This window comes from Granulicella mallensis MP5ACTX8 (assembly GCF_000178955.2).
GTDB lineage: Bacteria > Acidobacteriota > Terriglobia > Terriglobales > Acidobacteriaceae > Granulicella > Granulicella mallensis.
In genome coordinates, this window is sequence record NC_016631.1 from 2,235,870 (window position 1) to 2,293,540 (window position 57,671).

Annotated in this window: 38 protein-coding genes (2 of these 38 cut by a window edge); 23 read left to right on the forward strand and 15 right to left on the reverse strand. The window is 56.8% G+C overall.

Going from position 1 to position 57,671, the window contains the following annotated elements; translation table 11 throughout:
* Positions 1-2,042, reverse strand: partial view of an FG-GAP-like repeat-containing protein gene (locus tag ACIX8_RS09530; RefSeq protein WP_014265129.1) — the 5' portion only. The gene continues 1,762 nt to the left of window position 1, outside the view; the window shows 2,042 of its 3,804 coding nt (coding positions 1-2,042); the start codon lies at positions 2,040-2,042; its stop codon lies beyond the left edge, outside the window.
* A 288-nt stretch (positions 2,043-2,330) separates the two neighbouring features.
* Here ACIX8_RS09530 and ACIX8_RS09535 point away from each other — a divergent pair, with 288 nt between their 5' ends.
* Entirely contained in the window at positions 2,331-4,670 is a 2,340-nt protein-coding gene (locus ACIX8_RS09535) for a winged helix-turn-helix domain-containing protein (protein ID WP_190273759.1), read from the forward strand.
* 204 nt (positions 4,671-4,874) lie between these two features.
* On the opposite strand, the gene ACIX8_RS26510 is transcribed toward ACIX8_RS09535, so the two are convergent.
* Positions 4,875-4,964: a LacI family DNA-binding transcriptional regulator gene (locus tag ACIX8_RS26510; protein ID WP_083836651.1), complete on the reverse strand. Its 90-nt coding sequence runs from the start codon at positions 4,962-4,964 to the stop codon at positions 4,875-4,877.
* Positions 4,965-5,462: 498 nt separating this feature from the next.
* Between ACIX8_RS26510 and ACIX8_RS09540 the strand changes: the two genes are divergently transcribed.
* Together ACIX8_RS09540 and ACIX8_RS09545 are read left to right on the forward strand one after the other, a co-directional pair.
* A complete protein-coding gene (locus ACIX8_RS09540; RefSeq protein WP_044176474.1) occupies positions 5,463-5,717 on the forward strand; it encodes an MFS transporter in 255 nt (84 codons plus the stop codon).
* Between the two features lie 60 nt (positions 5,718-5,777).
* On the forward strand, positions 5,778-6,689 hold the full coding sequence (locus tag ACIX8_RS09545; RefSeq protein ID WP_014265132.1) for an alpha/beta fold hydrolase: 912 nt from the start codon (positions 5,778-5,780) through the stop codon (positions 6,687-6,689).
* Between the two features lie 321 nt (positions 6,690-7,010).
* Here the strand turns inward: ACIX8_RS09545 and ACIX8_RS09550 are convergent, their stop codons facing one another.
* Complete coding sequence (locus tag ACIX8_RS09550; protein ID WP_014265133.1) at positions 7,011-8,366, reverse strand: dicarboxylate/amino acid:cation symporter; 1,356 nt, start codon at positions 8,364-8,366, stop codon at positions 7,011-7,013.
* A 338-nt stretch (positions 8,367-8,704) separates the two neighbouring features.
* On the opposite strand from ACIX8_RS09550, the gene ACIX8_RS09555 reads away from it, so the two are divergent.
* Positions 8,705-9,694 carry a threonine synthase gene (locus ACIX8_RS09555; protein ID WP_223295497.1) on the forward strand — a complete coding sequence of 330 codons (990 nt, stop codon included), beginning with the start codon at positions 8,705-8,707 and terminating at the stop codon, positions 9,692-9,694.
* 159 nt (positions 9,695-9,853) lie between these two features.
* Here ACIX8_RS09555 and ACIX8_RS09560 read toward each other — a convergent pair whose 3' ends face one another.
* Together ACIX8_RS09560 and ACIX8_RS09565 are read right to left on the reverse strand one after the other, a co-directional pair.
* Positions 9,854-13,963: a carboxypeptidase-like regulatory domain-containing protein gene (locus ACIX8_RS09560; RefSeq protein ID WP_044176477.1), complete on the reverse strand. Its 4,110-nt coding sequence runs from the start codon at positions 13,961-13,963 to the stop codon at positions 9,854-9,856.
* Between the two features lie 545 nt (positions 13,964-14,508).
* Positions 14,509-17,190, reverse strand: coding sequence for a M14 family zinc carboxypeptidase (locus tag ACIX8_RS09565; protein WP_014265135.1), 2,682 nt, complete (start codon positions 17,188-17,190; stop codon positions 14,509-14,511).
* Between the two features lie 377 nt (positions 17,191-17,567).
* Here ACIX8_RS09565 and ACIX8_RS09570 point away from each other — a divergent pair, with 377 nt between their 5' ends.
* A complete protein-coding gene (locus tag ACIX8_RS09570) occupies positions 17,568-18,257 on the forward strand; it encodes a GntR family transcriptional regulator (protein ID WP_014265137.1) in 690 nt (229 codons plus the stop codon).
* Between the two features lie 306 nt (positions 18,258-18,563).
* Here the strand turns inward: ACIX8_RS09570 and ACIX8_RS09575 are convergent, their stop codons facing one another.
* The 3 genes from ACIX8_RS09575 to ACIX8_RS09585 are packed head-to-tail and all read right to left on the reverse strand — an operon-like array spanning position 18,564 to position 23,946.
* Positions 18,564-19,766, reverse strand: a complete 1,203-nt coding sequence (locus tag ACIX8_RS09575; RefSeq protein ID WP_223295550.1) for a S9 family peptidase — start codon at positions 19,764-19,766, stop codon at positions 18,564-18,566.
* Positions 19,667-20,515, reverse strand: a complete 849-nt coding sequence (locus tag ACIX8_RS26160) for a DPP IV N-terminal domain-containing protein (protein WP_044176481.1) — start codon at positions 20,513-20,515, stop codon at positions 19,667-19,669. Before ACIX8_RS26160 ends, ACIX8_RS09575 begins: the two co-directional genes overlap by 100 nt.
* Before the next feature lie 32 nt (positions 20,516-20,547).
* Complete coding sequence (locus tag ACIX8_RS09585) at positions 20,548-23,946, reverse strand: TonB-dependent receptor (RefSeq protein WP_014265138.1); 3,399 nt, start codon at positions 23,944-23,946, stop codon at positions 20,548-20,550.
* Positions 23,947-24,538: 592 nt separating this feature from the next.
* Between ACIX8_RS09585 and ACIX8_RS26515 the strand changes: the two genes are divergently transcribed.
* Entirely contained in the window at positions 24,539-24,802 is a 264-nt protein-coding gene (locus tag ACIX8_RS26515) for an N-terminal phage integrase SAM-like domain-containing protein (protein WP_044176485.1), read from the forward strand.
* Between the two features lie 761 nt (positions 24,803-25,563).
* On the opposite strand, the gene ACIX8_RS09600 is transcribed toward ACIX8_RS26515, so the two are convergent.
* Positions 25,564-28,044 carry an alpha/beta hydrolase family protein gene (locus tag ACIX8_RS09600; RefSeq protein WP_014265139.1) on the reverse strand — a complete coding sequence of 827 codons (2,481 nt, stop codon included), beginning with the start codon at positions 28,042-28,044 and terminating at the stop codon, positions 25,564-25,566.
* 263 nt (positions 28,045-28,307) lie between these two features.
* Here ACIX8_RS09600 and ACIX8_RS25925 point away from each other — a divergent pair, with 263 nt between their 5' ends.
* Positions 28,308-28,448, forward strand: coding sequence for a hypothetical protein (locus tag ACIX8_RS25925; protein WP_014265140.1), 141 nt, complete (start codon positions 28,308-28,310; stop codon positions 28,446-28,448).
* A 262-nt stretch (positions 28,449-28,710) separates the two neighbouring features.
* Positions 28,711-30,462 (forward strand): alpha/beta hydrolase-fold protein, encoded by a 1,752-nt coding sequence (locus tag ACIX8_RS09605; RefSeq protein WP_223295498.1) that lies wholly within the window; start codon positions 28,711-28,713, stop codon positions 30,460-30,462.
* Positions 30,463-30,548: 86 nt separating this feature from the next.
* Here ACIX8_RS09605 and ACIX8_RS09610 read toward each other — a convergent pair whose 3' ends face one another.
* Entirely contained in the window at positions 30,549-31,532 is a 984-nt protein-coding gene (locus ACIX8_RS09610) for a cytochrome D1 domain-containing protein (protein WP_223295499.1), read from the reverse strand.
* An 851-nt stretch (positions 31,533-32,383) separates the two neighbouring features.
* Here ACIX8_RS09610 and ACIX8_RS24525 point away from each other — a divergent pair.
* Genes ACIX8_RS24525 through ACIX8_RS09645 form a run of 6 tightly spaced genes read left to right on the forward strand, consistent with a single transcriptional unit; the run spans position 32,384 to position 43,709 of the window.
* Entirely contained in the window at positions 32,384-37,192 is a 4,809-nt protein-coding gene (locus ACIX8_RS24525) for a serine/threonine protein kinase (protein WP_014265145.1), read from the forward strand.
* 23 nt (positions 37,193-37,215) lie between these two features.
* Complete coding sequence (locus ACIX8_RS09625) at positions 37,216-38,805, forward strand: type VI secretion system Vgr family protein (protein ID WP_014265146.1); 1,590 nt, start codon at positions 37,216-37,218, stop codon at positions 38,803-38,805.
* A gap of 9 nt (positions 38,806-38,814) precedes the next feature.
* Positions 38,815-41,364, forward strand: a complete 2,550-nt coding sequence (locus tag ACIX8_RS09630; protein ID WP_014265147.1) for a hypothetical protein — start codon at positions 38,815-38,817, stop codon at positions 41,362-41,364.
* An 18-nt stretch (positions 41,365-41,382) separates the two neighbouring features.
* A complete protein-coding gene (locus ACIX8_RS09635) occupies positions 41,383-42,378 on the forward strand; it encodes a hypothetical protein (protein ID WP_014265148.1) in 996 nt (331 codons plus the stop codon).
* Between the two features lie 3 nt (positions 42,379-42,381).
* The gene (locus tag ACIX8_RS09640; RefSeq protein ID WP_014265149.1) at positions 42,382-43,173 is read left to right on the forward strand and encodes a hypothetical protein; all 792 of its coding nucleotides are present in this window, start codon (positions 42,382-42,384) and stop codon (positions 43,171-43,173) included.
* The gene (locus ACIX8_RS09645) at positions 43,170-43,709 is read left to right on the forward strand and encodes a hypothetical protein (RefSeq protein ID WP_014265150.1); all 540 of its coding nucleotides are present in this window, start codon (positions 43,170-43,172) and stop codon (positions 43,707-43,709) included. Before ACIX8_RS09640 ends, ACIX8_RS09645 begins: the two co-directional genes overlap by 4 nt.
* Positions 43,710-43,824: 115 nt before the next feature.
* Here the strand turns inward: ACIX8_RS09645 and ACIX8_RS09650 are convergent, their stop codons facing one another.
* The 5 genes from ACIX8_RS09650 to ACIX8_RS09670 are packed head-to-tail and all read right to left on the reverse strand — an operon-like array spanning position 43,825 to position 47,020.
* Positions 43,825-44,565 carry a metallophosphoesterase family protein gene (locus ACIX8_RS09650; protein WP_044176492.1) on the reverse strand — a complete coding sequence of 247 codons (741 nt, stop codon included), beginning with the start codon at positions 44,563-44,565 and terminating at the stop codon, positions 43,825-43,827.
* Positions 44,546-45,112 carry a ubiquitin-conjugating enzyme E2 variant gene (locus ACIX8_RS09655; protein WP_014265152.1) on the reverse strand — a complete coding sequence of 189 codons (567 nt, stop codon included), beginning with the start codon at positions 45,110-45,112 and terminating at the stop codon, positions 44,546-44,548. Before ACIX8_RS09655 ends, ACIX8_RS09650 begins: the two co-directional genes overlap by 20 nt.
* A 4-nt stretch (positions 45,113-45,116) precedes the next feature.
* Positions 45,117-45,377, reverse strand: a complete 261-nt coding sequence (locus tag ACIX8_RS09660) for a hypothetical protein (RefSeq protein ID WP_014265153.1) — start codon at positions 45,375-45,377, stop codon at positions 45,117-45,119.
* Complete coding sequence (locus tag ACIX8_RS09665) at positions 45,370-46,104, reverse strand: A24 family peptidase (protein ID WP_014265154.1); 735 nt, start codon at positions 46,102-46,104, stop codon at positions 45,370-45,372. Before ACIX8_RS09665 ends, ACIX8_RS09660 begins: the two co-directional genes overlap by 8 nt.
* Positions 46,088-47,020, reverse strand: a complete 933-nt coding sequence (locus ACIX8_RS09670; RefSeq protein ID WP_014265155.1) for a ThiF family adenylyltransferase — start codon at positions 47,018-47,020, stop codon at positions 46,088-46,090. Before ACIX8_RS09670 ends, ACIX8_RS09665 begins: the two co-directional genes overlap by 17 nt.
* A 213-nt stretch (positions 47,021-47,233) precedes the next feature.
* Between ACIX8_RS09670 and ACIX8_RS09675 the strand changes: the two genes are divergently transcribed.
* From ACIX8_RS09675 to ACIX8_RS24530, 9 genes are all read left to right on the forward strand, one after another.
* The gene (locus ACIX8_RS09675; protein WP_150110554.1) at positions 47,234-48,187 is read left to right on the forward strand and encodes an FHA domain-containing protein; all 954 of its coding nucleotides are present in this window, start codon (positions 47,234-47,236) and stop codon (positions 48,185-48,187) included.
* Positions 48,184-49,638: a vWA domain-containing protein gene (locus ACIX8_RS09680; protein ID WP_014265157.1), complete on the forward strand. Its 1,455-nt coding sequence runs from the start codon at positions 48,184-48,186 to the stop codon at positions 49,636-49,638. The genes ACIX8_RS09675 and ACIX8_RS09680 overlap by 4 nt, the downstream gene beginning before the upstream one ends.
* An 11-nt stretch (positions 49,639-49,649) precedes the next feature.
* Complete coding sequence (locus tag ACIX8_RS09685; RefSeq protein ID WP_014265158.1) at positions 49,650-50,153, forward strand: type VI secretion system contractile sheath small subunit; 504 nt, start codon at positions 49,650-49,652, stop codon at positions 50,151-50,153.
* Entirely contained in the window at positions 50,153-51,496 is a 1,344-nt protein-coding gene (locus tag ACIX8_RS09690) for a hypothetical protein (RefSeq protein WP_014265159.1), read from the forward strand. The genes ACIX8_RS09685 and ACIX8_RS09690 overlap by 1 nt, the downstream gene beginning before the upstream one ends.
* A 54-nt stretch (positions 51,497-51,550) precedes the next feature.
* Complete coding sequence (locus ACIX8_RS09695) at positions 51,551-52,057, forward strand: hypothetical protein (RefSeq protein WP_150110555.1); 507 nt, start codon at positions 51,551-51,553, stop codon at positions 52,055-52,057.
* Positions 52,054-53,736: a hypothetical protein gene (locus tag ACIX8_RS09700; RefSeq protein WP_014265161.1), complete on the forward strand. Its 1,683-nt coding sequence runs from the start codon at positions 52,054-52,056 to the stop codon at positions 53,734-53,736. The genes ACIX8_RS09695 and ACIX8_RS09700 overlap by 4 nt, the downstream gene beginning before the upstream one ends.
* Positions 53,733-54,632, forward strand: a complete 900-nt coding sequence (locus tag ACIX8_RS09705; protein ID WP_014265162.1) for a hypothetical protein — start codon at positions 53,733-53,735, stop codon at positions 54,630-54,632. The genes ACIX8_RS09700 and ACIX8_RS09705 overlap by 4 nt, the downstream gene beginning before the upstream one ends.
* On the forward strand, positions 54,629-56,302 hold the full coding sequence (tssK, locus tag ACIX8_RS09710; RefSeq protein WP_014265163.1) for a type VI secretion system baseplate subunit TssK: 1,674 nt from the start codon (positions 54,629-54,631) through the stop codon (positions 56,300-56,302). The genes ACIX8_RS09705 and tssK overlap by 4 nt, the downstream gene beginning before the upstream one ends.
* A gap of 88 nt (positions 56,303-56,390) precedes the next feature.
* On the forward strand, positions 56,391-57,671 hold the 5' portion of the coding sequence (locus ACIX8_RS24530) for a family 16 glycoside hydrolase (protein ID WP_014265164.1). It continues 825 nt past the right edge of the window; the window shows 1,281 of its 2,106 coding nt (coding positions 1-1,281); its start codon is at positions 56,391-56,393; its stop codon lies off the right edge, out of view.

The following is a 57,671-nucleotide window of genomic DNA, read 5'->3' on the forward strand; positions in this document are numbered from 1 at the left end:
CTGGCGGTTACGATGTCCATTCCTCCACCGGTCCCCAGCAGGAGACTGGTGCCGAGGGTGTTCTTGACCGTAAAGGGCTCGACGAACTCGAAGTTGATGTTCACGAGCGTGGCGGCTGGAACCACTGTTGCAAACGTAAAGTTGTTTACCTGATTGGAGCTGTTAGGATTGCCGTTGTTCAAGCCAACGACCAGGTCGGGATATCCGCTATTGGCTGCCAGGTTGGATAGATCGAAAGCGATGACGTCCTGCAAACCGTCCTTATTGAAATCTCCGACAGCCTCAACCTGGATGTTGGAGCCAAGGGCAGAGTAGTTGGCGCCTCCATTGAAGCTGGCTCCTGAGACTGGCGGAGCGGCATAGAACTGTCCAGCGCTGCTCGCGCTAAACGCTCCCATGTTCTGGTAATAGCCGAGCTCGTTCAGGTAGGAGTCGGACCAGACGAAGGAGTTGAAGCCGCTGCCGTCAAAGTTGGCGGGCTGAGGCTGCTGATCGCCCCCAAGGCCGCCTACAACTTGTGTTGGTGCGCCATAGGTGTGGTTCCCGGTACCAGGAAAGATAAGGGTTGAGCCTGCGGTGTAGACCAACAGATCCAGCACGCCGTCGTTGTTCATGTCGGCAAGATTCAGGAGCGCTTCGTTGGGTATGGGGAACGAGGGAGTGGTTCCGCCCGATGGCGGATTGTTCTGATTTGCGCCAACCAGAATCTTGGGCGCAGGCAGGGTGAAGCTTCCGGTGTTCGGCTGATACGTGCTGTCATACACCGTGCCGTCGCCCGTCATAAAGACGATGTCTGTTACCGGGGCACCCGCGCTGATGCTGGGAGCGGGTTGTCCGGGCTTCGGCGCAGTTACCGGGACACTCAGGTTCGTGGCATAGAGAGAGCCGAACGATAGGGCCAGGGGAGAATCGGTGATGGTAGGCCCGGCAGGTTCAACGGGGGTGCTGAAGGTGCCATCCGCTTTGCTGGAGAGACAAATCAAGGTCTCTCCCGTGTTGGCCTTATTGGCAACTCCCATATCTGCCAGAAGGAAGACGATCCCGGAAGTGGTTGAGCCATCGTTGCTGAGGACGGCCGCCTGTGCGGGCGAAACGGTGTAGTAATCGTTGAACGTTACATTGTTTTCTTGTTTGGAGGGCAGCACAGTCAAATTGCCTTTGCCGTCATTCAGAAATGTTTGGAGCGTGAATGTGCTGTGAAAAGTGTTGTAATCCAGATTCGAGGTGAGGGCCACCACATCAGGTTTACCGTCGTTATTGAAGTCGCCCACCAGGATGAATCCGCCATAGAAAAATCCCGCGCCGTTCGCCGGCGCGACAGGATAGATCACAACCTTGGCGAAGGTGCCGTCCCCTTTGCCCATCCAGACGAGGATGTTGTTGTTTCCGTAGTCCATGCCGACGAGATCCAGGTTGCCGTCACCGTTCATATCCGCGGCATACGCCGTAGTGAGGAACGGTTGTATGGAAGTTGCACTGGTATCGGGGGGCAGGGGAGTGATATTCGCAAGATTCTGCAGGGAGCCGGGATTCAGGATGATGCTGATGCTCCCGTCGTTCTGGATGGCGGCAACGTCAGGTTTGCCGTCGTTATTGAAGTCGCCGGTGACAGTGACGTACAGGGTGGAAGTATCCGAGCTGTTGGGAACGAGAAACGGAGCTGCCACGAAGGTCGGGAAGTTCGGGGTGTTACCGATTACGCTCGCCGCACCGGCTGCGTTCGCCTTCATGGAAAGAGCTTTGCCGGTTGCGCCTGTCGTACTGACTGGCTTCAGCATCTGCGCGAGGGTCGGTGCTAGCTGACGGTCGAATGGCGTCTTCAGTTTCGGATTAAGCTGCCGGGCGGCAGACTGGGCGTGTTGAATCGGCGTTGGCCGGGCGTTGCTCCCCTGCTTTGTCATGAAGGGATTGCTCGGCGCAACTCTGGGGGAGGCAGGCGCACTCCCTTGAACATTCTGGGCCATCGCCCTGGCGGCGACGGAGGCGAACACTGCAAACAGTGCAAACGTAGAAACCAGCCGAGCAAGAGGCGTCGTTCTCATGGAGCTCCTTAAAACAGAAATGGAGTGCAATCTGGATCGCGAGCGACAGACCGGAGAGGGATACCAGATGACCTGTTCACTCATGAAGTTTCTGCGAGAGTCTTAGAAACACCGCATCAGGGAGGCCTTGTCAAGAAAACTTAAATTAACTCTCCTTTAACTGCCATTACCCGCTCAATCATGTTTGAAATGAGGTGGTTAGCTTTCGGCGTCCGCCTTGAATCGAGAGGCTTCAGAGCGGCCTCGAAGGGCGGTTCGCCGGGATCAAGCTACAATTTTCATGAAAAGATGTCTGATCCCTCTGTTTCTGAAGACCCACCCCTACATGACGCCTACCGGTTCGACCACTTCGAGGTTCGGGTCCTGTCGGAGACGCTCCTGTGCGATAACGAGAGGGTCAAAATTCAGGCTTTGCCCTTCCGTCTGCTACTCGTGCTGCTCGAAAATGCGGGCAACGTAGTCACCATCGAGGAGCTGGGACGCCGCCTGGGCGGACCCATGTACCAGGTAGAACTGGGCAGTCTCCGGGTCGCAGCCACCAAGCTGCGCGAGGCGCTCGGGGACAATGCCATGGCTCCCCGTTTCGTTAAGACCATCTCCGGCCAGGGGTACAAGTTCATCGCCAACGTAACGCCGGTGGACGATCGTTCCACCGAGCTGTCGCTGGAATTCGTCCCCAACCCTGCGCTGCCGGCAATCGAATCTTTCTCAGTCAGGCGTATCTCCAGCAAGACCGTCATGGTTCTGCTGGTGGCAGGTGCTGTTTCGATGATCGCCGTTATGGCAGGCTTCCTAATCTATAGAGAGAGCCACATCGCCCTGGCTGGCGAGCACGACCTGATCGTGCTGGGCGGCTTCACCAACAGCAGCGGCGATCATGATATGGATGGGACCCTGTCCTCCGCCTTCCGGGTGAAGCTGCAGGAATCGCCCTATCTGAATCTGGTTTCAGATCGAAAGTTTCGAACTTTGGTGAAAGATCCCGAAGTAGCTACGCTGAACGACGAGTTGAATGCATGCCGCACTTTGCGCGGACAGATCCTGCTCAGGGGGCAGCTTGCTTCCCGGAACCCTGGGAATGAGGTGGCGTTGACGGCATGGGCCTGCTCGAGCGGCCGGAAGCTGACGACGCAGAAAAGTGTGGCCTCTACAAAGGCAGACATTCTGCCAGCCCTGAACGTTGCCACGGAACAGATGCGTCGCCGTCTGGGCGAACCGGATAACTCTTTGCAGCGATTCAATGTTCCACTCAATCAGGCCACAACGAGTTCCCTGGTTGCCCTTAGAGCTTTCACACAGGGGGAAGATAAGCGAGCGCAAGGTTTGGAATCCGATTCGATCTCGGACTATAAACTTGCTGCCGACCTCGATCCCCAGTTCGCCCTGGCCTATGCCCGGCTTGGCGCTATCTACTTCAATGCCGGTGAGTATGTGTTGAGCCGACAGTATTTTCAAAAGGCTTTCGATCTCCGCGCACGCACGACTGACCGGGAACGGCTCTACATCACCGCAAACTACTATGGGTTCGCGACAGGCGAAGTGTCGCGCGCAACGGAAGCCTATGAACTCTGGCGGAAGGTCTATCCACAGGACATGGCGCCAGTAAATAATCTGGCCATCGAGTACCTGCTGATTGGGCAACCGGAGAAGGCGGTAGAGCTGGCGCGAACGGCAGGCCAGTTGGACACGACGATCGACCTGGCCAACGCTACATGGACTCAGGCCTATCTCGAGGTGGGAGACTACGCCTCTTTGAACGCCCTTTGTAAGAGTTCACTGGGAGAGGAGAGCAACACTACCGTATTTCACGTGCTTTGCTTTCAGGGGGCCTTTGCCCAAAACGACGAGGCAGGCATGCAGCATCAGCTGCAATGGGCTCGCGGGAAGTCACAAGAGACTTTGTTGCTTCAGGAAGCCGCCAATGTTGCCGTGTCCAGGGGGAAAGCTGCCGAGGCATGGAGGCTCTTTGACCAGGCAAAGGAGAGTGCCCTTCAAAACAATCTCGTCGAATTCGCAGCGGGCACCACACTTAACAAGGCTACTTCCAAGGCGGACGTGGGTTATCCCGGCGAGGCCCGGCACGACATCGAAGACGCTCTGAAGTTAGCTCCGAACGGCCCACAGACACAGGGTTTCGCGGCGCTAGCCCTGGCTCGTGCTGGAGAGACCGCTCTCGCGCAGGCGGAAGCCGGCAAGGCGGCTGCACAATCTCCGCTGGACACCATTCTAAATTCGTCCATCCTGGCCTCGGTACGTGCGGCGATCCATTTGCAAAAGCATGAGCCGGAAGAAGCCGTGCGGTCTTTGGACGTAAGCCGTGTTTATGATTTCAATGAATTCATGCAGCTTGCACCCTCCTACTATCGAGGGTTGGCGTATCTCCAGATGAAGCAGCCGAAAGAGGCTGCCGCCGAGTTTCAGCGGGTGATCGATCACCGCATCATCGCGCCCGATTCTCTTTACGTAGAGCTTTCGACTCTGGAACTTGGACACTCTTTGCAGCTTATCGGGGATACCTCTCACGCGCGGCTCGAGTACGAGCAGCTCGAAGAAGTATGGCGGGATGCAGATACTGACTTTCCACCTCTCCGGCAAATGCACCGGTATGAGCAGCAACTTCCTCGATGATCTTTGGACAGCGAAACTAAAGCAGGCTGTTTGTTGAGGAGTCCTTCATTTTCAAAGGTGCTAAAAGGATTGATCTCGACCCTGTGTTTGTGGGGAACCTCACATCTCTCAGTTGAGTGTAAGACCTACATCTTGTCGGCAATTTCCAACTAACAGTCCCAGAACCAATCAACAAGCAAGTCTCTTCGACCCGCAGTAGGCGCGTCAGAAATGTTGCTTTCCGTTCAGGACCTTGGACACCGTCACCACGGATACTCCAACGGCTGCGGCGATGTCTTTCATCTTTGGCGGCATAGTCTAGGGTGCAGTTTACCGCAGGTATTCTTTGGCTGACACGAGGTCCCCGAGTTCAAGGCCAACTAACTGATTGAGCGGCTTCTGCCCGAGCAGATGAAGAAGCGTATGTTCGCCGACGAATCCGCTTGCGCCGGTCACTAGAATGTTGCCCACTATTGGATTTTTTTGCCCTTCGGAAGAACTTACGTTCCATAACTAACGGTTCAGATATGAAGAGTGTCGTGGCAGATTCAAGCGCTGCCTTCTAGGAGCGAAGGTTACGAGGATCAAATGAAATATCTGAAAATTCCAGTAGTTTCGTCAGTGTTTGGAGGAGCAGTTCCAAGCCAACAGAAATCGCAGAACACGCTGCTTCTATGGGGAACGGCTGGTTTGATAAGCCGCAAGTCTAACGTCTTCACATTGCATAGCGCAGACTTGTCCCAGACGCCGAACCATTGTTAACCTCTCCCGTTTTTGCTAGGAAGCGATGCACGAGATGGCTCCTTCAGCCCCATGGGTGCCTTCTTCACCGAGCTCTTTCCCACTGCCATCCGAGGCTCCGCGCAGGGCTTCTCCTACAATCTTGGCCGCGGTGTAGGCGCCTTATTCCCCGCGCTGGTCGGCTTCTTCGCCATCCACATGCGTCTGGGCCATGCCATCGCCCTGTTCGCAGTCTCTGCCTACCTGCTCATGACTCTCGGGGTTCTCTTATTGCCGGAGACCTGTGGCGTGGAGTTGGAAGAGAACGAGAAGAGTGCGATTGTCTAAATAAAAGGTTAAGTCATAAAGTTGCATTAGACGCATTTAAGGATCTGAGGACGATCTGTGATGAAGATGTTGCTAGCATTGCTTGCTCTATCCGCGCCGGTGGCGGCGCAAACACCTATGCCGGTGATCCCGCCCACAGGTTACGTCGAGGTTGCCGATGTCAATCTCGCGTACTGGGTCTATGGCCAGCCGAGCAAGGCAACGCCGGTGTTTGCGGTGAACGGTGGTCCGGGGCTTTCGCACATCTACATGGTGCAGAACGATGTATGGCTGCAAATTGCGAGGCATCGGCAGGTGGTGTTCTATGACCAGCGCGGGACGGGCAGGTCTCCTCTGAAGCACGCGGATGCGGCGATGAGAATGGACGCACAGGTGGCAGACCTTGATGCCGTACGCGCGGCGCTGCACCTGGACAAGATCGATCTGTGCGGCGACTCGTATGGAGGCTTTCTGGTGACGGCCTACACGGCTGCTCACCCGGAGCACGTAGATAAGCTGATCATCTCCGACGGCGTAGTGGGCTGGAAGAGCATCGTACACCTATTTCCACAGGTGTTTCCGGACAAACTAGAGGCGCAGGAGGCGAGTATGAGGGCCTCTACCGCAAACGACGAGGAGAAGGCGCAGCAGGGGCTGCGCGACCACTTCAGCATGATCTTCTATAGCCGCGAGAAGCTGGACTACTACATGAGCCACGCGAAGGACTTGGGCAACTCGCCTGCGACGGGCCAGGCAGTGCAGGCTGCAACGGAAGACCTAGACCTAATGCCAGCGCTACCGAAGTTCTCTGTTCCGACATTGGTCATCACGGGGCGCTATGACATGAACGTGGCGCCGCTGACGGCGTGGCGCATCTATAAGGCGATCCCTGGAGCGAAGTTTGAAGTCTTCGAAGAGAGCGGGCATCTGCCAAGCTATGAAGAACCGGAGAAGTATGTGCGGGTGATAAATGCGTTCCTTGGCAAAGAGTAATTGCGAAGCCATGCTTTCGCGCGTTTAGGGTGGCTGCGATTAGTCGAGAAGAGAGAACATGTCTATGGCCGTCCTCCGATGGTGGAACGACATGCGGGCCAGGAGTGGATGGGCGGGTCGATGGCCGCGTTCGAAAATAGTTGCGTGTGTGATCGATCACCATGAGCAGCATCAAGAGACCGCGAAGGACGTCAAGTGACTCGATACGATAGTTGCGTCCCGAAGGTCTTTCCTGGGGAGAGCTGTTGAATCGTCTTTGAAGATGACATATCTGATTCATGGATATTTCTGTTGGAACACACAGATGTCGCTGATCGAATATCAGTCACTATGGTTCTCCAATTGGTTTACTACGGCAGATGCCAGACAGTTGCCTGCAACATTGAGCCCTGTTCTACCCATGTCGATCAGTGCGTCGACTCCGAGGATCGTCATGATCGCTGGGGTGGAGAGATGGAACATTGAGGCTGTCGCTAGCAGGATCGCAAGAATGGCTCTGGGGACACCGGCGAGGCCTTTGCTGGTGACCATAAGGATTGCAATCATAGCCGCCTGAGATCCCAGAGATAGATGGACGCCGGATGCCTGCGCTGCAAAGATCGCCGCGATCGAGAGATAAAGGCTGGCTCCGTCCATGTTGAAGCTGTAGCCGGCGGGAATGACGAACGAGACGATCCATCGGGGTACACCGAACTCCTCCATGCGCTCCATGGCAAGAGGCATCGCTGCTTCGGAGGTGCTGGTCGCGAACCCAATGGCAACGGGCTCGCTGACTGCCTGAAGAAATTTGCGAAGGGGGATCCTGGCCAAGATAGCGATGGGCAAAAGGACCACGACAAGAAATGCGAGGATGGCTCCATAAAATGTCGCTACGAGCTTTGCCAGTGGCAATAGAGTGCTGAGCCCCATGCTGCCGACTGTATAGCTCATGGCCGCGCCGGCCGCAATTGGAGCGAAGTACATGATGATCCTGGTGAACTGGAACATTGTGTCCGTGAGCGACTGCAGAACAGAAAGCAGGGGCGCTTTCTTTTCGTCGGCGAGGAGAGCGAGTGCGACGCCGAAGAGAATTGCGAAGACTGCAACCTGAAGGATCTGGTTCTGTGCAACCGCCTGTGCAATATTTTCGGGAAATATATTAAGGAGAAATGACTCGAGCCCTGGATGCGTCGCTGTTGTCGCAATAACGTTGTTGGTGGTTGGAGATGCTGGCAAAGCGAGGCCTTCCCCAGCATGGGAGAGATTGATGGCCACCGCACCGAGGAGAAGTGCCAGGGTAGTGACAACTTCGAAATACAGAAATGTCTTCCAAGCGATGCGGCCAAGATGACGCAGGCCTCCATGCGCTGCAATTCCCGTGGTGAGCGTGCCAAGGATCAGCGGAGCTACGATGAGTCGCACGAGTCGCAGGAAGATCTCGGCAAGCACATGCAGACGAATTGCGACGTGAGGGGCGTCCGCGCCGAGTTCAGTTCCCGCAAGAATTGCGAAAAGGGTCCAGGTTGCGATTGAGCGGCGTTGCATCGCTACGAAGGCCAATACTGCGAGGCCCGCGACGCGGATACCCATACCAAGGGCATGAGAATGCGCAAGGCAGATCCCCGTGCCATAAATAACCAGACCGGCGACAGTGAAGATGTTCAGAGCCTGAGAGGGAGTTGAGCGAACTTGGACCATGTCTGCTTTCTATGTGCCTGAGAGATGCGCTCTTGAGACTATCGATCAGGCCACAATGATCCGCGAGTCGTCATACTGTGCTGAGCATCGTCACCAAGTTCTATATATTTTGTCGGATGCCAAACCTTATATTGGTATATAAGATATTACGAAATGCCAAATATCACTCACCTGGAATGCTCGCGCTGCAAGGCTCTTTTCGATCCCTCCCTCCCACAGACAGTTTGCACGCAGTGTACTGGGACGCTCTACGTCCGTTATGACCTTGCCTCGGCGAAGGGGATTGCGACACGAGGGATGCGATTGGTACAACGAAGCAAGACCGCACCTGGTCGGGGATGTGGCGCTACCATTCCGTTCTTCCATCGGTTGCTCCAGTCACGCTTGGCGAAGGTTGGACGCCGATGTTGCCCAGCCGCAGATATGAGAATGTCTTCCTGAAAGAAGAGGGGGCTAACTCCACCGGAACATTCAAAGCACGCGGGCTGGCACTGGCGATTACGATGGCTCGCCATTACGGGATCAAGAAGGTCGCAGTCCCTTCTGCGGGGAATGCCGGAGGTGCCGTCGCAGCCTATGCTGCTGCTGCAGGAATTGAAGCACATATTTTTATGCCGAAGGATGTGCCGTTGGCGAACCAGGTAGAGTGCATTGCTTATGGCGCTCACATGACCCTTGTAGATGGTTTGATCTCTGATTGTGCGCGCATTGTCGGTGAGCGAAAAGAGAAGGAGGGCTGGTTCGATCTTTCGACGCTCAAGGAGCCCTTTCGCGTTGAGGGCAAGAAGACCATGGGATATGAGTTGGTGGAGCAGTTGGGGTGGGAGTATCCCGATGCCGTCTTCTATCCGACCGGCGGCGGCGTTGGGCTAATCGGTATGTGGAAGGCGTTTCAGGAACTCGAGGATCTTGGGTGGGTAAAAGGCAAGCGCCCCAAGATGATTGCCATCCAGGCCGCAGGATGTGCTCCGGTGGCGCGGGCCTTCGACAGAGGAGAAGCCGTAAGCCAGATGTGGCAGAATGCCGCCACGTTTGCCTCAGGGTTACGCGTGCCCAAGCCTTATGGCGATTCCATCATTCTGGATATCGTGCGAGAGTCGCAGGGGACTGTGGTTGCCATGACGGATGAGGAGATCTTTGCGTCGCTAAAGGACTGGTCATCCAAAGAGGGCATCTTGCTCTCCCCCGAGGGAGCCGCGGCGACCGCAGCCTACAATCATCTGCTAAGTACAGGTTTCCTCCATCCTTCAGATCGCGTTGTGCTCTTTAATACGGGATCAGGTAATAAATACACCGATGTCATCGCGCACGCACTTAGGCTAACGTAAAGAACGATCCTCGCTATTTCCAAGGTGTGCCCTCGTTCTGTTGTATATGCCTAATCTTCAGCAAATAGATTAGGCACAACTATCGACCACAAATTTTCCTTTCCAACGCGAACGGCCCTCTGAGAGATCGGATGGCCGTTCGCGCTTGTAACTGAAAGACTAGAAGTAGACACGGGCGCCCATCTGGATCTGACGTGGAGAGTTACCCTGCGTTTTGGTGACACCCCAGGAGTTTGAAGCCTGCAGGCTCAGGCTTGGGCTGGCAAAGTCCATGTGATTCATCACGTTTTGGAATACCCCAGTGAGTTCCAGGCTGTACTTCTCGTAGATCACGAGCTTCTTTTTGACGCTCAAGTCGAGGTTGAGATAGGGAAGCCCGCTGATCGTTCCTGCACCACCGGACCGAGAATCCAGACCAAGGATCAGAGGACGGACGTTGTCAAAGACAGCAACGGGATTTGTGAACATGTTGACAGCGGCTGAAGTACCACCAGCATGAACAGCCGTACCGACGGCTACACCGTTCGGGTCCGTGCCACCGAGAACACCGCGATGCGTCTTATATCCACCGGTGTAAGCGCGGGTAAAGACGCAGTTTTCGGTGTCGCTCAGGTTGTTTCCATCGTTGCCACCGAAGCTTTGGCCGGAGTTGTTGGTCACGCAGTTTAGCGGTTGGCCTGAGCCGGCGGTCAGGACTGGCGCAAGCGTCCAGCCTCCCGCGATCCGGCCAATAAGGCCCGCCTGCTCTCTATACCAGGGAGTGTCATAGACGATGAAGGTGTTGAAGATGATCCTCTGGTCAAAGCCCTGACGACCATATTGCAGGCTCGGGTTAAAGTTGTCTACGTCCGTTACACCGCTAGCGGACTGGTTGCCCGGTTGCAGACCCAGCGCCTTGCTGTAGGTGAAGTTCTCCTGCAGCGTAAGGCCGCGCCAGCCACTGGTCTTGAACGAGATGTACCCGCCGTTGTAGTTGCTATAGCCATTCGGCACATCCTGGTTCATGCCACTCACGACTTGGCCGGCAGAGCCGAAGGTGGCGTTCGAGGTGGGGGTGCCCATCAAGCTGCGGGCGAAGTAGAATTGCGGGTTTGTTGCCGAAGCTGCAGCGCCAAAGGTGTTGTTGTCCAGCCCCTGCCACAGGCTGAAGACCTTCTGCTGGCGAAAGTCGGAGGCATAGGTTGCATTGGCTACGAGTGCAGCCGTGCAGCTCGCGTGTTTTGCGCAGAAAGGAGAGTTCGGACCACCCAGGGCATTTTCAAAGAATGGCTGAGGAGCTATGCCGGAAGGCGTCGGGCTCTTGGCGCAGAGGCTGGCCGAGGTGGTGCAACCGAAGGCAGTTTCGATCGCCATGTAAGCAGACTCGAACGATTGACCTCCTAAGGTCATCATGTATGGAACCGAGTTGGGATTCAGCTGATTGAACTCATGATGGACGATTCGTCCGATATAACCGACTTCCACCAGCATCTTGCGGTTGATCTGGCGCTGCACCGAGACGTTGAACGTATCAACGTCGTTAGGACGCAGGGATACGTCAACGCCCGAGGAACTCGCGATGCCAGGACCATCAACGCCTGGATGATAGGGCTGTGGGAGTTTGTTCGTCACGGCCGCGCTGGCCAGAACGGGTGAGATTCCGTCTTCACCTTGGCTCGTGTTGCCGAATCGATAGGCCGTCTGGTCTGTGTAGTTGGTCTGGGTGCAGTTACCTGTGCCGGTTATGCCTGACTGCGCATATTTGCACTGCGTTCCAACAATCAGCCCAGGAGCAGCCAGTAGCGGAAGGATCTCAGCATCGCCGTTTACGCGGCCATAGATGCGTCCGTAGCCTGCGCGGATAGCGGTAGCGCCGTCACCGAAGAGTTTGTTCAGGCTCTCATTTTTGAACTTAGGAGTCCACACGGCTGAAACGCGCGGGCTGACTCCGCCGTAAAAAGGATTGTAGGGATACTTTCGGTTGCCCAGCACATTGTGAATCTCGGCCCAGCCTATCTCGGGATTGTAGACCTGCCCGGCGAGAGCTGCGGCCTTGCGATCGTTCAGAAACTTCTCGGTACTAAGTGGATTGCCGGCAGCGTCGGTGAGGAGGGATTCGTTGCCATTACGATCCGTAGGCGGCATTTCGACGGCGTAGCTCAAACCGAGATTCAGGGTCAGTGTACGGTTGGTGCGCCATGTATCGGTGATGTAGATGTTGTAAAAGGGATTGCTTGCGTGCCCGGTAACAGGTGTCAAGGGTGGGTTTAGTGTTAGTCCGCTGGCAGTGTTGCTATAGGTGTTGGCTACCTGCGTGTCGGTCACAAAGCCATAGTAGGTGTCGAGTATGCGTGCATAGGACGAGGTCCCTGCACCCACGGCGTTGAGGCCCGTGTAGGAGATATTGCCGCCTCCACCGGTATCCCCGATCTGGTAGGTCGGTGTGAAGTTGATGCTGGTGCCATTATCTGTGCGCGAGAAGAAATAAGAGTTGTGCTGAAATTGACCACCGACCTGGATGAGATGGTTTCCTTTCAATTTCGTCACGTTGTCGCTGAAGAAATTGTCCTTGCCGTCCCAGGAACGGGTGCGGATGCTCGACGCATTAACGTTGTAGGGAGAGAGTACCGTGGTTGCGCTCTCCCCCAGGGGCTCGATGGCTCCTCCCGCGCCCGCGATCTGCGCGGGAGCATTGGCGTCCTGCCAGTTCCAGTAGTTGCGCAGAAAACTGTAGTGAAAGTCGTTGGTGAGGCTGGAGCTGATGTTGGTGGTGACACCTATGACCAAGTACCAGGGTTCCTGGGGGCGAGGGGCGACTGCAGTTGCCACGCCAATTTTATCCCCAGAGAGCGCGCCGCCAATGTCAACCTGATTACTCGTGACGCTATTGAAGTTGTAGTACCGATAGCTGGCCATGACGTGCCATTTGGCGCCGAAGTCGTGGTCTACGCGGGTGACGAAGAAGTTACTGCTCTCCGGGGTATTGACGATAGTTTTATAACCGATGGTGTTCTTGCCGTCGCAATAGGATGTCGAGAGCGAACCGCAGCTGCTATCGAAGACGCCAGCGTACTGCGTTCCGTTGAATCCAATCGATCCGCCGTCGCCGATAGGAGCTACAGGCATCTGGGTGTTGTAGTAGTTGGTGAGCGTCGGGTTCATGCCGATCTTGCGGGGATCGGCGGCTGTCAGTTGATCCTTGGTGTAGGTGTTAGAGCCAAAGGTAAGTTGACCTAGCTGCAGATACTCGTAGGACGGTACCGTGCGCTCATAGGTGGAAGCCTGAGGATAGCGGAAGCCTTCATACATGGCGAAAAGATAGGTCTTCCCTCCGAAGTATTTCGGTAGAACAGGCCCACCCGCCGCCAGGCCGAAGCGGCTGTAGTGATAGCTGGGTTTCGCGGTGTAGCTGGTCGTTCCCGCCAAACCCACGCCGGGTGTGGAGGCGGTGAATTTCTCGTTGGGGAAGTTATCCTGCCAGGTATTACCGTTGAAGTTGTTATTGAGGTAGTACTCGTATGCGGTGCCGGTCCACTTATCGCGGCCACGCTTGGTGACCGCTTGTGTCTGCGAGCCAGAGGAGTTGTTGAAGTCAGCGGTCTGGCCGGTGGTGGACACCTTAAACTCTTCAATGCTGTCTTGCGGCATGGGCATCGTACCTGCCTGGGGTTGTCCTCCGGGGCCACCCGTGGTGGATGCGGCGAATGATGTCGTATAGGTCGAGGAGGTGCCGTCCATATCGAAGGTGTTGTTGCCGCCGTCCAACATGAAGGTGGCCTGGTCGGTGGTGGTGCCGGCAACGTTGCCACCAGGGGTGACTCCGGGTTGCAGCGTGCTAAAGGTGGACACCTCGCGGCCGATCGTTGGCAACGAGTCGACCAGCGCAGGATCTACGGTCGTGCCGGTACCTGCGCTCATTGTCTGGAGATCTGCGTTGGATGCCGTCACCTCAACCGTGGTGCTGTCGGCCCCTACCGCCATCTTGAAGTCTGCCGTCGTTTGCGAACCGACGCTTACCGTCAGCGCAGGAATCTCATCGGTTGAGAACCCGGTCTTGGTGGTCTTGATATCGTAAACGCCGGGAGGAACATCGGGAACGATGTACTGGCCCTGACGATTGGAGGTTGTTGTGCGCGAACTCTTCGTGGCTGGGTCTGTGATGATTATGGCCGCACCAGTGATGAGTGCTCCACTTGAGTCGGTGACTGTGCCGACGATCGTACCGCTATTGGTGGCCTGGCCGAAGGCGCTGAACGACATCGTCACCAGGAGAAGGGTGGTGCAAGTCATAAAAAGCCGCCGCCTGAAGTTAGCGTTTTTCATCAAGTTCCTCGTATTCGTTCATATGTCTTGAAGTTGAGAAGTCGAGTGCTATTAGGTAAGTGATCCTTGCGCGCAATCCTTCCGAGACGAAGGGCTACTGTGACGGCATTCAGTAGTTCGCTGACATCGCAACATCGGGATAAGGGCGAAATTCGTAGATTCAATTCAGTCTCCAAATAGTTTCGTTATGCCAATAGATGTTTGGTCCTCGTGCGCTCCAGTGGAATCATTGAGGACAGGGATGGATATGTGTCTGGTAGAGACGGCGCTCCTGGAACTTGACTGTGAATTCACCTTAGGAACGTCAAACACTGACTCTTTCGCGAATCATATTTGCGAAAGACAGAAATCAATTGGAACTCATCGCCTCATCTATTGAGGCTCGATTACGTTGTAATTGCTCTTCGCGCCGCTCAGCCGCCATCGGCGAAACCGATGACGGCGTGCTTCTCTTCTTTGGCGTGAAGTGTTCGTTGTAGTTACAGCAGAGAAGGTGAAGCTGGCGGACATCACTAGTTGCCTTCCTTTAGATCTGCGGCTTCCGCAAGAGAGACATCTTTAGAGCTGGAGTAAAGCAAGGCGTTGAAGAGAAACTTGTAAGTGACCTCCGAGATGGCACGGTATTGCGGACGGAAGCCGAAGAGGATGATATGACCCTTGCCGACGTTCTGCTGCGCGATGATCGAGTTTCCTTTGAGAAGTTCGCCACCCTGAACCCATCCGCTGAGGAGTGGAGTCTCCGTACCGAATGAGGCGATGGATTGCGCGTCGGAACTTACATGGAAGACCGGGCCGTTTTCGTAAAAGATGGGCACGCTCGGTGTTGATCCGAAAGCGATCGGATTGTTTGTCTCAACCGAGACCTGCAGGATGGAACCGGGGATATAGAACTTGTGGCGGTCGATGCTGTCGAGTCCATTTTCGATGGCACCGCCCTTCTTTGTGTAGACCTCGGATGCGTGGTTGAGGGCAACGATAGTACCGCCATTGTTGGTGAAGGCTTCCAGGGCCGAGACGCCATCGGGGCCGAGGCCGCCAGTGAACTCAGGTGGTGTTTGCGGTGGTGGGGTAGCGCCGTCATTTGCGTTCGCTACGGAGCGACGGCCTCGGCCTTCGCCCCGGCCACCTGCGCCAGCTTGCGCATTGTTGCCGGTTGGAGGCGCGGCGGGCGATTCGCCTTCACCAAAACCACGGCTGCCCGAGGTGATGGCACGCGCCGAGTTGTCTGGAAGCACGATCACATCGAAACGCTGATCGAGACCACCCTTGCGGATATCGGCATCGACGAGCCTCGTGTACGGAATATGGTTTTGGTCGAAGATAAAGCGCGTCCAACCTTCATCCATGGACGGTACCCAGCTCTGGTAAAGGCCGACGCGCGGCAGGTGAACGGCGAGAGCACTGCCCGTGGGCACGGCAGGAGCGGCTTTGATCACGAGCGAAAAATCCGCTGCCAGTTTGCTGAGTTTCGCTTCAATTCCGGGCTGAGTAGGAATGTAGATGGTACCGGGGGCAGCGCCCGAAGTAAGGCGGTAAGCCTTCACATCTTGCGCGAGAAGAGCGAAGAGGGCATACAAGCTGGAGTTGGTGTTGTCAGCGATGAGATAGCCTGTGGGTGACTGGCCTTCAACGCGACCTGCCGTGGGTTTTGCCGTCGTAACAGGTTCACTGGATGCATCGAACTTGTCTTTTACTTCGACAGCATTCACGCCAAAGAGCAGCGGGAGAGTCTGGGCCGTAACGTCATAAGGTCGCTGCAGCGGGCCTCCGGGATACTCAGCGATGTTGGGGTAATGCTGGATCTCAAGGACAGTCTTGACAAAGGCGCCGAAGGGCTGCCCGAGCGGAACGATATAGCTGCCCGCGGCAAATTGCTGGCCGTTCGCCGTAAAGGGCGCCGTTGCGCGTTGGACTTCGATGTCAGCGATACGAAGCGTGTTGACGAGGCGTGCGGTGACGACGGGATCAGCCTGTTCGGCGGGAATAACCCAGGCGTAGGGCTGGCCTGACGTTCGGTTTACCGCGTGCTGTCCAATTGTGTAGAAGTTCGTAAGATAACGCTCGCGAAAGACGGCGGCGTTGTACGCAATGGAGAAGAAGGCGTCATGCTGGTAGTCGACGATATCGCTGAGGTGCCACCAGCCACCCTTCCAGGGATTAGGGAAGTTCCAGGCGGCGACTTTCGCATCGTAACCGATACCGCGGCCCAATCTTTCGAAGGGAGTGTTGACGGGTGTAGCAATGTTCACACTCGCGGATTCAGTCAGGATGCGAAGGCCGTTGTGAAGCGAGATGTAGTCACGGAGCGGTGACCAGAAATCATAGACACCATAGGAAAGGACACCAGTTTTGCCGGTTTGCGCGATCTCAAGCGCCGTATTGGAGCCCAGTGAATTAATCGAAGATATCAACAACGGATCGATGTTGGGATCGAAAGGATCCACGAAGGGCGGCAGGTAAATACGCGCCGCATTTTCACCTTGCTGGTGCATGTCATAGAGAATTTCTGGATGCCAGCGGTTGAGGACCTTTTCGACGGTGAGGCGTGTTTCTACTTGAGTGAAGGTCTCCCAGTCGCGGTTGTCATCGTGACCGGTGTAGTGATGCCAGATGACGGGAGGCTGTGCTCCCTCATAGGGGGTGCCGAGATACTTCTTGTACCAATCGACGACGAGCTGTTCGCCGTCGGGGTTTTGCGATGGCACCAGAACAATGATCACGTTGTGCAGGATGGACTGGATGCGCGGCGTGTTTTCCGTAGCTAGTTCATACGCAAACTGCGCAACGCTCTGTGAGCTGGCGATTTCAGTCGAATGAATATTCGCAGTCACGGCGATGATGGTCTTGCCTTCTGCGATAAGCGTTTTAGCTTCTTCAGGTGTGGTGATACGAGGATCAGACAGCCTGCGCTGGATGTCTAGATAGTGATCCAAATGTGCGAGATTCTCCGGCGCTGAAATGGTGACAGCGATGAATGGCCGGCCTTCCGTGCTTTTCCCGAGTTCTTCGTAGCGAATGCGGTGGCTCTCGGTCGAGAGCTTTTTGTAGTAAGCCGTAAGCTGATTCCAGTCAGCCAGCTTGCGGTCCGCACCAAGTTTGAATCCGAAGGCTGATTCCGGAGAAGTAATGGCCTGCTGCGCTGTGGCGGCGCCGATGCCGACCAAAAAAACAAGAAGTGCTGTAACTCGTTTCATAGACTCCTCAAACGCTGCTGATCGTTAGGGACTGAAGGCTCTTCTCTCGGATAGCACTGAGCACAGTGCGTCCATTGGATGACAAGCTGAGTAGTCAGTCTGAATGATGAGAAATTGATTTTTGGGGCAGGGCGCTACGAACGAGCGGGCATGAAACAACAACACAGCGTCAGGGGATGACGGGAAGCCACGGAATGGCTGAGTTGTTTCATATATCACATACTATACATGGAGCATTCCGAAATGCTAGTCATGCGGTATAAAAAATACTACCTAGCATTTCTTATTAATCGGATGAGCCTGGAAGATTACAACCCTGGCAGAAATTGCTCGCTCTACGCTGACCTCAAGCTGCTCCGAAACGAATTGAGACAATTATGAAAGAATCATCGAGCAGATTGAATACCTTCATGTCGACTACCTTTCAGAAGCTACCTAAAGCCCCTAACCTAACGGAGATGACATATCTCCGCATCAAGCAGAGCGTGCTAACCGGCAGTATAGAACCCTCTTTTCGGCTAACTGAGGAGCATATCGCCACCCAGCTCGGTGTCAGCAAGAGTCCAGTCCGGGAAGCATTGAATCGCTTGGAGGGAGAGGGATTAATTCGGATCGAGGCGCGACGCGGGGCGTCCGTGCGGCAGTTCTCTCGCAAAGAGGTTACCGATCTCTACAACTTGCGGGTTGCATTGGAGCTGCATTCGATTTCTGACGCCTCAATCACTCGTACGGTCCTTAGTGAGCTGGAGGAAAGCATTAAGCGCACGGAAGAAATCCTGAAAGCTGGGGACCGTTTGGCACATATCGAAGAGGATCTCCGCTTCCATCGAATTCTCGCTGAGGCCACAGGGAATGGAGAACTATGCAGTGTCTTCGAAAACGTGCAACAGAAGACATTGCTATGTCGTTATAGATCCTATGAGCTTTCAGCAACGTCGTCGCCGCTAACCCACAAGAAGATCTATAAGGCTCTCACGCAAGGCCGAATCTCTGAGGCGCAGGATGCGATGCGGAACCACATCGTCTACGTGCGCGATCGACTGCTGGAAGACATTGACAATCGTTGAGAGACTCCCGCTGTGGCGCAGCTTGCCATCGCCGATATATCGGAGCCTTCTTTTTCTGATGGCACTGAGGAGCAGCAACACCGCTGGACGCAGGTGTATGACATTGCGCGCTTCGATGCGACTCAGCGGGAGCTAATAGATGGTTTCCATTAGTCATGCCATATCGAGATGGCACGACACCACCGCCAACGTTACTAATCTCGTCCAAGGTAAAGCCCTGACACAGCATCGATGGAGTTGCCAATCGTGCCGCGAGGGCTTGGCACTATAGTGACTCTGCTGTTCCAAGCGGTATCGCGTCTCCGGTTAGTTCTGGGGTGTTGGATGAAGGTATTTTTCGAGGAAGGCCAATTGGCGTTTGTAAGAATCCAGACGATGCTCCGGTTGCTGGAATCCATGCCCCTCATGTGGATAGGTCACATAGTCATAAATCTTCCCGTCCTTTTTAAGGGCTGCGACAAACTCCTGTGATTCCTGCGGAGGCACCTGCGGGTCCTCTTCGCCGTGCATGACGAGCAGTGGCGTTGTGATCTTATTCACGTCGGGCAGAATATTGGCTTTGCGATAGATGCTAGGCTTGGCTTCGGGCGGGCCTCCCATCTTTGTCTCCCAGCGGATGCGGGAGTTGCGGTTGGTGTACTTCAGGAATAAAGCCCGATCCACAACCCCAAACATTTCGATCGCTGCTGCAAAGGTGTCGGGGAGTTTGGTAACTGCATTTGCAACGATCGTGCCTCCATGACTTCCGCCTCCGATCGCTACCCGTTGAGGATCAGCGAGACCTTTATTTACGAGTGCTTGTACAGATGCTCCGATGTCGTCGATTTCTCCCCCACCTGAATCTTCGACGTTGAGATTGCGAAAGCGCTCGCCATACCCGGTGCTGCCGCGAAAGTTCGGCTCAAAGACAAGGTATCCCTCCTGCGCGAGATAGAGCGACCATGGGGTCAGACTGAGAACGACCTGAGCCTCCGGGCCGCCATGAGCCCATATAACAAGCGGGTAACGGGTTCCATCCTTATAGCCTTTCGGCTTATAGAGAATTCCGGCGAGCGGAAGGCCGTCTTTACCCTGGAAGTGGAAGACTTCGGGTGCGGGAAGATTGGCCTGCTCGTATTTCGAGGGAGGTAGCGGATTAAGAGGATGAGCTTCACCTCCGTTTGTCGCTGCGGTATAGGTTGCCGGGGAGCGGAGGGCGGTTCCTCTCTGAAAATAAATCGTTGTGCCGTCGGGTGACCATTGCGGATCGGATTCAACACCTGCGAGATGGGTGAGACGGCGTGGTTTTGATCCATTCAAGGGCACGATCCAGATGTGATGTTCCTCAGCAAATTCGCGGTTAGAAACGATAGCAATCGATTTTCCATCGGGGGAGTAGACAGGGGTTTCATCTTCACTCTCACCCTTTGTCAGCTGCTTTGGTTTTCCTCCCGAGGCGGGAATGAGAAAGACCTTGTCCCAGCCGGTTTCCTGAAAACCACTGCTAAGGTCTTGCTGTCCGGTGACCAGGCTGCGGTGTCGATGGCCCATGCTCCTCCACGATCGTTGCTGGCTACATAGATATCCCTTGCGGAACCTTTTGCCTTGCCGCTGGCCTGATCGAAGGCGAACACTTTGAGTTTGCCCGAGAAATAAGGGCGAGAACGTTCGGTGTAGGATATGCGGGTGCCATCGGGCGACCAGGCCGGGTTCGGGGCGAAGCGGTCAGAGGAGACGGCATCTCCATGGTCGGGCGATGGGTTGTTGGTGGCGTCTTCACCGGTATAGATTTCAGCAGGAGCGAGATCGTTCTTTGTTTTGCCATCTTCGCTGACGACCCAGAGCTCATTCCAGCCTTTGCGCCCAGACTCATAGAGAATCCATTTGCCTTTCGGATTCCATTTCGGTAGATGATCGGTAGCTCCACGTGGATCTCCTGGACCTACAGGGCCATCGGTAAGTTGCGTGGGTTCTCCGCCGCTTGCGGAGACGATCCAGATATCTCCCTGGCTGACATAGGCGAGTTTATTGCTGTCAGGCGACCAGCTTACTTCAGACTTGGCGCCGGATGTGGTGGTCACAGGAATGGCCGGCCCTCCAGTTGCTGGTTCAAGAGCTATCTGTCCTTTCTGGATGACGGCGAAATTTTTTCCGTCAGGCGAGAGAACGCCAGGGCGTGACGGAGCTGTCGTAATAAGATCTTCAATCGTGATGTGAGCTGATTGCGCCATCAGGGGCGAGGCGACGAGGATCAGCAAAAGAGAGGTGAGCGTTCTCATGCGAATTTTTCTCCATTCATGATGGCGCGTTCTTAGAACGTGAACTTGCCCAGTAGTACAAGAACGCGACCGGAGACGATGGCGCCTTGTCCGGTTCCATAGATACTGGTGGGCGAACTCACTGTGCTGGTGATAAGGCCAACGGATCCGGAAGCCGCATTTCCCGTGGGTACAGCAAAGTTGGGATGATTGAAGAGGTTATAGGCGCTGACTCCAAACTCGAAAGCAGCACGTTCCTTAACCGGAATTTTCTTGGTCAGCTGGCTGGCTACGGTGAAGAAGCCTGGTCCTCGGAAGCTGTTTGGGGCGATGTTGCCGAAGTCAGCCTGCTGGGCTCGTGTCGCGAACTGTGCGGAGGTAAAGCAGGGCGTCGTGACGGCAGAGCGCGAGCAACTCTTGGTCAGATTGGGACTGAGAAGATCGGACAGAACTGTCCCTCCAAAAGTCGTCGAGAGATTGCCGGGGATCTGACTGTTTGTCACCGAGAACGGACGGCCACTATAGAGATAGAGCTTGCCGCCGAAGGTCCAGTTACCCAGGGTCGATTGGAGCCAGCGATTATTCTGCTTTGGGCTCGTCCAGAGCAGATCGGCGGTAAAGTTGTGGCGTGTATCGAAACCCGTGGGTCCATATCCGGCCCGGAGGTTATAGGGGTTGTAAACGAATTGTGTGGTGGAGGTGCCGGATGGCGGATCAATTTGAAGCGCGTGGCTCCAGGTGTAGAAGGCCTGTGCCTGAAATCCGTAGCTGAAGGCATGGCGGAACTGAGCGACGAGCCCGTTGTAATTGGAATAGCCGGAAGTAAGAACCTGGCTTACCGTAGAGAAGCGCGGGTCCGGGATGGAGGAAGGCAGGTTGCCGAATCCGCCTGGATAGCGGCTAGGTGTACCGATATAAGCATTGGCATCCGCATTCGTGATTGCTTCGTCGTATCCATGATTGCCGGAATACGTGAGCACAAAGACATCGCGGGGAGTGATGGGTTGCTCGATTTGAAGGCTCCACTCGATGACCTTGATGGTATTGAAGTGGTCGGGATAGGCATAGAAGGTCGGAGTGGCGAACTGAACTTTGCCGAGCGCGGCCTGGAGATTGGTGAGATTATCTCCGTTAGAAAAGCCGTTCTGGAAAGCATGATTGGACTGGAAGGCGACAGACTGGGCACTGTTCGTGTCGCTATTGAGGCCTACATTTCCATAGCTAACTGTAGGAGTAAATTTATTCGGTGCATTGCCGAAGATATTCGCGGCAACGCTGCCCGCGAAGGTATTGGCAAAGAGTCCGACGCCACCGCGGATAACGGTTCTACCTTCACCGAGAGGCGACCAGGCGATGCCAATACGAGGTTCGTAGACGAGCCCCTCGAGGTTTGCGAAGGTCTTATTGAGACCCGTTTGGATGGTGGTGTTATAGGGAACTGCGGCTCCGGCTTGATATCCCGAAGCCAGGAATTCTGTATTCAGACGGGAGAAGCAGTCCTCTTTGCAGGAGGGATTGCCCTGCAGTTCGAAGCGGACTCCGTAAGTGATGTTCAGGTTCTTGCGGGCTCTCCATTCATCCTGTCCGTAAAAGCCGAGAGAGTTGAGACGGGTATGGGCCGTTGTCAGCAGAGGAAAAGACTGCGTGAATTTGCTGCCGGTGCCTGTGCTGTCGACCGTGCCGACAGCGAAGTCGGTGAGATCGGTAAAGGTATAGGCTCCGATGACCGATCCGGTGGAGATGCTGGAGTCAGAGATGCGGTTATTGCGATCGTTGACTCCGGCTTGAAGAGTATGACGGCCGCGGCTCCATGAGACATCGTCGATAAGCTGGAACTGCTCGCCGCGGCGTCCCGTGGGGAGCAACGCGTTCACGTTTGCGAATCCGGTTCCTGTGCTGCTGTTCGCGCTTCCATTGGCGCCCCCGTCATTGAAGGTGATGTTGCCGGCAAAGGCCGCTTCCGCGGCAGGAAAATTGGCTACACCAAAGACAGCCGAGTACCAGTTGCCGCTGGCGATGAAATTATTTACAAGGTTCGGCGTAATCGCATAAGTGTAGTTGACCTGAGGAATAGTCCAGGGCTGGTCACTTTGCTGATTGAAGAGGGGACTGATGGGGCTGGTGGCGCTGGCCTGAATGCCCCAGTCGCGGCTGAGACGGAAGTAGATCTTCTGCTTGTCGCTGATGTTGTAGTCGACCCGACCCGAGACATAAGTCTCTGTATTAAGGCTGGCGGCGTTCGTTCCGAAGGCAACGGAGCAGGGTACATCCTTGCCGAACTGCGCTCCGCTCGTACCATTTACATAGGCGCCGGGAAACGTCTCCTTTCCGCATCCAAGATTGCCGTTGCCGTCCTGCAAAGGACCAGTGCCGTTTGTAACAGGCACGGCGCGGTTGACGCCCGGAGCAGCGTTGTAAAGCGCAAATAGCTGCTGATAGTACGGTATTGAGGCTGCAGGAATATGAGCGAGCGTGTATTGCTGAAACTGGGGTGATGGGAGAGAGATGACACCGCTCGACGGCAAAGCATAACGGAGACCCTCCGTATTCGCAAAAAAGAGCAGCTTGTCCCTTAGGATCGGACCACCAATCGAGGCAGCGTATTGATTCGCATCGGCACGTCCGCGTGGTGTGCCGGTTAGATTGTTGAAGTAGTCGTTGGCGTTGAAGATGGCGTCGTTATAGTTTTCAGCTAGATTGCCGTGGAACAGATTTGTTCCAGACTTGCTGATGTAGTTGACCTGCGCTCCGGCCATGCGTCCATATTGCGCGCTGAAGGCGTTCACGACGACTGCCGCTTCCTGAATATCATTCGCTCCGAGAGTGTTGTTGCTGGCTCCGGACTTGTTGTTGAGGTTGTAAGGCTCGGTGATGTCAGCTCCGTTCATGGTGAAGAGCGCGGAACTGAAGGGAAGTCCGTTGACATTGAAGTTAGTGGTGCCGCCTCCAACATTGAGACGAAGCCCCGGAGTGGTGAACGCGATATTGGTAATATCGCCGCCGTTTACTGGCATGTTGGCTACTTCTTTTAGCCCGTACGCCGTAGCCTGATTGGCATTCTCGGTCTCAAGCAACGGGGTATCGCTGCTGACGTTCACCGACTGACTTATCGACTGGATCGCCAGTGTCAGATTTACCTGTTGTTCCTGACCGACGAGCAAACTGAAATGCGCCTGATTGGTGGACTGCCCGGTCGCTTCGGCGGAGACGACATATTCTCCCGGTTTGAGAAACGGAAATCGGTACTGACCCGAAGCATTGGTCTTTGTGGTTTGCACTGTGCCTGTATCTGCTTGCCGAATCGTTACCTCTGCGGAAGAAACGAAGGCTCCGGTCGAGTCAGTTACAAATCCGACAACCGTACCGCTGGTGATGGTCTGTGCCGAGGCGAACACGAACGAGAAAAAGAGTACGACGCTAAGCAGATGAACGCCGATTCTTCGATAACTCATGGGATTTTCCTTGTGAGATAAGCGCCGCTCATGGATTGAGGACGACATAGTGACACCTGGGCGTAGTTCTCGAGATAGAAGCGAGAGACACAGGAATGAAGGGTTAATGAACGTGAGCAAGAAACAGAAATCTAAATGTCTGAATCGATTCTGCAGCTATCGTCAGGCACCAGCCGATACTCTACGACCGTTGACAACAAAGCCATCGGTTTAAATGTTTATCGAGAGAGTGATCTGAGAAGAAACACCTAACTGCGGACAGCTTCGGAGTGTCGTATCTCAAAACATCGGAGGGATAATGTCAGGAGCGACATCGCGTAGGCAGGCAGGGAAGTGCAGAACCTTCATCGGAGATCTTTGTCGCAATGATCTGTTCGCACGCCATGTGTAGAGTAAATATCAGATATTAGTGAGCGTCAAGTCGCTTTACAACCGACTAGATTCCAGGATCCCGGTGCGTTCTGGTGAGCCTTTGTCATAGCTACCGGGATTTTTGAGCAGCATCGTCCTGATGAGCAGGCCCGCGTGATACATCCGGTCGAGCCGGCGCCTGCAGTTACTAAACGCGGGAAAGCAGGGGCTGTCCGGCTCCATGACGCTACGGAAATTTGCTGATGAGGTTTGGACGCCATCAGTTTTTCCTTCGCTGAAGCTATCCACCCGTCTTTTCTATAACCACAACCTTGAAACCCATATTCTGCCAGCCTTCGGGGACGTACCGCTTCGGCTTCTTACCCGGGATGCGGTGCAGAAATGGCTGCATGGAAAGTTCAGCGCAGGTCTGTCCTGGAACTCAGTCCAGCACCTTCGGACCTCGTTTTGGACCCTGCTTGCCGCTGAAGGATGGACGAACTGATTCGGCAAAACGTCGTCAAAAAGACCCATCTGCCTCGTCGGGTTCATTCCGAGGAGCCGCCCTTGGTCTCCCTGGATGAACTGAAATCTCTGCTTCAAGAGTTACCTGAGCCGTCCCGTTCGATCGCGACATTAATCGTTCTAACGGGGCTGCGAGTTGGGGAGATGCTAGCTCTGCGCTGGTGTGACGTCGATCTGATCGCGGCAACGCTCCAGGTTCGGCAGACGGTATACCAGGGTGTGTTCGATACCCCGAAGTTGCGTCTCTGACGACGTGGCAGCAGGCTCCGATTGTGCCGCTGACGGAGGAGCGGTTGCTGGAGGGCGACCGCGATGTGCTGGGGCTGTTTCGGGGTGATCCGTTTGCGGGCCGACCTCCGAAGATGGTGCGCAGTGCTTTGGCAGTACTGGTTTAGTACACATGAGGAGAAACGGACACGGGGAGTGTGGTGGACGAGCTGCTGGGGACGTATGCGCCAACGGCGCTGCTGCCGGATGGGCGGTTCGCAGAGATGGAGTCGCCGACGCTGGATGGGCCTCCGCAGGAGTGAGTTGGGCTGATGTCAGGTGGCCAGTCCTGTTGTCACGCCAGTCCCGGAACTGCCGATGCACTACCAACAACACAATCATCCCCGCAGGAATTAAGTTCTCACGAGAACACAGAAGGCCCTGGTGCAGAGCGCGATACCAACGTTGGTGGCGCGCTCTGCCTCAGGAAGGCCCCTGCTCCCTCGGGAAGGCAAAAGCAGGGGCACACCCTAGCTAGTTTCCGGTATGTGCGGCCGGTGGGTTCACTGGCCGCACATACGTATTTAGCCAGCGATCGATCTCCCACAGCACGTGCTGTTTGGTCTCCAGCGCGCCGTAAGCGTGCGGTTCGAGCGGCAGGAACACCAGCCGCACCGTTGCACCCTGGCCCTTCAGCGCCGCGTAGAAGCGCTCGCTCTGGATGGGGTAGGTACCGGTGTTGTCGTCGGCCTCGCCATGGAAGAGCAGAATCGGTGTCTTGATCTTGTCGGCATAGCTGAACGGCGACATCTTGTTGTAGAGGTCGGGGGCCTGCCAATAGGTGCGCTCCTCGTTCTGGAAGCCGTACGGAGTCAAGCTGCGGTTGTATGCGCCGCTCTCCGCAATACCCGCCCGGAACAGGTTGGAATGCGCCAGCAGGTTAGCCGTCATGAAGGCGCCGTAGCTGTGTCCCATGACGGCGACGCGATTGGGGTCAACCACACTCAGCTTGACGCCCTCATCGATGGCCGCTTTCGCTCCGTCCACCAGCTGCTCGACATAAGTATCGTTCGGCTCCTTGCCTCCTTCGCCGATGATGGGGATGGTTGCGCTATCGAGAATCGCATAGCCATCCTGCACCATGTACACGTGCGAGCCGCCACCGAAGACCGGGTAGCGATTGGGAGAGCCGCTCACCTGGCTGGCGGTAGCGCGCGAGGTGAACTCCGCCGGATAGGCCTCCATCAGAGTCGGCAGCGGACCCTGACTCTTGTCATAGCCGTACGGTAGCCACAGGGTTGCCGTCAGATCGACGCCATCGGCACGCTTGTACTTCAGGAACTGGCGCGTGGGCATCTTGATGCCGTCATAGCGGCCGGGAAAGTGTGTGAGCTGCGCAGGGGCTGACCCATCGAAGGCCGCAACAAAGTAGTTCGGTGACTGCGTCTGGCTCTCGCGCCGGATCAGCACCTTGTCGTCCGACAGTAGCCCGATGGGCTCGTCGTAGTAAGGGTCCGCCGAGCGGAAGAGGATCTTCTCCTTGCCGGCAGCGTCCCCTGTCAGCGGCATGATGGCGATGAACGGCTGATCGCCCTTGGGTGACGCGCCCGGCGAGATGAAATACACGCCCTGACCGTCCCTGGTCAGCTTCAGCACCGGGTGACCGCCGGCATTCAACTCGGTCACCGGAGAGCCCGGCTGGTGATAGCGGTCCTGCGACGAACCCGCATAGATTGTCACGGTCTTACCGGGAGACGAGGGATCGATCGCGACGGTGAGTTGCTTGCGGTCCGAGAAGCGCGACATGGTCACCAACGCCAGGTGGTCGTTGCCCCACTCCAACCCGTGAGCTCCGCCAAAGCCGCCACCGCGTGAGAGGCGCAGGGGTGCTTCGTACAGAACGGTGGCCTTGCCATCAAACGGCGCCGGGAGCGTGTAGAGGGTATCGGCGACCTTGGCGTCCTTGGGAAGTGGCAGGCCGTTGTTTGCAGCTTCCACCCAGACGACGGTGGCCGGTGCATCGGCGCGCCACTGGTAGTCGCGCGGGCCGGGTTCCACGGCGTCGCGCGAGATGGGCAGGTTGTCCACCGCAGGGCGATCGAGCAGCACCTTCACGCGGCCCGGCTTCAGCGGCAGGATCTCCGTGATCTGCGGGAATCGCTCATAGGGAAAGGTATAGCTGAAGGGCCGGTGCACGATGGCGACCAAGGCATAATGGCCGTCCGGTGAAGGTGTGGCACGCTCGATCAGACCCTTGGCTGGCAGGGTCCTGGCGGTACCGCTCAGTGAGACCACGGTCAGATCGGCAGAGGCGTAGTACTCGAAGATGGCCTCGTCCGTGGTGGTCTTCAGCATGTCTTCATAGGTCGGTGCGGGGCTCACCTTGCCCAGGCTCTCCTCGATATCGGGGCCGGTGGGTATGTCGCTGACTTTGGGTGCGGCTCCGCGTGTGGCTGAGACTGTCTTGCAGAGCAGTGAGGCAGAGTCCGGCATCCACGCGCAGGGTGTTCCGAGCACGGCATTCAACTTGATCGTGCCGACACGATGGGCGCTGGCCGTAGCGACATCGATCACCCAGAGGTTGAGACCCTTGGCGGGAGCCGTGGCATGCGCCACAAAGGCGGCGTGTTTGGAGTCCGGAGCCCAGATCGCGTCGACGGCTTTCAGTTTGGCGGGCAACCCGGCGATGGTCTTCGCTGCCGCTGCGTCTAGGGACTGCAGCTTTAGCGAGACATCATAGCGCTCGACGCTGGGGCCGTTCGACAACGGATTGAACCGGATGCCTGCGAGCCGGTAACGCGGCTGGGCGACGTCCGCAATGGTGGGGAAGGTGGCGGGCTGCTCGATGAGCAGGGTCTTGCGGTCGGGCGAGAGCTGCACTTGAGGCGTCGGCGCTGACTCCAGCAGTTGCTCGATGGCGGCAGGCGGCTTCTGGTAGGGAAGGGCGGTCTGGGCCGTGGCGTAACCGGCGGCGATCATGGTGGCAGCAGCCACCAGAGCAATTCTGCGGTTCATGTAGAGCCTCGTTTTGAAGCAGGTGATGGGGAACTTTCACAAGGTACACGAATCAAGCGCATGAGAAGTTTCATGACCGCGTCCGCGGGGCTATTTATCGAACAGCCCAGGCCCTGGCCGCAGGTAGGAGGAAGTTTTGCAGGGTTATGTCACAGCGACAGCGGTTAAATGTCCGGATCGGATACACCCTAGCGCTCCGGAACTCGAGAAGACGACGCGGGCTGGAGCGTGTCCCAAACGACATATGTCATCAGGAGAGACCCATGTTCAAAGAACTTTCGCCCTTACTGCGGCAACGCGCTGTTCTGTTGACCGTAACCCGTCTTGAGGAAGACGAGATCCGTGTCGAGGTCTCGGAAGAAGGGCAGGCCGACGATGACGAAGAGCTGGATGAGGTGGCCTGAACGTAGACCGCTCTTGCGAAGCATCCGTACTTTGTGATGGGCATGGGGATGTGCTATTTCGTGTCGGCGAGATATTCGCAGAGACGAAGTCACCTCAGGAGCTATTGAGCAAAATGATCGAAGCCGGTGACCTGCTCATAGATAATGCGCTTGGGTTAAGCGACCAATGAATGACGGAAGGAAATTGAGCAGATCGTTCGGGTTTGGCTAAATCAGCCGGTCTCGACCGCACCGTATACTCTTTCCCATGCCGAAATTATGCGTGTTCCGTAATACCGCCCTCACGATCACGTTGTGTTGCAATGCCGCAGTGATGCTGCAGGCCCAAAGCTTTCGCGTGCACATTCCCAAGGACGCACGACCACTGCAGAGTGGTGGAGAGCGCGCAGCCGAGCCCGCTCCTCTGGATGGCCGCCTGTTGCTGCTGCTGTCGAACGACCTCGGCGACGAGCCGCGCATGCAGATCAACGACACACCGGCTTCGCAGAACATCTTCGGCCTTACGCTCAACGGTGCAAGGCCTGGCAGCGAGGTGACCGTGGACGACAGCGCCGCCGGTTACCCGCACCTGCACCTAAGCGAGCTGCCTCCTGGCAAGTACATGGTGCAAGCTGTGCTGAACCTCTATGAGACCTTTCATATGGGTGACGGCCGCACCTTGAAGCTTGCACCTGACCGTGGCGAAGGACAGCACTGGAATCTCGCTCCTGGCAACCTTTACAGCAAGCCTTTTCCGATCTCGATCGGCGCGAACGGTAAGCCTGTGCGCGACGTCGACGTCACGCTTACCGAGGTGATTCCGCCCATTACCCCGATCGCCGATTCGGAGTTCATCCGCCGTCTGCGTATCCAGTCACCGCTCCTGACAAAGTTCTGGGGCCGGCCTGTCTATCTCTCCGCCACGGTGCTCGTGCCCGCTGGCTTCGACCAGCATCCGGAGGCACGCTTCCCGCTGATGCTATTTGAAGACCACTTCAACGACGGCTTCGCGGAGTTCCGCACTACGCCTCCCGACCCGACTCTCAAGCCCGATTACTCCGAGCGCTTTCATCTCGCCGGTTATAACCGCATCCAGCAGCAGGAAGCCTACAAGTTCTATCAAACTTGGATCGCGAAGGACTTCCCACGTTTTCTCGTGGTCAAGATCCAGACCGCGAATCCGTTCTACGACGACAGCTATGCTGTCGATTCTGCGAACCTCGGTCCTTACGGCGAAGCCATCGAAACCGAGTTGCTGCCTATGGTCGAAAAGCAGTTCCACGCCATCGGACAGGGCTGGGCGCGCTTCCTCTATGGCGGCTCCACGGGGGGCTGGGAAGCTATGGCAGCGCAGGTCTTCTACCCCGACCACTACAACGGCGCCTTCATCGCCTGTCCGGATCCCGTGGACTTTCACGCTTATACCAACATCGACCTCTACCGCGATGCAAATGCGTACTTCACAAGCGGCGCAAACAAACAAATCGAGCAGCCGTCGATGCGTGACTATCTGGGCCACACCACCATCACGCAGCGCGGCGTGAACCAGTACGAGGCTGCGCTTGGCGACCACGGGCGCTCCGGCGAACAGTACGACATTTGGCAGGCAGTCTTCTCACCCATCGGTCCGGACGGTTATCCTGCGCGTATTTTCGATAAGCAGACCGGTGCAATCGATCCCATTGTTGCGAAATACTGGCACGATCACTACGATCTCAACGCGAAGCTCCAGCGCGAATGGCCGCAGCTGCAGCCGAAGTTGGACGGCAAGCTGCACGTCTACGTCGGCTCCGAAGACACCTACATGCTGAACGATGCGGTGTACCTGCTGCAAGACTTCCTCGATACTGCGAATCCACCTGCACATGCCGAGATCGCGTACGGGCCTCGCGCAGAACACTGCTGGAATGGTGACCCCAAGCTCCCGAATGCCTATAGCCGATTGCATTACGAGACTATGTACGTGTCAAAGATTATGCAGCGCATCCAGCAGACAGCTCCGAAGGGAGCAGACCTAACAAGCTGGCGATACTGATAGACGTATCCTGCCAGCAAGCGCCCAGGCGATTGAGCATCGCTTGCGTGCGTTGGGAGCCTCATCGGGAGTCGCTTGAGGTTGCGCTATCGGACTGGTTGGCCTTTCCTTGAAGGGACCCAGATCATGCCATCCGCCAGCGGTCCCGCCGCGATCAGATCCGTCTTCCACGTCGTGAGATTGATCGCAGCCACCTTCCCGCTGGTATTGCACGAAACATAAGCCACCTTCTGGTCCGGCCGGATCACGACCTCCTGCGGAGCCAGGGGAACCTCCACGGTGTTCTTCACCGTCATCGTTGCCAGATCAACCACCGCAACCTTGCCAGCCGCCGGGATTGCCACCAGCAGCCACTTGCCATCGGTGGTCGGCTTCGCTCCATATCCCATCCCCGGCAGCTCGATCCATTTCGCCACCTTGTGTGTCGAGGTGTCGATGACCGCCATGCGCGGTTGCTTCGGGTCTGAGGTAAACACCCACTTGTCGTCGTTCGAAATCGCAATCCGCTGCACCTCCGCAGCCACCGGGATCACCGCCAGCGTCTTGCGTTCACGCATGTCCAGCACCGAAACACTGCCTGGCCCTACATTCGCGGTATACCCGGTCTTCCCGTCATGAGACAGGATCAGCATGTGGGATTGTTCGGCCCCTGTCGGAATCGTACCCACTATGCGATGCGTCTTCGGATCGATGACCGTCACTGTCTTATCCAATTCTGTCGTGACATACAGCATGCCGCTCGCTTCATCCAGCAAAGGCATGTGCGGACGCACGCCATGACCGAACTCCACATGGTCGATGATCCTGCGCGAGGGCAAGTCGAGAACCAGCATCTCGTGTCCATCGATTCCCGGTTTGCCCACCCCGACGCTTCCGTAAATCGGCAGAAAAGCCGTCTTGCCGTCAGCCGACACAGCGATCTCATGCCCATGCACCCCTGGCGTGTGCTCCTCGATGGTGGCTACCTGTTTGCCTGTCTGCGGGTCGATTACACTGACCGTCGCGTCTCCCTGGTTCACTACCAGCAAAGACTGTGCCCGCGCGCCCATCAGGCAAACGACCAAACTCACGGCCGCCAGAATGTAGTGTGTTCTCATGACCCAGAAGCATAGAACAGTTCATGAACCTCTGAACAGGGTCATGGTTTTCCGCTGAAATTGCGGCTGGTTTGAAAAGTCTTCGAATTGGGTGGCGATGGGAGTGCTCGAGGGCAGTTTGCGTGCCACGCGGAGCAGTTTTGTCTGCTTGTCGTTGAAGTTCGGAGCAAAGATCCACATTGGTCGATCTATCGGCCTCAGTTCAAGACGTGGAAAGTCGGACCGGATCCCCAATGCTTACGCTTCAGGCAGAAACGGCTCATGAGCTGTGAACCAGCGCGACAATATCGCGGCGGATTTCGCCTCTTGATCATCCATGGTTCGCCTTCAACGGTACATCGTGTCGAAAGTACGGATTCAGCGACGAGGGCGCTCAGGAGTTCATCGGTAGAGATCTGCCTCACCAGGTTCCATCCGCCTTCAGCGGGAGTCACCTGATAAACAATCCGTTTGTTGCGATCTTCGTTCCATTCGATTGCCGCGCCCGTCAGGAGCGAAACGTTTGCTACCTCCCGATCGCCGTCCATCACCGAAAAGAATCGTTGTAAGCATACCTCTGTCTAGAAGTGATCGAATCCAGCGGTCAAACGACGCAGAGATGGTCGATAGATATCTGCTTCAGGCATAAAGAATGCAACTGGATTTATCTGGCCAGGCGTCCGCAATGATCGTTTCGGATAAATCCATAGCTGGTTTTGGCAAAGTGGTCTCTTCCTCAAAGGGTATCCTTCTCGCAAGCCCGTGGCCTCTGCACAACTGAACCGTGAAGGCCGCCGATTCACGAATTGCAAGCTGAAGCCGAATACGAGCGACCCCAGACCCGTATGTTTTTTGCAGAAGCTACTCCAAAGAAGACAAAACGGCGCTACGAGTTGAAAGAAAAGCTTGGCGAAGGCGGAATGGGCGCCGTCTGGCGGGCTTTTGATACGGTCCTCGAAATCGATGTGGCGATGAAGGTACTGCTCGATGTGCATGATCCCAATGCACTGCGACTCTTCTATGAAGAATGCGAGAAGCAGGCAAACCTGGCCCACCCAAACATTGTTGAAATCCGTGACAAGGGAGTTCTCGAAGACGGATCGGTACGTACTCCCTATATAGTCATGCCTCTGCTGCGAGGCATGACGCTGGCGGCCCTGATCCGCTCGAATAAACATCCACTCTCGACAGAGCGTTGCTTCGACATCATCATGCAGTCGAGTCGAGGATTGCAGGCTGCACATGACGCCGGGTTGCTGCATCGCGACATTAAGCCGAGCAACCTGTTTGTTCTGGAAGATGACTCAGTCAAGCTCCTGGACTTCGGTGTAGCGCATCGCCTGGATCTTAGCATTACGATTGGCCGCACGGGCACGCTGCTTTATATGTCTCCGGAGCAGTTGGCGATGAAGGGGCTTACGCGCTCCTCCGATGTCTTCTCGCTCGGCGTTGTCTGTTACGAGGTTCTGACGCGCCGGCAACCCTTCCTTGCATCGAGCGAAGATGGCGTTGCCGAGGCGATCCGTAGTCATCATCCGCCTCTGCCGAACTCGTTCAATAGCGAGGTGAGCGAAGCCGTGAGCCAGGTCGTATGCAAGGCGATGGCGAAGAATCCGGCACATCGGTTTGCCTCGATGCGCGAGTTCAGCGATGCGCTCCGTCGTGCTCAGTACGACTCGTCGTTTACAGTGTTCGAGCCAAGCCGGTTCGAACCGCGCCTTGCCAAGGTCCGCACTGAGTTTGAAGAGGGCAATCTGCAGTACGCGCAGGAATTAACAGAAGAGCTCCTCTCCGAGGGATACCTGGTCGACGCGTTACTCGCGCTCGATACACGGGTAAAAGCTGCTGTAAAGCAGAAGACTATCGAAAGGCTGATGGAAAGCGCGCGTGAGCGCAAACAGGATGGAGAGTACCGGCTTGCGCTGCAACGTGTGAGTGAGGTGCTTGATCTCGAGTCTCACCATATCGAAGCCCTCGTATTGCGTCACGAGATCGAAACGAGCCGTACCGAGGCGGACATTCTGGAGTGGCTCAAGCTCGGGCAGCAGCACCTTGAAAAGCTTCACTTCTCGCATGCCAAACAGGCGGCGCAGCGGGTCCTGGAGGCGCAGCCGGCTGAAGAGCGGGCGCTCGAGTTGTTGGCGCAGATCGAGAGGCGGGAGCATGAGGTGCAGCGGATGCGTGAGCAGAAGCAGGCCGCCTACGCCGTGGCGCTCGAAGCAGAGGCACGCAATGAGATCACTGCCGCTCTAAGCAACATGCGGATCGTGCTGGAGCTGGAAAAGCAGGCTCCCGATCCCAGCACGCCCGCGCAGCTTGCCACCTATGAGAGCTTCTACAACAAGCTGCATGCTGAGCACGAGGCCATTGCAGCGAGCTATGCGGAGGCCAAACAAGCGCTTGAGCGGGGAGATTTCGCTCTCGTCGATCAACTGTGCGATGGCTTTCTCACACGCATGCCGCAGCACACGCTCTTCAAGGCGCTCAAGTTTGACGTCGAAGAGCGACGGCGACGGGCTGTCTCACAGCGCCTGCTGGAGGTAGAGGAGGCCATCGAGAACGAAGCTGATCTGGGCAAACGGGTCGAGATGTTGGAAGAGGCGGTCAGCCAGAATCCGGGAGTCTCGGAGTTCTCCCGGCTGCTTGAGTCCAATCGTCAGAAGCTAAGCCTGGTGGAAGGCATCGTGAATCGGGCACGCGGACTCGAGACCCGAGAGCTGTATGGCGAAGCGCTGGTGCAGTGGGAGACCCTGGAGACCATCCATCCGAATTTTCCGCGCTTGCAGTTTGAGATCCAGAACCTGCGATTGCGCCGTCAGTTGAGCGAGCGGATGCAGCAGAAGAGTCGGCGGCTTGCCGAGATCACCGGCGCGGCAGAGCGTGGCGATCTCGATGAAAGCCTGCGACTGCTTGAACAGGCGTTGGACAACTTGCCTGACGATTCGGACCTGCTCGAACTGCGTCCTCACCTGCGGCAGCAGCGCGAACTCGCGGTCAGAGTGGAGCAGCTGCTGGCCGACGGGCGGCGAGCGATGGGGCAGGGGAATATCGATCTGGGACTCGAGTGCCTGCGTGCCGCTTACGATCTCGGCTCGAAGGTCAAGCACGCGAGAACGGAGTTGGTGGAAGGTCTTCTGATTGCAGCGCGTGCATCCCAGGATCGGCCGCGCGAGGCCTGTGGCTATCTCGAGGAGATACTGACTCTCGAACCTGGCAACCACGCGGCGACTGGATTCCTGCGCTTTCTGCAGGAGCAGGAAGAGCACACTGAAACAGATGAGGCCTTGGCGCAGGCGCAACGGCTGAGAACTGCGCGGGATCTTTCTGGGGCCATGGATGTTCTGAATCATGCTCTTGTGCGTTATCCGCAAAGTACCCGGTTGAAGCAATTTCTGCAAAATCTGGATGCAAGCCGCTCAGAGCGACGCGGACGTGACTTGAATGTTTTGCGAAGGAAGCGTCTTGAAGCGGACTCGATCAGTGATAAGAAACAGTTGTATGCTACTGCGGCAAGCGCCGAGCAGATCGCGAATAGCTACCAGGAAGACGAAGAGTTTCAGGCTGAGTCGCGGATGCTCAAAGCTCGCCTGCAGACGATCGTAGATGTCGAGCCAGCATCACCCGTGACGGCCCCTTCACCCGTTCTACCTGTGAAGCCTAAGGCTTTCGTGACTCCGCCAGTTCCTGCCCGGCGATCGCTGTTGATCGTGGGAGCTGCCTGCGCGAGTGTCGTATTTCTGGCATCGCTTGGTCTGTGGGCTGCTCATCACAAATCATCACCGAAGGCGCAGGCTCCGCCAATACCGGCGTCGCCGAGCATGGTGTCTGTAACGATTGACGCGGAACCTTCCGGGACGATGATTCGCAGTGGCGGCAAGCTACTTGGTGTTGCGGGATCGGGATTGAATGTGTCACTGCCCGCAGGCGAGACGACGCTCGATGCGGATCTCCCCGGCTACGTTTCGCAGACGCAGCAGATACAGCTTGTCCCAGGATCCGGCACCAAAATTCAGTTCAAACTGGTTCCGCTGGCAGACGTCTTTGAAGTGACTGGCCACGGGGAGATGCAACTGGATGGAGAGAAGGCGCTTGCGGTGTATGACGCGGCAACTCCGATCACGCTGAGTGCCGGAGAACACACTCTGACGTGGAAGGACGCGGATGGAAGCAGCGTCCGGCTGCACATGCAGGTAGACCCCAAGGGGGCGGCGACCTTCAGTGGCTGGGGTGACGGGCAACGCGCGATGGCCGTGAGTCTGATCGATGGAAAAGCCCAGGTATTTGCCGAGAAGGGCTCGCCCGTTCTTTTGGACGGTACGCATAGCGGCAAGCTTCGAGAAGACTCACTCGATTTGGATCTGCCGTACGGGCGGCATTCGCTTTATGTGGGTACGTACGACCAGGGTGTGCTAGCGCACCTCGATAGCAAGCCGGGGCGGCAACTCCTGGTTGCGTTCGGCGGTAGCAATCATCCTGCTTCACTGACGGATTCTGCTTCACTCAAGGCTGTTTCTGATGTGGATGGCGTCAACGTGAAGTTGATGCGCGGCAGGAAGATGATGCAGCAGGGCGTGATTGCCGGCGGACATCTGGATATGAATAACCTTTCTGCCGGCAAGTATGTGGTGATTGCCACCTTGGCGGGGATGGCTACGCCATTCAGCCAGTCGATTGAGGTGAAGCCGCAACAGCAGATGACACTCACCCTGCCTTTTCATAAGGCTCTCGGTATGATTAAGGCGCACGCCCCAACCGGTGCACAGATCACGCTGGATGGTGTGGCGGCCGGACAAACGGGGCAGGATGGCACACTCCTCATCGATAAAGTTGTGCAGGGTTCGCATTCCGTTGTGGCTAGTATTCACGGGGCCTCTCTCCGCCAGGATGTGGTGATCGACGATAAGAATGTGGCGGCTGTGCGGGATGTTTATCTCGAGCCTGCGGCGTCGACGAATGGTGTGTTGGCCTTGCAACTCACTCCGGCAGAGGCGCAGGTCGCTGTCTTCGGAAACAATCAGAAAGTACCGGTCAGCGGAAACAGGTTCGAAGTGCCGGCAGGCAGATACAGAATAGAGGTATCGGCTTTTGGCTATGCCCCACGGGCTATAACCATTGAGGTTGCTGCAAACCAAACCTTACCTGTGAGTGTGACACTCGCGCCTGCTAATCCGCTCGCCGGTGGTCCCACCCTCAACGGCTGGGACACTGCACAGTGGAGCCTCAATCCCAAGACGCACACGCTCACTCATGGTACTACTGACATCGGCTTCTACGCTGCCAGGCCTGAACTCGGCACCTATGTGTTCTCAGGTGTCTTGAGTCGTTCGTTGCTGCTCGTCTGGCAGAAGGCCCAGTGGGTGGTGGGATACCACGATCCGGAGAACTATCTGCTGTTTACACTCTCTCGCGATTCGCTGACCGTTACCTCCATCATCGACGGCAAAAAAGCGTCTGCCGAGCAATTCCCCATGCACAACAAGAACACCTATCAGGTGATGCTGCATGTAGGTTCCGACGAGATCTCCCTTTCGATGTGGGATGGAGAGCGTTGGAACGCCGTGCACACCTGGAAGGCCATAAAGCAGGATCTGAACAATGGTGGCTTCGGATTCAAAGAAGACGTGACTCTCACTGGCTTTTCGTACAGCCGCTAACAGGAGAGAAAGAGGAGATTAGCGTGGTCCAGACAGTGCTCAAGATTTTGATAGATGGCCAGGAGATCGAAACAGGCTTCCTTGGTCGCAAGGGAACTTTCGTCAACGCCACGGTGAATAAAGGGCTTAATAAGCACAGCACCTGCACTGTGGAGTTGTTCCATGTTGCAGGGGACCGCCCTGCGGTGGAGAAGTGGATTGGACGATCCCTCGTTCTGGAGTCCAATGATGGTACGAAGTTCTTCGAAGGGTTTCTGCGTGGAGCCGACCTTACCTACCATGCGAACGGCGGGTTTCGTGTTGTGCTCGACGGCGCGAGCCAAAGCGTAAAGCTTGAAGTCGCGGCGAGCTACTTCTATTACGGAACCACCTCCGTGGCAAGCGTAGCGCAGCAGATAGCAGGGCGTACAGGCATCGCAGCGAGTGTGTCTGGCGGACAGCAGAATTCGACGCTCGACCTGGTGCAGTGGGATGAGACCGATTGGAACTTCCTGCTGCGTTTGTGCGCCGATCAGGGCTTATACATCAATCCAACAGCCACCGGAATCGAGATTGCGCAGGGGTTTCAGACTGCGGGGCCTACGCTTACCTGGGGGAGCGACCTCAACACGGGGCTTGTCGAGTTCCGGCTTAAGGGCATGCTGGCTTCGGCGAAGATCGACGGCAGTCATTACGACTTTTCTCAATCGGTGAGTCAGAACTTCAAGTCGCTTCAGAAGCAACCGTCGTTGAGTAGCGGTGCGTCGGGTTTTACCAGTGCGGTACTGCAGCAATCAGCGCAGATTCTGCCCGCAGCGTATCGGGGGAGACGAAACCGATCGAAGACTGTTTCGGAGTATCAACAGGCAATCGAGAACCAGGCGGAATGGAGTGCTGCAAGCGGCCTGCTGTGCGAAGGTTTAAGCCAATGCGAAACATTGCAGCCTGGGCAGAAGATCCAGGTCAGTGGCGTGGAAGCAGCGTCCGGCGAATTTTATCTGCTCACGGTAACGCATAGCTGGTCCACCGAGGGATACGAGAACCGGTTTACCTGTACTCCATGGAGTGGTTGGTACACCAGTGAACTGCATCCCAAGCCGTGTGTTAGCGGCGTATATTCGGCGCGGGTGGTCGATATCGATGATCCGAACCGCCATGGACAGGTGCGAGTGCGCTACTACTGGCAGGATGAGGGAGAGACAGGCTGGATCCGTCACTCTGCGTTGTATGCGGGAGCGGACCGTGGCTTCCTGTTCCGTCCGGAAGTGGGCGATGAAGTGTTAGTGGCTTTCGAGGACTGCGACCCCGAGCGCCCGGTCATTATCGGTTCTGTGTGGAATGGCGTGGACAACACGCCCAATGAAGACTTCTGGGGCGGCGAGACACATAGCAACGATATCAAGCGCATCGTCACCAAGAGCGGACATCGCATCTCGATGGTCGACAAGGATGGTGAGGAGGCGATTGCGATCGCAACGCCACGAAATGCCAAGCTGCTGATGTTAGAGCGGGCCGCTGAAACCGGTCGCCCCGCCATCGTGCTGAGCGTCGAGCATGGAGATCTGATCTTTAACGCGCCCGACGGACGCATTCATTTCAACGCAAAATACTGGTCGCGAGAAGTCGGCGAGTAGAGGAGCCTTATGCAGGTATTCAACGGCAGCATTCAGACGACACGGCGAGTGATGGATCCGCGCACGGACCGGAGCATTGGCAGGATGGGCAGCCTTATTCTGCCGGCAATCGGCACTCCGGAAGCCCTCCTCTATCCCGGCTCTGATGTCACGGTTGTCCACGGGAACCAGAGCCTGCGTGTGGACCAAAACCGAACCTCGCTGGTGGGGATGAATGTGAATTCAGAGGTCGGGATGGCCGAGACGCATCTTGTGAACCTTGGCCGCAGCGTGACGGTTGTGGGCCCCTATGCCCGCTCCGTGATGTCCGATTCGCTGATTCAGGTCGCCGGCAACTACAGCAAGAACGTTGCCCAGAATTACGACAAACAGGTACTGGGTGACTCTGCGAACCATATCACCGGGAACTACAGCAAAGCTGTGCAGCAGAACTATGTGAAGACGATCACCGGGAACTCCAACAACGCCATCATCGGCAACTATGACAAGCAGGTCACCGGGAACAGTTCCCATGCGATCACCGGGAACTACACCAAACATGTCGCTTCTAATTACGGCAAGGAGATCGTGGGTGTTTCCGTCAATCACGTGCGTGGTGACTACATCAAGTCTGTCCAATCGAATTACGTAAAGACGGTCACTGGAAACTCAGACAATTCCATTCAAGGTAGCTATGGAAAGCTGGTGCAGGGAAATGCAGACCAGCATGTGGTCGGCAACTACAACAAGACGGTGATCGCGAACTACGGCAAAGCTGTGACGGGAAATGCCGTCCACTCTGTGCAGGGGAATTACCTCAAGACTGTGCAGTCCAACTACACGAAGGAGGTCACCGGAAATTCGGCTCACGGAGTGGTGGGGAACTACACAAAGACGGTAGCTTCGAACTACAGCAAGCAGATCACCGGGGTATCGACGAACGCGATCACCGGAGACTACCTCAAGACTGTGCAGTCCAACTACACGAAGCAGATCACAGGCAATTCGCAGAATGGGATCGTCGGTAACTACACCAAGGCGATCACCGGCAACTCCTCGCACGCGATCACCGGGAACTATACGAAGGCCGTGGCGTCGAACTACACCAAGGAGATCACCGGCACCTCGACGAATGCGATTACCGGGAACTATCTCAAGACCGTGCAGTCCAATTACGCGAAGCAGATCACTGGCAACTCGCAGAATGGGATCGTCGGTAATTACAATAAGGCGATCACCGGCAACGCGACCCACGCCATCACCGGCAACTACACGAAGGCCGTGACGTCGAATTACACCAAGGAGATCAGCGGCACCTCGACGAACGCGATTACCGGGGATTACAGCAAGACGGTGGCTTCGAGCTACATCAAGCAGATCGCAGGGAATTCGCAGAACGGAATTGCCGGTAACTACACCAAGGAGGTGACCGGTAACGCGACCCATGCGATCACCGGCAACTCCTCGCACGCGATCACGGGGAACTACACGAAGGTGGTGGCCTCGAACTACACCAAGGAGATCACTGGTGTATCGACGAACGCGATCACCGGCGATTACCTCAAGACTGTCCAATCGAATTACACCAAACAGATTACCGGCAATTCTCAGAACGGGATCGTCGGCAACTACGGTAAACAGGTGACCGGCAATGCGACGCATGCCATCACGGGGAACTATTCGAAGTCGGTGGTGTCGAACTATACCAAGCAGGTCACGGGGAACTCGACGAACGCGATCACGGGCAACTATAGCAAATCGGTGACGTCAGATTATGTGAAGGCCATCACCGGCTCTTCGGCGAACAACATCACGGGCTCCTACACCAAGAGCGTGCAGGCGAACTACGACAAGCAGGTCACTGGAACTTACGGAAAGACCGTGACGGGCGACTATCAGAAAACGCTGCAGGCGAATCATCAGGAGCAAGTTGCCGGGGAATCGGCCTCGACCGTAACCGGGCCCTCGACCAAGACCTACCTCGGCGAGCAGGTCCGTATCTACCAGGGAAACTTTACCGAGACGGTCATGGGAAATCACACGGGAACGACCCATGGCAACACCATCCGTACGCAACTCGGTCCAAAGATTGAGAGCCAGGTAGGAGAACACGTGCTTGCGCACACGTCGACCTCCAATGAGACTTACCCGGAATGGGTAACGGTCTCGGATGAAAAGGTAACGATACAAGGCTTTAAGAGCGATACGAGTGGACTCGCAAACAGCAATTCGCTTCAGTCCATCGGTATCAGTGTGAATAACACCTCGATCAGCGGCGCAAAACAGGACCTCTACGTGAGAAAGGACGATATCGGAGTGTATAAGGGCGAGAACGAGGCGATCAAGAAGGTAACAACCTTTGTGAAGGCAAAGCAGACCGTCGCAGACGATACCATTTCGGTGGCCACTGTTGAAACAGCCGCTGACATTACGACAGTAGCGCCGGTAGCTGACACACTGCATGGCGATGCCACGCATATAAATGGGGTCACCTTTATTCCTCAACTGATCGTGATTCAACTGGCCAGTGTTACGCATGCCGGCGCACTGAACATGGGTCAGGGACATATCTTCCCATAATCAATAGAGGCCGGTTCGATGAGCTATCCGATAGAAAAAGGAATCGAGCAGGAGCGCCCGGATTGTCTACCCTTCCGGAGGGCGGAAGGTGTACAGACGTTCAGTCTGTTCTGGATGCCCGCGCGCTTCAAAACAATGCCAGATGCGCAAAGGGAATGGCTTTCCATCTTCTTCCTGCGATTTGAGCTGGCGATCTCCCGCACTCTTAAGCTGGAGAAGCTTCAGTTCATGCATTCAAAGATATTGCGTGAAACAGCGGATATCCAGGAAGTGTTTTATAAGAAACTTCATCGTTATTCTCCAGTTCCCGGGCAAAGCCGTTCTCTTAACCAAGAGCCCGTGAAGAAGATTACGCCGGAGGAGATGAAGACCTTTGCACGAAGCCGCAAAAACGCAAGCCTCGACCCCTTTGTGGCGGAACGGGCATTCCGCTTTCGTAGGGATGATGGAGACTTCACCAAAGTCTTCATGGGATACGGTGGCATGACTTTGCTCTTCTGCGGTAACAGTAGCGAAGAGCTCTTTCCTTCGCCGCCACAGTTGGCCACGATTCAAAAACCACCGATGCCCAAGTTTTTGCGCAAATATTCCATGATGGAGACGATGCATAACGATTTCGATCCGCACGCCCCAGGCAGGATGCCTGCGTGGCTTCGGACTCATCCTTCCATGCAAAGGCTGAAGACTGAGCTTGGGGTTGATATTGATTCAGACAATGCAGTACCGCGCGTGGACACCTTTGGCACGAAAAGCAAAGAGGTATTTGGTGAAGAGGTCAAGGGAGCAGTTGGTTTCGAGGGGCTTGCCTTCATTCTTCCACGGTTGACCACACAGGACTTCCTCTCGCAACTGGAAGAGGATGTACGCAAGTGGTTTGACGTGTTCGATATCTACATTCGTGAGAGCCCTGAAGATGAGGGTTTCGTGATCGCATCGAAGCATGATCTGCGTCCGATTTTCCGCGAGGTGCTGGAGACGATGCGTGAGGATGGCTATGTGTACTGGGAAGGGTAGTGAATGACTGAGAACGCACGCGCTGCCGTCGAACGTAACGATCTTCGCATGTATGTGCCGGTCGAGCATCTGGTACTGAAAGGCACGCCCGGCGGCTATGAGCACTGGTTTGTGCCCTGTCCCATTGGCGCTCGTCCTGACTCCTACGATGCGCTCCGAGAGTTTCTTGAAACGCTCGTCCTCCACCTCGTTCGCGATTTCGGCTGCTCTCACGAGAGTTTTATCGGGCTGGGGCGGAACGTGGATCGGTCCGCGAGCCTTCTGCTTGGCGACAACGCCAGGCATTGGCATCCGCAGACCGGGCTGGGTGTGTGGGCCAATCGTCCTGCGCCGCGGATGCTCCGAGGGGCAGACGTCGAAGACCTTGACCCTGAAAATCTGCCGCAGGTGATGCCGATTCAGCTTCGCGTCCAAAGCGAAGGAACGGCGCGGTTGCATGCCATGACCACCATGCTCGGCACAGGGTGTGGGCTGCAACTGGTTTCACGAATGGAGGGGAAGCGCATGCTCCGTTCCCTTCAGGAATATCACTTGAGCCTCATTACAGATCGTATCTACCGGATCTTTCCCTGGTACGTGCCGCTGCTTGAGAACACCTCTATAGCGGAGCCGATCTCGCAGACAACGCTCGACGCGATCCAGGGCATTACCCTGTACATACGTGAAAGCCCTGAAGACGGGGGCGTTTTATTACTTTCCATGGAGCCGCTTCGCGGTACCTTGGAGGCACTGGGCTGCACGCGCCAGGACTTCGGAGAGAAGGAAACCTGGTTTTTGCCAGGGATGCAGGCATGATGATTGCAATGACCCAAATCTACGTAGCGCATCAAAATGCCGGGAACCTCGTGGTGGTAGCGCCGCCTTACAACTCGCTCGCGGGATTGTTTCTCGGCGCCGGTCTGGTGTGCTGGGTTGCAGGCGCAGTGCTATCGTTGGTGCTCAACGGCAAAGAGTCCGCCATGCCAAGGGGCTTTCTGTGGGGTGTGTTTCCCCTGCTGATCGCTCTTGTGATCGGAGCTCCATTCGTCTATGTAGGGTTTCTGATGGCCCGCGCGACGAACGTCGCGATCAATGCAGATCAGAACAATCTGAAGGTGCAGCAGAGTCTTCTGTCTGTCCCCTTCGAAACGCGTGAGTATGCCTTGAATACCGTGCAAAAGGCGGTGGTGGGCATGGGAAACAGTTGTGTCTCCCTGCGTGCCGTAATGAACGATGGCGCCAGCGAGCAGTTGATACGCTGCACGGACCTCACCGGCTACAACGAAGCGGCCGATGCGATCAACGAGTTTCTGCAGTCGCACCGCGAAAGATTGGCGCAGTCATCGCGCTAGAGCATTTTCCCTGTAGGTGTAGAGCGGTGCCTCGATCTTTATGGGTGTTTTCCCCAATGAAAACGCTGCTGCACGCCCGTTTCTGGATTCCCGGCAACAGGGAAAATGCTCTAATCTAACGGCCAGTAGCCAACCGATAAGCAAGCTCCTCGGGGAGACCGGCAGCCAGGATCTTCTCCTGTGCGGTGCGGATGTCGTATTCCACGCGGTAGAAATACGCGACTGAAGTATGTGCTTCGTAGATACAGTAGGCTGCACGCGGGTCTCCGTCGCGCGGCTGGCCGACCGATCCCGGATTCAACAGATACAAACTATCCTCTTCAAGGGTGAGCTGGGCGGGCACCGTTTGAAAGCGCAATGCGGCAGTTGATCCTGTCGGGCGTCGCGACACAAAGCCGCCTTGTACGTGCGTGTGTCCGAAGAAGGTGACTTGTTCGGCCGCATGTCTCAAGCTTGCGGCTGCTTCTTCAGCGTCGAACAGATACCGGTCTTCGTCATCGGGAGCACCGTGTACAAGATCGAAGTTATCGACCTGCAGCGGTCCGCGAGGCAGCTGCGCAAGCCATTCGACATGACAGGGTAAAAGCTGTTCCTTTGTCCACGCCGCGGAGTGTTGCGCCAACGGGTGAAAGGAGTCGTAGTCACTCAGGTTCGAACACGCCCGGTCATGATTGCCACGCACCACGACGTCGGCGTAGGTGCTCACCCACGCGGCTGCTTCGTTGGGGTCAGGGCCGTATCCTACGACATCACCAAGGCACAGCGTCAGGTCGAAGCCTCGGGTGACGGCATCAGCGTGTACCGCCTTCAGAGCTTCTCCGTTGGCGTGGATGTCACTAAGAATGAGAAATCGCAAGGGAACTCTGTGGATGAACCTGGTCATCCTGTACGGGTGTGAGCCGGAGCCGGCGTTGATTGAGAGGCACGCTCATGCCGGCGCGGCAGTCTTCCGGAACATTGAGTGCCGAGAGCGGAAGCCGTTCAGAGTGAAAGGCAGAGGGTTGCATGCAATGTCGCATATCGCGATTTACCGCTTGATGCGCAAGCACTGCGCGGGTTGTCACCACCGCGTCCAGGATCGAGCGGTTGGGTGTGTAGTCTGTCCACAGACAAAGAAAGCCCGTCCCTGGATGCGCATTCGGATGAAACGGAGCGCGCCGACAGTAGGCTTCCAGCGGAAGCGTTGGGTAGTAACGTGGGAACACGTAGTCGACCCAGTGCTCTTGCAGAGCTATGGGGCCGGTTTCGTCAGCAACCCATCCCGGTGTCTCGGAGAGATGTACATGGAAGGCGTCCGGCGTCCTATTTATGGTCCTGAGGATCGTCGGATTGGCTTCGGCCAGCCTCGTCAGCAACAGCCATTCTGACTGCATGCGTCGTTCGCGCAAAGTCATACCCATCATGCTTCTATCCATTCAGAACGATGGTGGAAACACGAAGAATGTCGTTGGGGTGTACACCTTGTTGTCCCAGTGGCATAGCGAAATCGAGAGAGACGCCGTTCCAGACCACCTGTGGTTGGCCCTCGCCCTTCAGGTAGTCGCCGCGCTCGCGGAGTTCAAAGAGAATCTCATCGAGAGTCGTCTCCAGCGTCTCGCTCTCGTCGATGTCGACATTGAATTTGCGCTCAGCGCGTAGGGTATCGAAAAGAATCTGGTACTTAGGCATAACTCTTGTCCTTGGAAAGATGATTGTGTTTCCTATGCTCTGTACCTGTCATCTCCGCTACGTCAGGGATAACCCAGCCACATCGCGCGCAGACCCCGTTGTTGTCATCCCAGCAGGCGGCGCATTGATTGTGTCCGCAGCCACCACAGCCCCATTGTGGCGTGTGACTGGCTCCGGCTGAAGTTCGGCAGAGGGAGCATTCGCCGGTCAGTCTCCGTGCCCCGAAACGATCCAGCCACCAGGCAGATTCCACCGGCAGAAGCGGAATGTGATTTTCGTCGCAGAGTTTACAGCGTTCCCGGCCGAACCCCCAGCAGTATTCGCAGACATGCAGCGAGCATCGCGGGCATGAAAAAGATAGCACTGTCCGCAGCGTTCTTTTGCAAAGTCCGCAACGTTCGCTACGGACCAGCGATGCGAGCGCAGGAGAGCCGGACGGCGCGGTAGCAAGGACAGGCGCAAGCCACGCGAGATGGCCCATATCGGCCTGACCCACGATGCGGCTGCAGGCGACCCCCAGCAGGCTGGCAATCAAGGCCGTGAGAGGCAATGGCCATAGACTGTCGAAGGCCAGCGCGAGGAGCTTCGGCGCCAGCCAGACAATAATGCCGCAGAGCAAGCCACCGGCAAGCACTCCGATAAGACCCCAGTGCGTAGCAACGAGTTGCGTTGCAAATCCCAGCATCGCCCAGAGTGCGAGTAGGGTCAGATCACGCGATTTGTTCATGTCCCTCCCTCACAAATTTTTCCGGGCCGTAAACTTGTCGCCGCCCATCGCCCGGCAGTTGCTTCGAGCCGCATCGTTCGCATCGACCCCAACGCCGCAACCAGCCGATACGTACTGTCGTTCGCTCAGAAGCACCGCAGTTTAAACAAATGGCTTGCTCGCATCGCGGAAAGAGCTCCCCGCGCAGGATTTCGTCATCGTGAAAGGGGCATTGCTCGCTACGAAGATGATGAAGGTGACGGACGCGCTGTTCCGAGCCAAGATCGATCTGCAGTGTTTGTGCAGGCCATGCCGACCGTCGAGCCATGGCTCTTGCAGCCACCAGCGCCTGGAGGCGTGAGATGTACTTGGCCGTCGCCATGGTGCTTGACCACGCAAGATCGTACGTGATCTCCGATTGCGAGCAGGAGTAGTTCTCGGACTCCCATGAACTTAGCAGGCTGGCGCGACGACGAGTGCTTAGCAGGCATGAAAAACAGGCTGAGCGAAGGTCTCCATGGTGTGGGAACCACGAAACACGCCCCACCTGGAGACTCGTGCCACCCAGGCCGGCGTCGCAGATGTCGAGGGCATAGCGCGCTCCGATAGCTGCCATCTCCACGCGGGCGAGATCCGTATCTACCGCACTGAGCAAGAGATCAGCCTCTATAAAAGCTCGTGGTGAGAGATCGGCGATCTCACTGGTAACGCTTATCCAGCGTGTGGCGGGAAAGATCAACGATAGTGCTCGGGCGGCGGCAACAACTTTGGGCTCACCGGGCTCTGCGTCACGCCACAAGGGGGAACGCGCTATATTTTTGGGCTCGAGAACGTCCTGATCGACCAGCGTGACCTGTTGCAGGTGAAGACGGCCAAGGTTTTGTGCCAGTTCACTGCCAAGTGCGCCCAAGCCGGCGATGATTGCGCTGCGAAACAATGAAGGCTCCCAAAGAGCTCGAACGGGACAAGTATAGAGGCAGTTGTAACAAACCTCTGACAGGAAATAGTGAATAGAAAGTAAATGACCGAAACTTAAATTTTACGAGCGAGATGTGCCATAAATCAGACGATCTGACACAACTCGAGTAGTTAAAGCAGAGAGAATTCAAGGCGTGAGCTGAGCCGGTTGTTTGGCGCCACGAATCCCTCTATGAACATCACTCAGCTGCTTTACTTCATGTCATTAGCTGGCAGTACGGCAGGATTGCTCGCTTGGGCGGGTCAGGCCCTGCTTGTTTCTTTGCTTCCTGTGGGCACTCCGGCATGGTTGCCGGTTGTATTTGCGGCGGCGCTTCTCGGGGGTTTTATCGGTGGCCTGACGGTTGCCTTCGATGAGAAGTGGGCAGGCAATCGAGTACAGGCGCGCTGGGTTTTTTCCGGTGCAGCTATCGGGTTCTTTGGCGGAGCCGCATCGGGCGCGGTGCACCTGCCTTTGCGCGAGGCTCTGCCTGGCGCTCTTCCGCTTGCAACGGTGCTGGGGTGGCTGGTCACCGGCGGTGTCGTTGGAGCGGGCCTGGGTGCGCGCTGGATTTCAGTCAACCGTGCGCGGCTGGCTCACGGAATGGCCGGTGGGATCTGTGGGGGGTGTATCGGCGGAATAGCATTCGCACTGTTGAGCCAATGGATTCCGGATGCGGCGCAATGCCTCGCGTTTGTGCTGACAGGGGCCGGTATTAGTTTCGGAATCGCGTTCGCTCCCGTGCTTTGGCGCAGTGCCGTACTGAGATTCATGAATAGCGGCGATGTGCGTGCCGCCAATAAACTCGGTAGCAAAGAGTGGGCTGTGCAGGACGGGGACAGTTATATCGTTGGCAGCCAAAGCGCGGATCTGTCGAAGACTAGTTATGGACATGAAGTGGATATTTATATTCCTGACGCCTCCGTTGCTCCACGTCATGCGAGGATCTTCGCGAAGGATGGGCGCTTCTACATCACGCGTCATCCGGACCTGATGACGGAGTCTGGACTGAGACGGTACCTGCTTCGTCTGCAAGACCGCTCCGTGACAACGCCACGGCCACTCGAAGATCGGAGCCTGATTGTCGTGGGCCGCACAACCCTCATGTTCGTTATGAAGCATAAGAAAAGCGGGCAGAAAGTATGAAAGGGCTGATCACGGCCGCGATCATGAGCGCCCTGCTGGGCGCGGCACTGCCACTTGCCGCCCAGACGGGAACGGGCGTCTCGCTGGAATTCACGCAGAAGCCTGTCCTGATGGAGTGCGAGCCGGGCGGTGGCGATCCATGCTTCCGGCTTCAGTTTCAATTCGTGGATGCCGCCGGCCATCCAACGCATGTCCCACTACCTCCACTGCGGGAGCTCGCACCTCGCACAGAGATTGAGGTGGATGGGCAATCGACCGTGCCGTTCTATGCCACCGCCTCAACGGCGCAGTCCGAAACCACGCCGCTGCCGCAAGTGACGATGTTGCTGATCGACGTAAGTGGAAGCATGCTTGGAAATGACATGGCGGGCGAGACTCGCTTTGACGCGGCGCGCCAGGCCGCTGCTGCCTTTCTGGAAGGCTTTCGGGATGGCCAGGACCGTGTTGCTATTGCGGGATTTTCCGGAAGGAACGTGCAAGCTGGAATCGACGGGGCGCGCTTTGTAAGCTCGCGCTCCGAAGCGCAGGCCGAACTGGATGCACTGGCCGCGCCGGAGCGCCGCAACAATACTGCGCTGTATTCCGCGGTCTCCATCGCGGCAAACCGGCTCGCGAAGGAGGCTCGCGATTCTCACTCGGAAGTGCGCCTACTCGTGTTGACTGATGGCGCCAATGACGTGCAGCCGCAGGCCGGAGACGATGCGAATTTGCTGGTGGGGAACGAGGGACTGGAGCAGGCCGCAAAAGAGGTGGAGAAGGACGGCGTCTCGGTGCTGCCGATTGGCTTGGGAAGCGAAAATACGCTCGACGTGGCAGCCCTTACCCGCCTCGGCACGAGACCACCGTTGATTACCTTCGACCGGGATGTCCTGCGCAAGGCCTTTCTGGTGGCGCAGGTCAACGAGATGAGCGATGTGACCGTGGCGATCAAGGCACCGGCGCAGCTTGGCACCCGCAACCTCCTTGCAGGACGACTGTTGCGTTTTCGAGCGAAGTTCACGCTTGCCGACGGCACCATCCTGGTTGAAGATAGGCCGGCACTATGGGGGGCGCCTCCGCTCGCAACTCCGTCGTTTCATGAAGAGGCAAGCGAAGCGGAGCAGCGCGCCTATATCGGTAGCAGCCGCATTAGCGAAACATCCCCCTGGTCCATGCTGCGGCCAGTGCTTGTATTTTTAGGCTTCGCAGCACTGCTCGCGTTTTTGTGGTGGGTTCTACCGCGCTGGATCTGGCCCGAACGCTATCAGGCCAAGCTGGCAAGGCCCGTACGGCCGGAGTATTGGCCCGGTCGAGATGCTGCTTCGATCCCAGGCCCTTCTGTGCTGCGGCCGGGGCCGCCCGGATTCGAGGCTGCGAACTATCCCGCGCAAGGCGCGATGCGGCAGGTTGGTGAGAACACGATTGTGAAGGCGGCGACTGACTTTTCAGTTACGAAGACACGCCTGCATTAAGGAGAAGCTAGATGCCGATTATCGAGGTCAAGCGACAAAGCGTACGGACTGCCGTACGAAAGGTGCCGACCAGCACCACTGCGATTCCCATGCCGATGACGGCGGAACGCGTAGGTACGGAGTTGCGCAGCGATAGTGAAGAGCCGGTAGTCGTGGAATCGCTCGAAGATGCCTTTGCGAAGTTTAAGCCGGGGTTGAAGTTTCGCAGCGCGCAGAGAGAGGACGGCGTTACCTTTCAGGCGGACCTGCGCTTTGAAAGCGTGAAGGATTTCGAGCCAGCGAACCTCATGGCTCGGCGTGAGATCAAGGCCGAGGACGGATCGGTAACGTCTCCCAGAAACGATCTCGCCGACCTCAAGAACAATATCGATCTGCTGTATCGGCTCAAGGATCGCTGGCGTTTGCCGGCAGTGCGCCGCGCGTGGTCTGACCCTCAGGAGCGGAAGCAGATGATCGAAGCGCTGGACAAGCTCCGTGAAGAGCTTGAGAAAGTATCCGAGAGGGAGACGAAATAATGGCAACCGCCACGCGTACTCCCCACGAAATTCTGGAAGCGAACGAGACCCGGGACGTGATGCTTGAGATCTTCGCCGAGCTCCATCCCGGCCTGATCGATGAAGATCGCACGATCGACTCGATCTTTACACCGCGCACGGCACGCGATTTCATCACTCAGCTCGTGAGCGTGACAGATCTCCTTGAAGAGGAGGATTCCTTCGACGAGACACTGTTCAAGCTGCAGGACTTGATCGACCAGGCCGAAAAGCTGCGAGACGAGCTTCTCGAAGAGGTCTACACCTATCTGCGCCCGATAGAGAGAAGTTACCTGCAGTTGCAGATCTTCTTCGAAAACTGCAAGGTGTATGACGGCAAGCAGCGTAAGCCGGTTGAGCTTTATATCTGGAACACCGATCCGAAGAAGATTCAGGGCATCTTCAGCGTTACGATCGCGGCGATAGAGAGTTTCTGCCGGAGGCGGAACGACAACTTCAACTTCCGCGACGACATCTGCAATCTGGTGATCCCTGGCATGATCAGCCAGCCGGTTCGGGAGCGTCTTGAAAGTATTGCGAATCAGTGGGGCATTCTGTTGATCACCGACATTGACGATGAAAAGTCATTCCAGAATGTCGAGCGCAACTTCCGGCCTGGCGGCAAGTACGAATTCCTGAAGCGTCCCGAGGACCGCGCTGCTGCAGATGTTGTTGTCATGGGCTACCTTCAGCTGCGCCCACGCCATTGGTTTGAGCGCACACTCGACGGTGGCGACGATCTTTATGGGCCGCCTTCGCTGGCGTTTGCCGGCGCAGTGGCACGTACCGACGATGCCGTCGGCATGGCGCAGGGACCGGTGGGCTCGCGCTTCGGCCAGGTGACTGGTCCGGGGAAGGCGCGCATTGAGCCGCTGATCGGGGAGATGGAACATCTGAGCATGGAGCGGCAGCTCATTCCGATCATCCGTGACGCGGATAACAAACTTTGCTTCTTCGGTTGCCGCACGCTGGCGGACGACCCCTACGGCGTCTACAAGTTCTTTACCTCCTATCGCATCATCCGCTACGTCGAGCGTTGCTGCCGCCATCATCTGCTGCAGGTGGCAGGGCAGGTGCTTACGCGCGACTTTATCGATGAAGCGATCGAAAGGCCCATCACGAAGATGCTGCAGGAGCAGGTAGAGGCGGGAACTCTCATCGACTTCAAGCTGGAGATTGATAAGGATACCGCCAAGCGGATGCAGGGCGTATGCGATCTCAAGCTTGAGGTTATACCTACGGGCCCCGGAGAAACGTTCCGGCTCAAGATCGACACGCCCGACTTTGCCCCGGACGCCGCAGCTCAACAGACCGTCGTTCGCTGAAACGCAAGTTGGCACCGGGTCGCGCCGGCATGCCAAAGATGGGCACGCTTTCCGTTGATGTATTGGCAAGGCGTGCCGCCTGTATTTTCACCTGGTACATCGGAATCCACCTGGCTCTGCATACACGTGACCGAACAAAGTCTTGCTCTTCGATTTCCGCTTCGTCTGGAACGCGCCCAACTCGTGAAGGAAGAGGCGAGCGAGGCCTATTCCAGGCTGCTGGTGTTGATGGCGCAAACAGCGCGGGGGAGCTGGCATGCAAGTCCGCAATTTGGCATTCGAGACCAGCTCGAGGAGTTACAGAAGATCGTTGCCCGTGATGCAGAGACCGAGGAACAGCGGATGAAACGGTGCGAGGCATTGGTTGCCGATGTGAATGCCGCGCTGCTGGATCTTGGCCTGGATCTCTATTGTGTCGATCGCATGGAGGTTCATTTTCCATCGAGAGAATCGCAGGGAAGTGCACGGGCGCAATGGGTGGCCCATCTCTTCGACGATCTCTCCGCACTGTTTGTCATTCGTCCGACTCTATCTAAAACGTCAGGAAATCAGGAACTGTGAACGCAAGCGTTGCCGAGATCGACCTTCAGCTTCGAGACGAGTTTCGCCGGCATCTTGGCGAATACGGCATAGAGTGGACGGCGATAGATCCGGTGCTCGCCGTGATGTTTCGCACGCTTGCGCATCAGATCGGTTCCATCACCTCGAATACCAACGCCTTGCGTGCCGCGCTACTGGGCGAACTGCTCGACGGATTGAACCTCGATCGCCGCTTTGCACAGCCGTCGCAAACCATCGTTGCCTACCGCTGCGAGCAGGAGTCCGCGGAGATCGCCGCGGGAACCGAGCTGATTGGAAAGCCCGAGAAGGGGGGCAGCAGCAGCTTCCTGGCCGACTATGGAATTTCTGTCTCGCCGGCTCGTATCGCCGGGGTATTTGTCTACGAGAAAGAATCGCTGCGGCTGTTGAGCGGCATGGCACTACCTGAGGAAACAGCCCTTGCCGAGCCGAGTTATGACGCGGCGCCGGCGCGTCTCGGTAGCTTCCCATGCATTTATATCGCCATCGAGAACCTGGCGCCGTCGCACCTCTCCCGGCATGGGCTCTTTCTGCAGATCAGCCCGGATGCCGCTTTGCTGCATGCGCAGCTTCGGCGCGAGAACTGGTGTTTCGCATCTTCCTCGGGGCGCTTCACTGAGCGAGGTCTCATGCGGCCGAGCCCGCTCAATGGAGGACAGCTTCGTTTTGACTGGTTGCTGAATTCAGGCAGGAGTGTTCCTGAAGCAAGCAGCAATGACGAAATCCCTACGCTGCCGGGGGGCTTCTGGCAGGGACGATGCTTCGTGCTTCCGCAGGTTCCTGCCGACAATGATTTTTCCTGCCGTCAGCCGCTTGGCATGGAAGCTCCGTTGCGGCAGATCTTTCGGCGTTATGCGCTCTTCGACAAGCCTCGGGCGTGGCTGCGAATCCGGCTCGATCCGCGCATCGAGCCGCTCCATACTTCCCTGACAGCAGCTCACCTGCACGCGCAAAGCGCTTCGAACGTGCAACTCCTGCATCAGACGGTTCGTTTTGCTGAGAACGGGACTACGATTCCGCTGAATCCCGAAGGTCGGAGCAAGTTGTTTCTGGTCTCCGGGATGAGCATTGCAGGTGAAAGTGGCTCGACCTATCTGCCTGAGTATGGGCAAGGCGTGCACGCAGGAGCTGGCCGCTATCGCCTGGACCAGCAGCGGATCACCTTGACGCCCGGAAAGATGGAGGACGGTCAACCCGAGAGCTATGCCAATGTGAGGCTTTGGATGACCGAGGGTCGTGAAGGCAATGGCATGGGGGCGGCGCGTCTGAACAGCTTTGCCAAGCCCACTTGGACCTCCGGGCTGTTTGTTGCGAATCTGACTTCCAGTGCAGGAGGCACGGATGGGGAAGCGTTGCACGTTGCCAGGCGTCGCTTTGCAGAGGTGCTTCTTTCGCGCGAGCGGCTCCTTACCCGCACGGATCTGGAGACCGCTGTACGCTCCTTCGATACCCGTATTAGCGCAGTCGACGTAACACCCCGTACCGTGCGCGGTCTCCGCGGTGGCCTGCGGAGGGTCTATCACCTTTCGCTTCATGCGGAGCGGGAGCGCTTCGTAGAGGGTGAAGAAGAGTCCCGGATCATGCTTGTGGAACTACGCTCCTTTCTGGCGGAGCGCGTGCCGCTGGACGTGGAACTGAGCATGGAGCTTGCGTGGGCATGATTCCTGCAAGCATCGTCATGCCGGACTTTCAGACCCCGACCGCGGGTTTTGCGCACTCGGTCGATTCGGCGCTTCTTGTGTTGGAACGGCTCGGTGTCCCCGACGCACGCATCACGTTGCTGATGGCTGGTGCCGGGCGGCCGGACCTCACTGTGGTGAAGCAGTCGCCGCCACCGGGAACACCCTTGCTTTCGACCACGCGCGTCGCGCTTTCTATCGCCGGCTTCGGGTTCTTTCATGCCTTGCCGCTGTCGATGCGCGAGTCCGGCACCGAACATGAGATGGGCACCCGAGAGATCTGCCGCGCCTTCGACAGCCCGGTTGAAAAGCTGGCCCGCTGGTTCCGGGCTGGCGCGCCGATGTTTGCCTTTTCAGAGCAGCATCCCGAGACCTGCCTGCCATGGCTGGCGCTGTTTGGGATCGACGCGTCGCGCTGGCCGGAAGACCTGTGGTTTCGCCTGTCGCTTCTGATGCCTGCGCTGGCGCGGCTCGGTGGCCGCCAAAGCGGCATCAAGCTGACCATGCACCTGCTGTTCGATCTGCCCCTGCATTCCGTCGAGAGTTTTCCCACGTACCGAAGCTATGGCCAGATCTCAGGGCTGGGCGAGCGCTCCAGCCGGCTTGGCGAGGATTGGATTGCGGGCGATGGCATGCGGGATGTGGACGGGATCAGGTTACGCCTGGGCCCCGTGCCGCTCGTGCGATACAGGTACTTCCAGGACAGCATCGGCAGCGAATTGCTCAGGATGGCGTGCGGCCTTTGCCTTAGCGCCTATCAGGACTACAAAATTGCCTGGCTCATCGAAGACCAGAACCTTATTCCCGTGCTTGGGGATGAGATGAAGAACGGCAGGCTCGGCGTCAACTTCCACCTAGGGAGAGGGATGAAATCATGAATTCACAAGAAACATATAAGCCGGCGGTGAACTGGGAGTTCGGAATGCTGGTTACTCCCGAGCATTTCGTCAGGCAGGAACGCTTTCATGAAGCCTCTCTGCTTTGGATGCTTCGGTATACCTCCAAGGATTTCGGGCTGGTGGGCGGAGGCCTGCGGCTGCCTGAAGCGCTAAGCGGGGTTGGCCGCCACGACCCCATCGTTCAGATCACCCAGGATGAGGAATCTCTGCAGATCACGGTGTCGCAGTGCCGCGGGCTTACGCCATCCGGAACGCCCGTCGAGATCACACCCGAGACAGCGGTAACGCGGCGCTTTGCATTATCCGATCTGGGTGGCAAAAAGCAACTTCGTATCTACCTGCTGGTTCCACCTCACGAGTACGTCGCTGTCGACGGGGCGGCAGACGAGCACAATCCGCAGATGCAGACCGAACGGGTGCGTTCCTGCAAGCTGACCCTGGAGCCGCACGGAGAAGCTCTGGATCACGCCCTGATGGTGGGTGCATTGAGACTTCGCGATCAGGGGCTTGCCTATGAGATCGATTCCCGGTTTTTCCCGCCATGTCTGCACATGGGCGCATTGAGCGAACTGACCGTAAGCTGGCGTTCCATGGTTGATCTGCTGGCTGTGTTATCCGGACGCTTCATGCAATTGCATCGCGCCATGCAGGAATACATCGAGATGGCGCGCGAGCGTGGCATCGATAGCCGGTTGGATGACGAGACGCTGATCTTCGTGCGTTCCGTCATTCCACTGCTCGATGACAGCCTGGAAGAATGCCTGGACATCACGCAATCTCCCGGGCGATTTCTCGGCCACCTGCGCAAGCTTACGCACGGCGCGGCGCTGCATCTGAGCCTGAGTCCACCGGTAAGGCAGTACTTCGACGCTCTGCGGAGCGGTGGAGAAGCGGAGTTTGCGCCTGCACTCGATCGTCTGACCCAGATCCTGCAAGCAGACCGGCGTCGATGGCAGTCGGATGACCTCGCTAAGGAGTTGCAAAATGCAGAGCGCGCGCTTCGCGGCATTGAAGTGCTGGAGCGAGCATTGGAAGGCAAGTACATCGACTTCCGTGTCAGCCCCATGCTCGAAAGCATGAACTTCTTCTTCGACCGCGGAGGAAGTGCTCTCTACAAGCTCGCCGCCAAGCCTGCGCGGCTACAGGGCTTCGGAGACCAGATGACGTTTTACTTTGCCAATATTCGACTCGAAGGGCGCGAAAAGTACCGGCTGATTTTGACGGCTCATGCGGCGGGTAGCTTTGACTCACAGGAGCAGATTCCCGTGGAACTGGGGATGAATGAGGGCAGCGGAACGCGCCGCGCGCCGCTGCACGGTGTCGCATCCGTACGCACTGAAGGCCAGAACAATGTTGAGTTCGATTTCGACGCGCCAGAGGTGCAAACCATCGTCGATCTGCGCGTTACCGTTCCATCGCGTTTTCCGGTCAGCGGCGTTCTTCTCTTCGTGAGGCACCGGTTCTATATGGGTGAAGCTCCAGAGACGAAGGCGGAAGCGCCTCGCGAAGAACTGGCGACTGCGTTCCGCCCGCCGTTACAGCCAGGAGGCCCGCCGGTCAATAACCGGCCCTCCAGCGTGGCAAGGAAAGAGGAGCAGTATATCGATGCGCCTATAGCCGGAACTCGTCGGCGCAGGTTGGAAGAATAGGAGAAGCGAACGGTGGCTTCCTCGCTCGATAACCTAGGGCCCCTTCTGGAAGATGCGGACATGCGCAGGGAAGTAAAGGCATTCGAAGATGCGTAAGCTAAAGTGGTTTTCAGGGGCTCTGCTCGTTCTTGCGTCAACTCCTGCGTTGTGGTCCGCCGGCAGAGACCAGGATCCAGCATCGGGATGGATCAGGCTCTTTAACGGCACCGACCGATTTGGTTGGGTAGCGCCTGCGGGCAATTGGAAGATCACCGACTCCGCGCTCGTCGCAGATGGCACGAGCGCGTCGCGAATCTACTCCGATCTACCCTTCGCGGACTTCATCTTGCGGTTTGATGCCCGAATCACCGGAGGGCCCGCCGACGTTGTTGTTCGTCTTGACCCGGAGAGTAAGCCCGCGCAGCCGGGGATTCACATCGGGCTAACGGATGGATCGCTTGAAGGTCAGCATGGCAATGCTTCGCTGACCGCCGGAGCGCAGAGTTGGCGTCAGTTTGAGATCAGAGCTGAAGGCGACCAGCTAAGCGCCACCATCAATGGAATGCCCGTCGCTGCAGAGACCGACGGGAAGAGTCGAATTGGAGCCATTCAGTTCGAAGTACCGAAAGGGAGCCGGCTCGAAGTGCGCTCGGTGTGGCTCAAGCCCATTTCGCTCAATAACCTTTACAACGGTACCAATCTCGACGGATGGCGTGCCGTGAACCCAAAGGAGCCTGAGAAAAAGAGCGGTGGTGTTCACCTTCCAAATCCCTTTGGTAAATCGAAGCCGCCGAAGGTCGCCCACTGGTCGGGTGACGGAGCCATTCGCGGCACCGGTGGTGAAGGGCAGCTTGAGACCGTTCAGACATTCCAGGACTTTCTGCTGCAGATGAGCGCGAAGGTGACAGGCAGCCAGCATGGCGGCATTGCTTTGGCAGAGCTGCTCTCTCGTGGTTCCGCAGGTCAATACGCCTCTGGCTACGCTGTCGACCTGGCGCTCTCCGGCGCAGAGAAAGCTGTTGCGCCCGGTAGTCTTCTCTCTCCTGAGAAGGTGAGAATGCCCGGGACGGTCGCTGATGGTGTGCATCCGTTCACTGTGATCAACCGGGGACGTCGCTTTGCAATGTGGGTCGATGGTCATGAGGTGATGGATGATTACGATTCGCGGGCGGAGGGCACGTATCACGCAACAGCGGGGCCGCTCAGCATCCTTGTGGGCAACGAACATGCCTCCGTCGAGCTGACTGGCGTGTTTGCCGCTACGCTTCCGCAGGGCCCGCAACCGGCTCCCGCCCCAACCGCGTCGCCTGCTCCGGCGCCTGTGGCGGCTGTCACTCCGCAACAAACCGCTACCGCGGCAACAACGGTTCCGGCTTTCAACCTGCCGCCC

Excerpts from the sequence above, each read along its gene's own strand:
- ACIX8_RS09535 (WP_190273759.1), top strand. The coding sequence starts at position 2,331 with ATGTCTGATCCCTCTGTTTCTGAAGACCCACCCCTACATGACGCCTAC.
- ACIX8_RS09600 (WP_014265139.1), bottom strand. The coding sequence starts at position 28,044 with ATGAACCGCAGAATTGCTCTGGTGGCTGCTGCCACCATGATCGCCGCC.
- ACIX8_RS09555 (WP_223295497.1), top strand. The coding sequence starts at position 8,705 with ATGTGGCGCTACCATTCCGTTCTTCCATCGGTTGCTCCAGTCACGCTT.
- ACIX8_RS09665 (WP_014265154.1), bottom strand. The coding sequence starts at position 46,104 with ATGAACAAATCGCGTGATCTGACCCTACTCGCACTCTGGGCGATGCTG.
- ACIX8_RS24525 (WP_014265145.1), top strand. The coding sequence starts at position 32,384 with ATGTTTTTTGCAGAAGCTACTCCAAAGAAGACAAAACGGCGCTACGAG.
- ACIX8_RS26160 (WP_044176481.1), bottom strand. The coding sequence starts at position 20,515 with ATGAGAACGCTCACCTCTCTTTTGCTGATCCTCGTCGCCTCGCCCCTG.
- ACIX8_RS26510 (WP_083836651.1), bottom strand. The coding sequence starts at position 4,964 with ATGCCGCCAAAGATGAAAGACATCGCCGCAGCCGTTGGAGTATCCGTG.
- ACIX8_RS09675 (WP_150110554.1), top strand. The coding sequence starts at position 47,234 with ATGAACATCACTCAGCTGCTTTACTTCATGTCATTAGCTGGCAGTACG.
- ACIX8_RS09685 (WP_014265158.1), top strand. The coding sequence starts at position 49,650 with ATGCCGATTATCGAGGTCAAGCGACAAAGCGTACGGACTGCCGTACGA.
- ACIX8_RS09540 (WP_044176474.1), top strand. The coding sequence starts at position 5,463 with ATGGGTGCCTTCTTCACCGAGCTCTTTCCCACTGCCATCCGAGGCTCC.
- ACIX8_RS09705 (WP_014265162.1), top strand. The coding sequence starts at position 53,733 with ATGATTCCTGCAAGCATCGTCATGCCGGACTTTCAGACCCCGACCGCG.
- ACIX8_RS09630 (WP_014265147.1), top strand. The coding sequence starts at position 38,815 with ATGCAGGTATTCAACGGCAGCATTCAGACGACACGGCGAGTGATGGAT.
- ACIX8_RS09570 (WP_014265137.1), top strand. The coding sequence starts at position 17,568 with ATGAAAGAATCATCGAGCAGATTGAATACCTTCATGTCGACTACCTTT.
- ACIX8_RS09645 (WP_014265150.1), top strand. The coding sequence starts at position 43,170 with ATGATGATTGCAATGACCCAAATCTACGTAGCGCATCAAAATGCCGGG.
- ACIX8_RS09690 (WP_014265159.1), top strand. The coding sequence starts at position 50,153 with ATGGCAACCGCCACGCGTACTCCCCACGAAATTCTGGAAGCGAACGAG.
- tssK (WP_014265163.1), top strand. The coding sequence starts at position 54,629 with ATGAATTCACAAGAAACATATAAGCCGGCGGTGAACTGGGAGTTCGGA.
- ACIX8_RS09660 (WP_014265153.1), bottom strand. The coding sequence starts at position 45,377 with ATGCCTAAGTACCAGATTCTTTTCGATACCCTACGCGCTGAGCGCAAA.
- ACIX8_RS09560 (WP_044176477.1), bottom strand. The coding sequence starts at position 13,963 with ATGACTTGCACCACCCTTCTCCTGGTGACGATGTCGTTCAGCGCCTTC.
- ACIX8_RS09635 (WP_014265148.1), top strand. The coding sequence starts at position 41,383 with ATGAGCTATCCGATAGAAAAAGGAATCGAGCAGGAGCGCCCGGATTGT.
- ACIX8_RS09655 (WP_014265152.1), bottom strand. The coding sequence starts at position 45,112 with ATGATGGGTATGACTTTGCGCGAACGACGCATGCAGTCAGAATGGCTG.
- ACIX8_RS09680 (WP_014265157.1), top strand. The coding sequence starts at position 48,184 with ATGAAAGGGCTGATCACGGCCGCGATCATGAGCGCCCTGCTGGGCGCG.
- ACIX8_RS25925 (WP_014265140.1), top strand. The coding sequence starts at position 28,308 with ATGTTCAAAGAACTTTCGCCCTTACTGCGGCAACGCGCTGTTCTGTTG.
- ACIX8_RS26515 (WP_044176485.1), top strand. The coding sequence starts at position 24,539 with ATGACGCTACGGAAATTTGCTGATGAGGTTTGGACGCCATCAGTTTTT.
- ACIX8_RS09550 (WP_014265133.1), bottom strand. The coding sequence starts at position 8,366 with ATGGTCCAAGTTCGCTCAACTCCCTCTCAGGCTCTGAACATCTTCACT.
- ACIX8_RS09565 (WP_014265135.1), bottom strand. The coding sequence starts at position 17,190 with ATGAAACGAGTTACAGCACTTCTTGTTTTTTTGGTCGGCATCGGCGCC.
- ACIX8_RS09640 (WP_014265149.1), top strand. The coding sequence starts at position 42,382 with ATGACTGAGAACGCACGCGCTGCCGTCGAACGTAACGATCTTCGCATG.
- ACIX8_RS09585 (WP_014265138.1), bottom strand. The coding sequence starts at position 23,946 with ATGAGTTATCGAAGAATCGGCGTTCATCTGCTTAGCGTCGTACTCTTT.
- ACIX8_RS09545 (WP_014265132.1), top strand. The coding sequence starts at position 5,778 with ATGAAGATGTTGCTAGCATTGCTTGCTCTATCCGCGCCGGTGGCGGCG.